This is a genomic window from Paenibacillus tepidiphilus (assembly GCF_008635795.1).
In the GTDB taxonomy this organism is placed as follows: domain Bacteria; phylum Bacillota; class Bacilli; order Paenibacillales; family Paenibacillaceae; genus Paenibacillus_AQ; species Paenibacillus_AQ tepidiphilus.
In genome coordinates, this window is the sequence record NZ_VWRQ01000018.1 from 115,343 (window position 1) to 155,854 (window position 40,512).

The following is a 40,512-nucleotide window of genomic DNA, read 5'->3' on the forward strand; positions in this document are numbered from 1 at the left end:
TGGGCGGACCGGAAATTTCGCTGGATTGGATCGGCAGGCGTTCCCGGCAATTCCCAGCGGATTATTATGTCATCGGGCCCGGAGAGAGAATACTCCTGCAGCTTGTCGACTATTTGCGGGAACTTCGGAGCGAGGTGCCGGCCGGTGCGGCCTTCTGGTCCGGCGGGGCTCTGCAATATACGGAGCCTCCCCTGGAGGACCAGATTGCCGAGCTGGATGAGATTCCCTCTATTTATCTGAATGATGTAATTGAGAACGATCTGTATGAAGGCCAGGAGGCTTATCTGGAGACTCAGCGCGGCTGCCGGTACCGCTGCAAGTACTGCGTATACCACAAGAATCTCGACAAGGTGTATTCCTTTTCGCTGGACCGGGTATTCCGGGAGCTCCGTCATTTAATTGAAGAGAAGCAGGTTCTCTCTTTGCGTATTTTTGATTCGATCTTTACGAATGACCTGGAAAGAGCGAAGGCCATCATCCGTTATCTGATCCAGCTGAAGGAGCAGGGAGTTCAGCTGCCTTATCTGCTCTACTGGGAGCTGATGTACAACGGGGTCGACGAGGAATTTTTCCAGCTTACCGCCGAGCTGAAGTACAGGCAGAATATTCTGAATACCTACAAGCCGCATTTTGCCGATGTCGCGCAGCATTACTCAAGCCTGCTGGAGGATTACACGGTCATCAATTGCATCGGGCTGCAATCGCTCAACAAGGAGTCGCTGCGGGCCGTTCACCGGCTGGGAGTGAACCCGCGGAAGCTGGATCAATTCATGAGTCATGCCCGGCAGTATAATGTTGTGCTGAAGGTCGACCTGATTTTGGGGCTTCCTTTTGAAACCTATGCGTCTTACCTGGAGGGTCTCAATACTATATTGCCTTATTTCGAGGAAACGGATCATATTCTGAATATTCACCGGCTGCAAATATTGCCCGGCTCGGAGATGGAAGAGGTGTGCAGGCGCTATGAAGTGGAGTATTCCCAGACGGCTCCCCATTACGTCCATCAGACCCGGGAGTTCTCCGGGGAGCAGCTTATCCGGGCCTCGGCGCTGACAGCGGTGCTGTTCAGGGTGCTGAACTCTACCCTTCGGCCTTATCTGTACCGGGCGGTAAAAGCGAGCGGGCTATCCTATACTCATTTGATCGAGCAATTGTATGCAGAAATACTGCAGGCCGAGGAACTGAGCGCAACGCTTATTGCCGGCGGTGAAGTCAACGATATGTATTGGAATGAACAGGTCTTTCAGGATTTGCCTTCCGGATGGCTGATTTCAAGATTTGAAAACTATGTAAAGTAGGGAATGCCTATGGATTTCTTTTCATTTGATATTTTATCCGATGACGAAGAACGGGTCATTGCGGAGCTTAACCAGACCGGGAAAGCGTATCCGGCACAAGCAACGATTCACGGTGTGATCTCGGCCCGGGCTGCGGCTTCTCCGGAGCAGACTGCCATTATCGAGCAGAACGGGCGCCTGACCTACAGGCAATTAGATGAGCAGTCCAACCGGCTGGCCGCGCTGCTGGCCCAAGCTGGCGCAGTGCCCAATTCCTTGATCGCTATAGCAGCCGGACGCAGCACGGCACTCGTCACCTCCGTCCTTGGTATTCTGAAGGCGGGCGCGGCTTATATGCCCATTGATCCGGATTACCCGAAGAAACGGATACGTTATATGCTTCATGACAGTGCCTGCCGCATTCTGGTGACGGAAGCCGCCATTCTGCAGAGCCTGCGGGACGATCTGCCCGAAAGCATAGAGACGATCATCTGTCTGGATGAAACGGAAGATGCTCCCGATGCGTTGACGGTCCTTCAACAAAAGGATATCGAGCAGATGCCGGTTCATGGATGGGCCAATGTCAATTCGGAAGATGATCTGGCATACGTCATTTATACCTCTGGCTCAACAGGGGAACCGAAGGGCGTTATGATTACGCACCGGGCGGTGCTGAATACCTTGTTCTGGCTGCAGGATGCCTTTGCATTAACGGAGCAGGATGTGATTGCCCAAAAGACGTCGGCCAGCTTCACGGATTCGGTCTGGGAGTTCTTCTGGCCGCTTATGGTTGGTGCACAGCTCAGCATTATTCCGGCCGATGCGGTGAAAGATCCGCTGCGGCTGTATAGCCAGCTCAAGGCTGACCGGGTAAGCGTTACGCAGTTCGTGCCGGCACAGATGAGTCTGTTTCTGGATGTGGTCAAAGGGGAGCAGGATGCCTCGTTGCCGCAGCTGAAGTGGGTATTTAACGGCGGGGAGGCCCTGCCCGTTAACATTGCGCGGGAATGGTACGGTGTATTTGGACAGGCCCATATTGCCAATATTTACGGCATGACCGAGTCGGCAATCTATGCTACGGAATATATTCTTGACGGGCCGCCCGATGACGGCACATTAAGCATTCCGCTCGGCAGACCGATCGCCAATGCCCATGTCTATATTATGGACGGGCAGGGACAGCATTGCCCCTTCGATGTCAAGGGGGAAATCTGCATCGGAGGTCCGGGAATCGCCGCAGGCTATTGGAACAAAGCAGAATTAACGCAGAAAGCTTTTATGAAGCATCCCGGTACCGGTGAAAGACTGTATTGCACGGGAGACCTGGGCTTGCTGAGACCGGATGGCGTGCTGGAATATCTGGGGAGAAAGGATGACCAGGTTCAGGTACGGGGGTACCGCGTGGAATTAAAGGAAGTGGAACGTGCGGTCTCCGGCTTCCGGCTGATTAAAGAAAATGCAGTGATCTCCAGGCCGGACAGCGCCGGATCTAACGAGCTGCTGTGTTATTTCACTACCCATGAGAAGGGCATTGACGTTGATGAGCTGGCCGAGCATATGCGCGAGCTCTTGCCTAACTATATGATTCCTGTGTATTTCATGGAGCTCAATGAAATGCCGTTAACCCCCAACGGAAAGATCGACCGCAGAAAGCTCCCCGAGGTGCAAAGCAAGGTTAGCCGGACCGGAGAGTATGTGGCTCCGAGAAATGCAATGGAGCAGGCTTTAGTGAAGATATGGGCGGACATTCTGCGCGCCAGCGAAGAAGAGATCGGAATTCATGACAGCTTTCTGGAAATCGGCGGGAACTCCATCTCCATCGTCAGGCTGCACCGCAAGATCAGGCAGACCTTGGGGATCGAGATCACGGTGGCGGAGTTATTCTCTTATCCGACGATTGCGTTATGGATGGACCATTATGATAACCGGGGCAACAGCAAGGATACAGGCGGAGATGAGGAGGAGCAGTTAACGCGGGACCTCATGGAGCTGCTGGATCAGGTTGAAGAAGGCACCATTGACGTCGGCCACTCTGTCGAAGCATTCGACAAACTCCAGGGGGGATAAAGATGAAGCTGGTCAAGAACTATATATTGTCCCAGGTCGCAGCCAGAAGCCTGTCCAAATCCGAGGCCCTTCCTCTGTTAAAAGAATTGTCCGACCAAGAGGGCAAATCGTCCAGGATGGAGGATATTGCGGTCATCGGCATGGCCTGCCGGCTGCCGCAAGCCGGCGGACTGGAGGAATTCTGGAGCAACCTGATCCATGGTGTAGACAGTATTGGCGATTTCCCGGACAGCCGCAAGCAGGATGTTGACCGTCCCATCCGGGATTATTTCAAGAACAAGCGCAATGCACCGGAGATCAAATACCGCCGCGGTGCCTACCTGGACCGGATTGATCTGTTCGATGCCGAATTTTTTAATATTACACCGGCGGAAGCCCGCTGCATGGACCCGCTGCAGCGGATTTTTCTGGAGGTGTCCTGGGAGGCGCTGGAGGATGCGGGGTATGCCGAGAAGGAGCTGAACGGCTCCAGAACCGGAGTGTACGTCGGGGATACGGATGCCGACTATCTCAAGCTGATTCAGGAGATGGAGCCCTATGCCTTGCCCGGCAACACCATATCCATTGTCGCCAGCCGGCTTGCTTACCTTCTGAATCTGGCCAGCGGAAGCCATCTGATCGACACGGCTTGCTCGGCTTCCCTGGCGGCGGTGCATCATGCCATCAAGGGCCTGCTCACGGACGATTGCGAAATGGCGCTGGCAGGAGGACTCAATCTGACCTTGTTCCCGATTGATGAAGGCCTTGCCGATATTGGCATCGCCTCCTCCGACTATAAGGCCCGTACCTTTGATGCGGACGCCAACGGAACCGTCTGGGGTGAAGGCTTCTGTGCAGTGGTGCTGAAGAAGCTGAAGCACGCCAAGCGGGACCGGGATCATATTTATGCCGTCATCAAAGGCAGCGCGATGAACTCGGACGGCAAATCGAACGGGATTACGGCACCCAGCGCCCGGGCCCAGTCCGAACTGATCAAAGCAGCGTGGCGCAATGCGGGCATCCCGCTGGAGACGATGACCTATCTGGAAGCCCACGGCACAGGAACAAGGCTCGGCGACCCGATTGAAATTCAAGGGATTACCGGCGCGATCCGCAGCTCGACGGACCATCAGCAGTTTTGCGCACTGGGAGCGGTCAAGACCAATATCGGCCATTTGGATACGGCGGCGGGATTGGCCGGGTTTATTAAGACGGTGCTGGCCTTGAAGCATCAGGCGATTCCGGCAACGCTGCATTTTCACGATCCCAATCCCCATATCGACTTCATGAATTCTCCGGTATTTGTCAATACCGAGTTGATGCCCTGGACAACCGGCAATGGGGTACCGCGCAGAGCAGGGGTTAGCGCCTTCGGCCTGGCGGGGACGAACTGCCATGTGGTACTGGAGGAATATAAGGAAGAAGCCCGTTCTGCCGGAAGTATACCGGATGGGCCGGAGCCAGGTATATTCACCCTGTCGGCCAAGAGCCGGAGCTCCTTTGATACCCTGCTGGACCGTTTTATCCGCTACCTTCCGGATACTCCGCATACGCTGCGGGACATCTGCTTCACCAGCAATACGGGACGCGGGCATTATGCTTACCGGCTTGCAGTGGCTGCAGCTTCCCTGGACGAACTGCTTGGCAAGCTGCTGTTGCTGCGGGATACGGCAGACATTGGCCGCGCTTCTCTGCAAGCGGAAGGAATTTATTATGCTTATCTGCAGCAACGGGAGCACAAGCTCTTCAAGCCGGAGCCTCACTCCGATGTAAACATGCTGCTGAATGAATACGCGCGCGGCAGCGAGATCCAGTGGGAGGAATGGTACGGCAAGCATCCGGGAAGCCGGGTGCCGATTCCGGTATATCCGTTCTCCGGCAAACGGCATTGGATCAACTATATTCCGGAGCAAGAGCCCGTCTCCATACCGCAGCAGCCGGCGGGCAGAAATACGGACGATTGCTTCTATGCACTCGAATGGGTGCCCAAGGAGCTGGATGGCACCAAGGCAGTTTCGCTGTCCGCCGGACAAGCCTGGCTGTTGTTGACTGATGATACAGGCGTGGGTGTGTTCTTGTTCGACCAGATGAAGCAGGCGGGCTTGCGGCCTGTTCTCGTAGAAGCGGACGATTCCTTTGCCAAGGTACAGGAGGATCTATATAAGCTGTGCCCTGATAACCCGGCGCATTTCGAACAGCTTATTCAGGCGGTGACGGATGGCGGGCAGAAGCCGGTTGCCGGAGTTGTACATCTGTGGACCTGTACGGAAATCCGCAGCGGAATGCGGAATGCAGCGATGCTGCGCGAGAGCCAAATCAGGGGGGCGGAGAGTCTGCTCCATCTGTTAAAGGGCTTTAAAGCGCAGAATATCGCCCTTCCGCACGAGATTAAAGCTGTCTCCAATTACGCTCACCTGGTCACCCCGGAGGACGGATACATTTTCCCGGAGAAAGCGCCCATGTGGGGTTTGATGAAGGTGGTATCCCAGGAATATATTCAGTGCCGCTGCAGTTGTATGGATGTGGAGACCATCGGGCGCAAAAGCAACGATGTAGCTCTGGAGATCATGCAGGAGCTGAGGCATACAGAATCAGCGGAGGACCACGGCTCCGCTTGGCGCAGCGGTAAACGGTATATTCAGCAGCTGTGCAGGATGAATGTGCAATGCCTCCCGAAGCGGGAGATCCGCCTGAGAGAGAAGGGCGTCTATCTGATTGCCGGCGGGGCAGGAGCTGCAGGACTGGAAACCTGCAGATATCTGGCCGGGAAGACCCGGGCCAGGCTCGTCATCGTCAACCGTACGCCATTGCCGGATCGGCAGGAATGGGAGCGGCTGGCGGGCTATGGCGCCCATACCCCCGTGTCCAGGCGGATTGCCGAGCTGCTGCGCCTGGAGGAGCTGGGTGCCGAGGTTCATTATTATGCGGCCGATATTACGGATCTGGCCGCGATGAAGGCGGTAATGGCGGATGTAGAGACCCGCGTCGGTCCGGTTCACGGCGTGATTCATTCGGCAATGCAGCTGCAGCACGAACGTCTGGAGCAGCTGGATACCGCCGGCTTCAGGCATGCGATGGACACCAAGGTCATCGGTGCGTGGGTGCTTCAAGAATTGGCTAAAGAGCAGAACGCGGATTTTGTACTCCTGTATTCCTCGGCAGCCTCCATTCTGGGAGGGGCGGGGCTTGGAGGATATGCCGCCGGTAATGCTTTTATGGACCAGTTCGCCCATTATCACAGCCGCCGGGGCGCAGAGATGCTGTCCATTAACTGGTCGTTTCTGGAGATGGGCGCGACCGCCGGTGAGCTTGCCGCAGAACGGAGCTTATCGTTACCGATTTCAGCCGGGGACTTTACGCTTATTCTCGATAAACTGCTCCAGTACCGGACAAGTCAAGCTCTCATCGCCAGGATTCGGGGGGAGGAGCTGGCGAAGGCGCTGAGGCTGCTGAAGGTGCATTTCGCTCCGGAATTGATCGCGACGCTGACGCAGCCGGCGGGGCTCGCCGGCTCTGCAGGCCCGGAAGCCTATCAGCAGATGATTCATGCCTACCAAGAGCTGAAGCAATGGATTGAGCAGAATGATGCCATCCAGGATATTATTCAGCGGAATGTGGAGCTGGGGGCGCGGTTCGTATCCTTTGAAGAGCATTTGTACTCGGCACTTCAGCCCGGTACGCCGGCACAGGCGGCGCAGCAGCATTCAGGCCGGAAGTTCCATGTCAGGCTGAAGGATCGTGAAGGGAACGAATATTCCGAGATGGAGCGGCGTCTGGGTCAAATCTGGGGCGAGGTGCTGGGCCTTGAGGAAATCGGCGTTCACGCGGATTTCTTCGAGAACGGGGATTCGCTCATGCTGATGAGTGTAATCGGCCGGATTAAAGACGAGCTGTCAATCGACATTCCAATTCAGATATTTTTCCAGGAGCCGACGGTAGCCGGGCTCAGCCAATGGCTTCTGCATTCCGAGGAACAGGAAGCGGACGATTCCGATGATATTCCTGTGCTGCCGCGTTATTTTGGGGACCTTAAGGACCCCGGCTAAGTTGTTCGATCCAGTGGGGAGTGGTTACCGATGTTATTTTGCGGAATGAAATTAACGCACGACGGCAGTGTCGCTTTGATACAGGACGATACGCTGGTGTTCAGCTATGAGGTCGAGAAATTCAACAATAACAAAAGGTACAGCGAAATTCCGGACCTGACCTTCGTGGAAGAAGCGCTTGCGCTTAACGGGTATACCGCTGCGGATGTTGATCATTATACAATCGACGGCTGGGCGGGCTTAAAGACCGGTGAAGTCACCACCCGCTACCGGGGAGAGGAGCTGGCACTGACGGTCGCCCCTTACCGGGAGGCTGCTTTATCCGCCAATTCGCTGCTCCCTTATCCCGGGAAGGGGCTGAAGCTGGGGGGTACGGAAAGGGAATATACGAGCTATCTGCATTCCACCACGCATCTGTTAAGCACGTATTGTGCCAGCCCGTTTGCGGAACGCGGAGAAGACGCTTATTTGCTGGTGTACGACGGGGGGATGTATCCGCGGCTGTACTTCTTTAATTATAAACAAGGAACGATGGAGAACCTGGGCCCCGTCTTTATGCTTATCGGGAACATTTACTCGCTGTTCGCCTTACATTTTGAGCCGTTCTTTCAGGAAGGGCGCGGCCCGCGGATCGATGATCTGTCCGTTGCCGGCAAAGTGATGGCCTACATTGCCACCGGGAGAGTACGGGAAGAATTGCTGGGATGCTTTGAGCGGACATACCGCGAGCATTTCTCGCCGTCGATGGAGTTTAACTGGATCTTTTCCCGGGAAATCAAACGTTTCGTAGACGAACATCACATACCCCACGCCGATGCTCTGGCCTCGTTCCATTTGTATATGGAGCGCCTGCTGGTAGATTCGATTACGGCGGCTGTCCGGAAGCATGGGAACAGAAGCCGCAATTTCTGCTTTATCGGCGGCTGCTCCCTGAACATCAAGTGGAACAGTGCGATCAGAAGCAGCGGCATCTTCGATGAGGTATTCGTCTCCCCGTTCACCAACGATACGGGCAGCGCCATCGGCGCCGCCTGTTGTGAGATGTACCGGCAGACCGGCAATTTACATTTGAAGTGGTCGGTATACAGCGGGCCGTCCGCTGTCCGCAATGACCCTCCGGAAGGCTGGTCGCAGAAGGCATTCTCCATACCGGAGCTGGCGCGCCTGCTGCATGATACCAATGAACCGGTCGTCGTTCTGAATGGAAGAGCTGAGCTTGGCCCGCGGGCATTGGGCAACCGTAGTATATTGGCAACCGCCATTCAGCCGGAGATGAAAGACCGCCTAAATGCCATCAAGAAGCGGGAAAGCTACCGCCCGGTATCTCCCATCTGTATGGAGGAACGGGCCCCGCTGATCTTTGAGCCGGGGACACGCGATCCATATATGCTGTTTGACCATATGCTCCGGGAGCCGTGGTCGGAGCGGATTCCGGCGATACGCCATCTGGACGGAAGTGCGAGGCTGCAGACCGTGAGCAGGGACGACAACCCGGTAATCTATGATCTGCTGTGCGAATATGAGAAGCTGAGCGGCATTCCGGTCCTGTGCAACACCAGCGCCAATCTGCTCGGCAGCGGCTTCTTTCCGGATGTCCGCTCGGCCACGGAATGGAACGGCACCGGCTATGTCTGGTGCGACGGTACCTTGTACTATAAATAACTGCAGATGGAGGCCTGCGCCAATGGGAGAGAAGGCAACCTACGAGTTATCCCACGGACAAAAGCGGTTTTGGATTCAATCCCAGTTGAATCCGGGCAGCAGTGAGCTGAACCAGCCCATGGCTGTCAGAATCGGCCGCAGGATAAGCCCTGAACTATTGCGGCAAGCCCTGGAGCACATTGCAGAGCGCCATTTTGTGCTCCGTACCGTGTTTCTGTCCGTCAACGGCGAGCCCCGGCAAATGGTGCTGGAGCATTTGGAGGTGGACCTGCCCGTTACCGATTATTCCGGCCTTGGATTGGAAGCGGGACGGGAGGCCGCCCATACAGACATGCTTGCCGATATGGGGCTGCCGTTTGATCTGATGGAGGGGCCGCTGTTCCGTGTACGGCTGTATCATCTGGACGATGAGGCTGCCATTTTCTATATTTGCCTGCACCATATCATTGAAGACGGCTGGTCCATGGATGTGCTGTTCCGCGAGCTGTTTACGATTTATCAGTCCATGGAGCAGGGGACTGCTGTCCGGTTGCCCGACCTGCCGATCCAGTATATTGATTATGCCCACTGGCAGAATCAGCTGCTATCCTCCGGCAAGCTCCGCAAGCAGGAGGAGTATTGGCGGACGAAGCTGGGCGGGGAGCTGCCCAGTCTTCATCTGCCGCTGGATTATGCCCGGCCGCAGGTCAGGAACGCAGCGGCGGGCATCGAAAGAATCGTCATTGAACCGGCGGTATGCCGCGCTCTGGAGCAGATGAACCGCAGGTACGGGACAACGATGTTCATGTCCATTGCCGCCTGTCTTCAGGTTCTGCTGGCAAGGCTGTGCAACCAGGAAGAGATTCTCATCGGGACTCCCATTGCCGGAAGAAATCATAAGCATGTGAAGAATCTGATCGGATTCTTTGTCAATACATTAGTGCTGCGCAACCGGCTGTCTGTCGAGGGTCATTTCCCGGAATTGCTGCTGCAGGTGAAACAGACCTGCATCGAGGCTTTCGAGCATCAGGATTACCCCTTTGACCAGCTGCTGCAGCTGCTAGAAGCGCCGCGCCGTCTGAACAGGGCGCCGCTCTTTGATGTCCTGCTTAATTTTGCCTCCGATTACAGTACAGAGGGGGATTTGAACGGAATCCGCTTCGATAAGGTGCTGATCGGAGACGGTGCGGAGCATAATGAATTTGATTTGACGGTTATCGTGGAGACGGTCGATGACCGGATGATTGTCTCTTTAAGCTATGGAACCGATTTGTTCTCCCCGGCTTCTGTCCGGCGGATCGGAGAGAATCTCCGGCGGATTATTGCCGGTGTTGCCGACAATGCCGAGCAGCGGATATGGGAGATTGGTTACTTATCCGATGAGGAGCAAAGGGTGCTCCAAGCGGTAAATGACACCCGGCGGGTATATCCGGAAGAAGAAACGATTCCTTCTCTCTTTGCCCGGCAAGCCGCGCGTACGCCCGGCTCCATTGCCGTTGAGCATCAAGGGAAGACCCTCACTTATTCGGACCTGCATACACAGTCTAACCGGATCGGTCATTTACTGAGACAATGCGGAGTGGGGCCGAATCAACCGGTTGCCGTGCTGGCGGACCGGGGAAGCGCTCTGCTTGGCGCAGTGCTCGGTGTGCTTAAGGCAGGCGGAGCCTATGTGCCTGTTGATCCCGAGTACCCGGAGCTGCGCATCCGGTATTTGCTGCATGACAGCGCCTGCCGCGTGCTGATTACCGGGCCGCGCTATCTTGGGCAGTTGGCCGACTATTTACCGGGTAGCGTCGATATCGTTCTCTGCCTGGAGGAGGAGCCACAATCCGGCATACCCGGCAGCTCTGCAGCATTCGCGGATAGTGCCGAAGAGACGGTTGCCGCTGCAGCGGAGCTTCCGGACAAGGTTCAGGTCATCCGCAGCAGCGGCGGCTATCCGGCCACAGATTTGCCTGCGATTGCCGGAGCCGCGGACTTGGCGTATATCATCTATACCTCAGGGTCTACCGGACATCCGAAGGGCGTCATGATCTCCCACCGGGCTGTGCTTAACACACTGCATTGGCTGCAGGATACATATACGCTCAGCCCGGAGGATGTAGTCGCACAGAAGACGTCGGCCAGCTTCACGGATTCGGTCTGGGAGTTCTTTTGGCCGCTGCTGGCCGGAGCGAAATTGGCTGTCCTTCCAGGAGAGACGGTGAAGGACCCGGTTAAGCTGTACCACTGCCTGAAGGAGCTGAAGATCAGTGTCACCCAATTTGTTCCCGGGCAAATGGCGCTGTTTCTCTCTGCCGCCCGCCAGATCGGGGATGCGGAACCGCTAAATGCTCTGAAATGGGTGTTCAACGGAGGAGAGGCCTTGCCCGCCAATTTGGTGCGGGAATGGTATGCGCTGTTTCATACGGCCAGGATCGCCAACATTTACGGAATGACCGAATCGGCAATTTATGCCACGAATTATTTGATTACGGACAAGCCGGGTGAGCATCAGCTGAGAATTCCGCTGGGGCTGCCGATTGCCAACACCCATGTCTATGTGCTGGATGCTGCAGGCCAGCCGGCCGGCTTTCACGTTCCGGGGGAAATCTGTATCGGCAGTATCGGCATGGCCAGCGGGTACTGGAATAAGCCGGAATTGACTGCACAGGCCTTTAAAGCCCATCCTCTGACAGGAGAGCGGCTGTACCGGACAGGAGATATCGGGTTCTTAAGGCCGGACGGATTGTTCGAATATTTGGGCAGAAGAGACGATCAGATTCAGGTTCGCGGCTTCCGGGTGGAGCTGAAGGAAGTGGAACGGGCCGTTACCGGCTGTCCCGGGATTGCGGAAGCGGCGGTAGTAGCCCGCGAAGAGCAATCGGGAACTAAGGCCCTTGTCTGCTACTATACAAGAACTCAGCCGGGTCTGGAGCCTCTTGAGCTGCGCGAGTACCTGAAGCGGCGGCTCCCCGAATATATGGTGCCCGGCCTGCTGCTGGAGCTGCAGGCCATGCCGCTGACTCCCCACGGCAAAATCGACCGCAGAAATCTGCCGAAGCCGGAAGGCCGGATTCATCAGGGGACAGACTACGTTCCGCCCGGCGATGACGTCGAGGAGGCGCTGGCAACCATATGGCAGGAAGTGCTGGAGATTGGACAAGCAGGCGTGTTGGACCTGTTCTTCGAGCTTGGCGGCCATTCCCTCAAGCTGGCCAAGACCATGTACCGGATACAGGAGCAGCTCCATACAGAAGTAACCTTCAAGGAGCTGTTCGAGCACCAGACCATCCGGGCGCAGGCGCTTCTGATTAAGAGCAAATCGCGACAATCTACCACTCCCATGGAGCCTTTGGAGGATCAGGACTATTATGCAGTATCCGCCGCGCAAAGACGGCTTTATGTCCTGCAGCAGCTGGAGCAGGATAGCCTCAGCAACCATGTGTTCTCGGCCTGGCGCTTCTCAGGTGACGTTCAGCGCGAGCAGATTGAAGCGGTCTTCAAGCTGCTGATCCAGCGTCATGAGGTACTCCGGACAGGGTTTACCCTGCTGGAAGATGATGTGTACCAGCACATTCACGGGGAGATTGACTGGCAGCTGGATGCCGGAGAGGCTGACGAGATAGAGCTGCCTGCCATTGTCCGCCGGTTTCTGCAGCCGTTTGACCTGAAGCATCCGCCATTATTCCGCGCGCAATGGGTCACCCTGGCAGAGGAGGAGTTCCTGCTTCTGCTGGATTTTCACCATATTGTGTACGATGGCACTTCGGCTGCCATTCTGCTTGATGAATTCACGGCGCTGCTGGCCGGCCGTTCTCTGGAAGGGCATCGGCTGCAGTACAAAGAGTTCGCCGCATGGCAGAATATCCGTCTGACCGAACCGGCATACCAGGAACACGAGCGGTATTGGCTGGGACAATTCGACGAGAAGGTGACCGGCAAGGAAATTCCGCTGTTAAGTCTTCCGGCAGATTACACCCGGCCGAAGCACAAGAGCTATAAGGGAGGGACGTACCGCTTCATTTTGCCGCTGCCAGTCGTGAACGGCCTGCGCACCATAACCGCCGGTCAAGAGGCCACCTTATTTATGGGGCTTCTGGCGGTGTTCAGCGTGTGGCTTAGCCGGTACAGCGGCCAAAATGACATTATCGTCGGTACACCGGTTGCGGGCCGGACCCATGCGCAAACCGCGAAGATGATCGGGACATTCGTAAATACATTGGCACTCCGCAGCCATCCGCTGCCGGAGCTGACCTTCAGACAATTCCTGAATGAAGTGAAACAGGTTAGCCTGGAAGCCCTTGAGCATCAGGATTATCCGTTCGACCATTTAGTCAACCGCTTGAATCTGCTGCGCGACGTCAGCCGCAATCCGCTGTTTGATGTCATGTTGAGGCTGCAGAATTTCACGGAGGGCGAAAAGTCGATACCGGGAATTCAGGTGCAGCCATACCCGCTCGATAACCCTTATGTTCCGTTTGATCTGGTTCTGACGGCAACGGAGATGCCCGACGGGCTGCATTGTATATGGGAATATTGCACCGAATTATTCACGGAGCGGTCGGCGGAGCAAATGGCGCGCCATTTTATCCAACTGGCGGACAATCTTACGCTGCAGCCGGATTGGCCGCTCTACCGGGCCAAAATGCTAACGCCTGCGGAAGAGTACGGGATTCTCGAAGCCGGAAGCGGACCGGAGGTGACCCTGCCGGAGGGACGGCTGGTTCATCAGATGTTCGAGGAACAAGCGGCGAGAAGGCCGGGGGAGGCGGCGGTAGCGTGCGGCGGCACTGTACTCAGCTACGGCCAGCTCGATCTTCTCTCCAACCGGCTGGCCCGGACTCTGCGGAATAAAGGCGTGAAGCCGAATACGGTAGTCGGCATTGTAGTGAACCGTTCGGTTGAGCTGATCACGGCGATTTTGGCCGTACTGAAAGCCGGAGCCGGTTATTTGCCGCTGGACCCCGGCTATCCGGCCGCACGGGTTGAATACATGCTGGAAGCCAGCCGGGCGGACATTGTTTTGACAAAAGAAGGGCTGCTGGACGCGGGTGCCTATTCGGGAGACCGGATCCGGATGGAGCATGACGAGGAGTGGGATAACGACTCCAGTCCGCTGCTTCCGCTGCAGACGCTGCAGGATATGGCCTACATGATCTTTACCTCCGGCTCTACCGGCAATCCCAAGGGTGTCGTCGTTCCCCAGGAAGCGGTCGTGAATTTCATTTACGGAATGACTGGACGGATTCCCTTTGCCGAAGGTCAAACGATGTTCTCCGTAACGACCGCAGCCTTCGACATCTTTCTTCTGGAGACGCTGCTTCCGTTAACGCAAGGGATGCGGGTAATTCTCGCCACGGAGGAAGAGCAGCATTCGGCCGGGGCACTTCTGAACAGCGTTAGGGACACCGGAGCTGAATTTATGCAGACGACGCCGTCCAGGCTGCGGCTGCTGCTGATGCATCCCATGGCGGCGGAAAGCCTGCAGCGCCTGCAGATCCTGCTGGTAGGAGGCGAACTGTTTCCTGAATCCCTGCGGAGTCAGGCCCGGGCGTTGACGTGCAGCCGGATTTACAATTTGTACGGGCCGACGGAAACTACGGTATGGTCAACGGTTCAGGAGTTAACAGAGCACAAGCCGGTGACCATCGGCACACCGATAGCGAATACCCGGGTGTATATCCTGGATGATTATATGCAGCCGCTGCCGGAAGGGGTGACCGGACAGCTCTGGATCGGCGGCAAAGGCGTAGCAACCGGCTACCATCAAAGTCCGGAGCTGACCTCCCGGAAATTCGCAGGAAATCCGTTCCGGCCGGGCGAGCGGATCTTCCGTACCGGAGATTTGGCCAAATGGCGGCCGGACGGCGAGCTTGAGGTCCTCGGCAGAGAAGACCATCAAATCAAAATCCGCGGCTATCGGGTTGAGCTTGGGGAGATCGAGCATCAGCTGCAGACCCATCCGGCGATCCGCGAAGCGGTTGTTGTGGCCCGCGGGGAGCAGGAGACTGCCGAGCTTTGCGCCTATTATGTCGGCGATGCGGAGCTGACGGTAAGGGAACTGCGAGCCCATCTGGAAGGGCTTCTCCCTCCTTATATGCTCCCGTCGGAATTCATTGTAGTAGAGGCCATGCCCTTGACACCGAACGGGAAAATCGACCGCAAACGCCTGCCGCAGCTGGAGGCCCGGCGTGCGGAGCTGGGAGCCGGTTATGCCGCCCCGTCCTCCGGTACCGAACAGGAAATTGCGCTCCTGTGGGAGAGTCTCTTGAAGCGGGAAGGAATCGGGAGCAACGATAACTTCTTTGAACTCGGGGGGAGCTCGATTCTCCTCATTCAGCTGCATATGCGCCTGCAGGAGGCTTTTTCCCCGCAGCTTACCGTCATGGATTGCCTGGCCCATCCTACAGTTGCCGGTTTGGCGGCATTTCTGGAACAAGAAGTTCCGGAAAGCCTGGTCCGGACGGAGGAGGACAAGGAACGTTACCGCAAACAGGAGGCATATTGGCTGGAGCTGCTGAGTGCTCCGCTGCCGTTTATTCCGTTTACACCGGATATGGACGCGGGCACCCGGACTGAACCGCAGAGCTCACTCGCTTATACGCTTCCGGATCATCTGCACCGCACGCTGCTGCGGGCGCTTGAAGAACAGCCCTTTGAATTTACCGATCTGCTGCTCGCGTCGTTTCTCTATGTGCTGCATCTGCAGACGGGCAGCAGAGAGCTGATGGTGGAGGCAGGCGGGGCTGGGATATGGCCTGCCGGAACGGGCGCGCGGCCGGGGGGAGGCTTTCCGGTGCGCTCAAGCCTGCCGGAGAACAATGATCTGGGCGCGCTGGGCCTGGCCGTTGCGCATCAACGCCGGCAGGCGGCGGATACGGATAGATATGCCATACCCCGGTTGCCTGTGCTGGCCGTTCAAACGGGCACAGAGCCCTTGCTGCTGGGTATCGTGGTGAACGATATAACGACCGGGGGCTACTCCGATTACGATATGCTCCTCCATCTGGAGATCCGTTCGGGAACCGTATCCTTTCTCTGCGAGAGCGGGAAGCGAAGGCTGAAGAAGTCATGGATGGAGCGGACCATGAACGGCTATATCAATTTGCTGCATAAGATTGCGGGTCAATGACCAAGGAGGATGGTTGCTTTGAGTAAACTGGGTTTGTTGTTTCCCGGACAGGGCTCTCAATATACAGGGATGGGAAAGGATTTATATGATAGCTTTCAAACGGCGCGGGATACCTTTGATGAAGCCTGCGACGTGCTCGGCTTCGATCTGAAAGCACTTTGCTTTGACGGGGATATGGAACAGCTGTCCCGTACCTCAAACGCCCAGCCTGCCATTCTGACGGCCAGTGTGGCTGCCTTCCGGGTCCTGATGCAGGAAATAAAGCCTGCGCCGGCCTACGCCGCAGGACATAGCCTGGGCGAGTTCACCGCACTGGCCTGCAGCGGGGCGCTGTCTTTTGCCGATGCCGTTGCCCTGGTACGCCGCAGAGGAGAACTGATGGAAGAGGCGGCCGGGACAGCAGGCGGGGGTATGCTGGCGGTTACAGGGGTGTCTGAAGAGATTCTGGCTGATATCTGTGTGAAGGCGTCGTCGATTCAGTCTTTTGTATCCATAGCCAACTATAATTCCGCCGAACAGATCGTTATCTCCGGCCATGCGGAGGCACTGGATAAAGCCAAAGGTGAAATTGAAAAGCTGGGCGCCAGCACCATCCCCTTAAAGGTCAGCGCCCCTTTTCACACCGCGATGATGTCGAAGGCCTCCGAGGCGTTCGGGCAGGAATTAAGAGGCTATGCCTACGGACGGTTCAAATGGCCGGTCATTGCCAATCTTTCCGGTACTCCGTATGCGGATAAACGGTTTATCGTGTCCAATCTGACGCAGCAAATGGCGCGTCCGGTTCAATGGTATAAGAGTATGCAGTATCTCTTGAACCAGGATGTAAGCAGCTTTATCGAAGTCGGTCCGCGGACAGTACTGACGAAGCTGATGAAGACAATTTCGGCCAGCAGCCGTGTATTTTCCATGGAGCATGCCTCCCATCTGGAGGAGCTCCGCAAGGCGGAGCTGGAGGCGAGACCTGACGGGCTGGGGCTGATCGTCGCCTGCATTGCGGCCGCAGTATCCACACAGAATCGCAATTGGGACAACGGGCAGTATGAGCAGGGCGTGATCATGCCTTATCAGCGGATTCAGGAATTGCGGGAGCGGCTGGTGAAGACCGGCTCCGAGCCTTCGCTGGAAGAGATGCAATTTGCCTTGACGATGCTAAAGTCCATTCTTAACACGAAATTCACTCCGCTTGAGGAACAGGAAGAACGGTTTGAGCGGATGCTCTACGCCACCAATACCCAGGATTTATTTCCGGCGTTTCAGGTTAGTTAACGGCATTTACTTGGAAAAGAGGAGGATACTGTGTCCAAATTGCAGCTGAATTTAGCGGACTTGAAACTAAGTGAAGCCGATTACGCAGGCAGCGGTCCGAACCGGCCGCAGCAATTCCGCGACGAGGACATTGCCGTCATCGGCATCGCCTGTAAAATCGCCGGAAGCGGGGATGCCGGACAGTTCTGGGAGAGCCTGCGGGAAGGAAGAGACGCCATCCGGCCGTTCCCGGAGGCCAGAAAGAAGAATCTGCAGGAGCTGTACCATGCGGGTTATTTAGACGAAAACACTGCGATGTTCGAGGGTGGCTATCTCGATGAGGTCGATGTCTTTGATTATTCCTTTTTCCACTTGTCGCCGAACGAAGCCAATCTGATGGACCCGAACCAGCGGATGTTCCTTCAGACCGCCTGGACGGCCATTGAAGATGCGGGCTATGGAGGCGGGCGTCTGGCGGGCAGCAGCACCGGCGTATATGTCGGCTTCGGAAGCGATATGGGCGAGGAGTATAAACGGCTGATCGCCGAATTGTCTCCCGCTTCGCTCAACGCCTCGATTCCCGGCAATATACACTCGATGATTGCCAGCCGGATCGCCTATCTGCTGGATTTGAAGGGGCCCAGCATGCTGGTGGATACGGCATGCTCCTCTTCTCTCGTGGCCGTTCATCTGGCCTGCCGTGCCCTGCGGCAGGGAGAATGCGACTTCGCTGTTGCGGGCGGAGTCAAGCTCTCGCTACTGCCGGTGAAGCAGGGAAGCGGCGGCGGCTTGGGGGTAGGCTCATCGGATGACCGCACACGGACCTTTGATGACAAGTCCGACGGCACCGGAGGCGGAGAAGGCGTCGTTGCCGTCCTGCTAAAGCCGCTGAAACGGGCGGTCCGGGACCGTGACCACATCTATGCGGTGGTAAAAGGCAGTGCCGTCAATAACGACGGCACCTCTGCAGGGATCACGTCGCCCAATTCGCTGGCGCAGGAGGATGTGCTGGCCAGAGCCTGGGCGGACGCGGGAATTCATCCGGAGCGCCTTGAATATATCGAGGCACACGGGACCGGTACGAAGCTGGGCGATCCCGTTGAAATCGACGGCATCCGCAAAGCCTTCAGGAGATATACGGGCCGGAAGCAGTTTTGCGGAATTGGCTCGGTCAAAACCAATATCGGTCATTTGGATCACTGTGCGGGGATTGCCGGCTTCCTCAAAGCGGTGCTGAGTCTGAAGCATAAGGAGCTTCCGGCCAGCCTGCATTTTACGGAGCCCAATGCCCGGATTGCATTTATGGATTCGCCGGTTTACGTCAATGAGAGACTGCGTGTATGGGAGTCCGGGGGGGCACCCCGCTTATGCGGGGTCAGCTCCTTCGGGCTGAGCGGCACCAACTGTCACGTTGTTCTTGAAGAGGCCCCCCTTACTGCGGATACAGTCCTAAATACCACGGCACCGGAAGATTCCGGGGAGCTAACCGGGGAGCTTGCGCTGTTCAGCCTGTCGGCCAGAAGCGAAACGGCGCTGTCGGCTTATCTGGAGGCTTACCGGAGCTATCTGCAGGATGAGGAGAACCGCCATTCCCTGCGCGATCTCTGTTATACCGCGAATACGGGCCGGGGGCATTATGCCTGCCGCGCAGCAGTGCTCTGCAGCAGCCGCGGGGAGCTCGCGCAGAAGCTGGCACAGCTTCAGGAAAGCCTGCACGGCGGCGGGTCGCTGCTGTCCGGCGAGATAGCACCCGGCGTATATTATGGCCGCCACCGGACGGTTTCTCTCCGCAAGGAAAAGGAAGCCGGCGATTTGACCGTGGACGAGCAGCGGGAGCTTAGCCGCGAGAGTGAAGCAGTGCTGCAGCAGCAGACAGAATATGATCGGAAATTAATGCAGACCGGCCGCTTATATGTTGCCGGGGCGGATATCGCCTGGGAAAGGCTGTATGAGAACGAAGCACGCTACCGGGTACCGGCACCGGTGTATCCGTTCGAACGGCATCACTGCTGGGTCGTTCCCGATGAGGGAGCGGCAACAGGGAAGAGCAGAAAGCCGGCCCAAGCGGCTTCTCTGCATCCGCTGCTTGACCAGCGCCTGGCCGAAACGGAGAATCAGGCGATCTTTGTCACCAGCTTCTCGGTTGAGCGGCACTGGGTGCTCAGCGAGCATGTGGTTGCTGGCCGCTCCATCGTTCCGGGAACGGCATATCTGGAGATGGTACAGGCAGCCTTGCAGGCATGCGGCCGTTCAGGCGAAGCTCTTGAGCTCCGGGATATTCTCTTCGTGTCGCCGCTGATTGTGGACCAGGGCGAAACGCGAGAAGTACAGACGATCCTCCGCTGGGAAGAGGAGGAGATTGAATTTACGGTGCTGAGCTGCGGGGAGCCTCCCGGTCCGGCGGAGGAACGGAGCTGGATCAGGCACGCCCAGGGCAAAGCCTCTTATAGTACGGGCAGCGGCCGCTCCGTTAATATGGATGAGCTCCGGTCGCAATGCCGGGTGCAGGAGATAACCATCGCAGAAGATGCGGAGGACGGTGCCGGTGCCTTTGAATTTGGACCGCGCTGGAACGCCTTGCGGAGAATTGAAGCGGGAACCGACCGGGTGCTGGCGGAATTATCGCTGAGCCGTCCGTTTCGTGCAGATCTGGAGCAGTACAGACTGCATCCTGCACTGCTGGATGCGGCGGTGGGGGTGACCAGTCAAAGCCTGGGCACCGGGCTGTTTCTGCCCCTTACTTATCGTAAATTACGGATCTACGATTCCCTCCCGGAACACTTCTATAGCTATGCCGTGAAGAAACAGGGGTCCAAGCAAAACGGAGAGCTGTTAACCGTCGATGTGCTGATTATGGATGATACCGGTAGATTGCTGCTCGAAATTGAGGATTATACCGTGAAAAGGGTCCGTGCCGGAGAGGTACAGGCGGGACCGCCAGCAGAAGACCGGCTTTACCATCGTATAGCCTGGACCAGCGTGGACAGTGAGCAGGGGGCAGCGAAGATATCAGCTTCTGCCCGGATATGGCCGCAGGCGCAAGCTGTAATCATGTTCACGGATGAAAGCCCGTTGGCCGCGTCACTGGTCCGGCGCCTCCGCGGGGAAGGCCAGCAGGTGATTGAAGTCAAGCGCGGCGAGGGCTTCGCCCGCCTGGGCGGCGGCACCTATATTTGCGGCGGAAGCAAAGCGGAGTTTGCCCGGCTCTTTGCAGAAGAGGAATGCATGCGTCCCGGAACCCTCCTCTATCTATGGGGAGCGGACCCCTGGGTGTCCGATGAATCGCTCTTGTTAACCTTTCTGCATCTGACTCAGGCGGTGACCGGCAAGCTGAATGCCGAGCTGCTTGTTATTGCCAGATCCGCCTATGAGGTAACCGGAACGGAAACGCTGATTATGCCGGAGCACGCGGCGTTGTACGGATTGGCCAAGGTTGCCCAGCAGGAGGATTCCGGCCTGGCCTGCCGCTGCATTGATGTGGACGGAACGGCGGAGCCGGAGGATGTGCTTGCCGCCATGGCCATGGGCGACAGCCCGTATCTGCTGGCGCTGCGGGACGGAAAGTGCTATGCCGAAGAGCTGCAATGGACAGAGCCCGGCGAGCCGGCTGATTCCGGCGAATCTGCAGGTGCAGGCCTGACCGTCAGGGACGGTGGGGTGTATGTCATCACCGGAGGCACCGGGGGACTGGCGCTGGAGGTCGGGAAGCGGCTCGCCTCCCGGGCCAGCGTCCATCTGGCTTTTATCGCCCGGACAGCGTTGCCGCCCAAGGAAGCCTGGGCAACCGCCGATGCCGCAGATACCGACCCCCGGGCATTCAGAAGCATTCAGGCCTACCTGGCTATGGAATCCGCCGGGGCGGTTGTTGAGTATATACAGGCCGATATGGCGGATGAAGAGAGCCTAGACCGGTTCTTCACCGGTTTGCGGCATAAGGCCGGAGGAATCCACGGGGTGATCCATGCGGCCGGTAACGCCGGTGCAGGTGTCTTTGCCCTGAAGGAGGACGAGGGGTTCTGTCAGGTTCTGCTGCCCAAAATTCAAGGAACACGCATTCTGGACAAGCTGACGGAGCAGGATGATCTGGATTTTCTTTTGTTATTCTCATCGGTCTCTTCCGTATTCGGAGGGCCTGGACAATCGGACTATACGGCGGCGAACGCCTTTATGGACGCTTATGCAGAGCATCGCAACCGTTCGGGCAAGAAGACCATTGCCATAGAGTGGGCTTCCTGGAGCGAGACGGGCATGGCCGTTGATTATAAGGTGGACCTGAATTCCTCATGGTTCCGGGGTCTGCGGACAGGCGAAGCGCTGGATGCCCTGGAGGAAATCCTGAAGCATCCGGCGCCGCGCATGATGGTCGGCAGGCTGAACTATACCCAGGCTGCCCAGCTTGAAGCGGCCATGCCGGTAGGCTTGTCAGCCGGAATCCGCAGCGCCTTGGGACGGTACCGCAACCGCCGGTCCGGGCCGAAGTCCGGAACCCCGCAGCGCCGCAGTTTCAGCATCCAGGGCAGGGGATCGGGGATATACAGCGATTCGGAGCGGACGATTGCCGGAATTTGGGCCGAGGTGCTGGGACATGAGCAGGTGAATCTCTATGATAATTTTTATGAATTAGGCGGAGATTCGCTGTTGGCCGGCAAAATTGTCGCCATGATGAACAATACCTTAACCAAGAAGACGGAGATCGGCGATCTGTTCCGGTACTTGACGGTAGAAGAGCTGGCGGGATACGTGGATGACGGGGCGCCTGCCTGGAGCAGACCGGCTGCCGGGGCGGAGCCGCCGCAGACGGGGCTTCCCGCACAAGAGACAGCGCTGGAGCCCGCAGGTAACCGTGAATACTATCTGGCTACATCCGCACAGCGGCAATTTTATCTGATCCGGCAAATGGCCGGAGAGAGCACACTGAACAATCTGTGCAGCGCGATGATTCTGAGCGGACCCCTGGATGTGGAGCGGCTGGAGAATGCCCTGCAGCAGGTCGTCAAGCGTCAAAGTTCGCTGCGAACCTCCTTCGAAATGCAGGGGGAGGAGCTGGTCCAGAAGGTACTGAAGGAAGCTCCGTTTGAACTTGAGTTCGCGGATGCGGATAACCGTGAGTACCGGGAGTATATCAGGGAATTTGTCCGGCCGTTTGATTTGAACGCCGCACCTTTGTTCAGAGCCAGGCTGATCCGGGTATCCGCCGAGCGGCATCTCTTCATGCTTGATGTGGACCATATCATTGCGGACGGCGCCTCCATCGGAATATTGCTGAGCGACATCATTCAACTGTATTCCGGTCAGGAGCTTCCGGAGCTCCCGGTCCAGTATACCGATTACGCGCTATGGCTGAATGAACGGCTGCAAGGCGCGGAGCTGGACCGTCAGGAACAATACTGGCTTAATCTGTTTCATGATGAATGGCCTGTACTGGAGCTGCCGACCGACTCGCCAAGGCCGCCTGAAATGAATTACGCGGGCGATGTCTACAACCTGGAGTTAGGAGAAGAAGTGACGGCCAAAGTCAAGACCGCGGCCTCCGGGAGCGGGGTAACGCTGTTTATGCTTCTGTTTGCCGCATACGCGGTGCTCCTGGCCAAATACGCCAACAAGGAAGAGCTGGTAATCGGCACGCCAAGCGCCGGCCGGGAACGCAAAGAGACCGAACCGCTGGTCGGCCTCTTCATTAATACGCTGGCGCTCCGGAGTGCGCCTTCCGGCGGCAAGAGGTTCGCAGATTATCTCCAGGAGGTCAAGGCGCTTGCCCTTGAGGCGTACGAGCATGCGGAATATCCTCACGGAATGCTGCTGCAGAAGCTTCATCTGGAGCGGGATGCCAGCCGGAACCTGCTGTTTGATGTTCAATTCATCTCCCAGAACTTCGCGGGAGAGCCGCTAAGCGTGGACCAGCTGCAATTTGAGCCTATGGAAGCGAAGGTTGAAGCGGTTCATGTCGATCTGACCTTAATCTGGTACGAACGGGACGGCAGGCTCCGCTTCCGGTTCGAATATGCCACACAGCTGTTTACGGAGCGCACGATTGCCCGTCTGGGCGTTTACTTCGAGCATCTTCTGGGCGAGATCATTTCTGATCCTTCCAGACCGATCGGGCAAATCTCCCTGGTGCCCGGGCAGCAGCAGGAAGAACTTTTAACCGAAATGAAAGGCATCCCTATCGCTGTGCCGCAGCATATGCTGGTCCATCAATTGTTCGAGCGGCAGGCCGAAGCTGCTCCGGATAATATTGCTGTCATTTGCGGGGGACGCAGCTTCACCTACAAGGAACTGAATGACCGGGCCAACAGTCTGGCCTGTGCATTGCGGAGCTTCGGCCTGGCGCCGGACGACAGGGTCGGTCTCCTCGTTGAGCGTACCGTGGACCGGATTGCTTCCATGCTGGCTGTGATGAAGGCGGGCGCAGCTTACGTGCCGATGGAGCCGGAATATCCGCAGGAGCGTCTGGCCTACATCATCAATGACAGCGGCATGGCCCTGCTGATGGCTCCATCCCATCTATCGGGAGCCGTCGCGTTCGAGGGGCCGGTAATTGATATTACCGACGAATCCTTGTATACGGGGGGACCGGCGCAGCCGGAGTGCCACACCGCACCGCATAATCTGGCTTACATTTTGTATACATCGGGTTCCACGGGCATGCCCAAAGGGGTGATGGTGGAGCATCGCAATGTTGTCCATTATATCTCGTCCTTCCGTCATGAATTCACGCTTTCGGGCAGCGATGTGATTCTGCAGCAGGCTTCTTATGCCTTCGATGTCTCCGTGGAGGAGATCTTTCCGATTCTGTCGGCCGGAGGACGGATCGTTATCATCCAGCCGGAAGAGCTGCTCGATATTCGGCGGCTTCAGGCGCTGATCCGGGAGCATCGGGTTACGCTGCTCAGCACGTCGCCCTTTGTACTGAACGAGCTCAACCAGCTGCCGCCGCTTGACTCCGTCCGCATCTTCATCAGCGGAGGCGATGTGCTGAAGGGGGATTATGTCTCCAGCCTGATCCGGTACGCTCAGGTGTATAACACCTATGGGCCGACGGAGGGTACGGTCTGCGCGGCGTATTACAGGGTTGAGGCTGCAGAGCCACGCCCGCTGCCTATCGGCAGACCTATCGCCAATACAGCGGTCTATATTATGAATGCCTCGCTGGAGCCGCAGCCCCCGGGCGTACCGGGTGAAATCTGCATTGCCGGAGGCGGGGTGGCCAGAGGCTACCTGAATCAGCCGGCTTTGACGAACCGGCAGTTCATTCTCCATCCCTGGAAGCCAGGGGAACGTCTGTACAAGTCAGGAGATCTCGGCAGGTATCTTCCCGATGGCAGCCTGCAATTTCTGGGGCGGATCGATCAGCAGCTTAAAATACGCGGCTACCGGATTGAGCCCGGCGAGATTGAAGCGGCACTGCTGCGGCATCCGTCTGTCACGGACAGTATTGTAACAGGGTACAGCGGAATAACCGGAACCACTGAGATTGCAGCCTATTACGTATCGGACCGAGAGGTCCAGGCTACCGAATGGAAAGACTGTCTCAAGACCGCTCTTCCGGAATATATGATTCCCGGCGTATATATACGTATGGCCGCCCTTCCGCTGACCGCTAACGGCAAAGTGAATCGGCGGGAGCTTCCTCTGCCTGATCGCGGAGCTTCAGCAGGCTTAAATCCTGCGGAGCCTTCAACGCCAACCGAACAAAAGCTTGTACAGATGTGGTCCGAAACGCTGCAGAAGGAGGGAATCGGGACCACGGATGATTTCTTCCTGCTGGGAGGACAGTCGCTTCTTGCCATGAAGCTGCTGTATCTGATCAATAAGGAATGGCAGGTTGAGATGGGCTTGCGGGATTTCTTCAGAGCCAGTACGGTAAGGGGCCTGGCCGCCTGGATCGAGAATGCCGGCGGATTAGCCGGACCGGAAGCGCCGGACAACCGGGACGGGCTGGCCACTCCGTTCAATCTGCGCGGAGGGCCGCCGCTGCGTACGAAGATCATCAGGACAGGTGCAGGGAAGCATGTACTGTACATGGATATGCATCACATCATCACGGACGGGCTGTCCCAGGACATTATCATGAGTGAGTTCGCCGAGCTGTATGCGGGCAGGGAGCTGCCCGAGCTGCCGCTCCAGTATAAAGATTATGCCAGCTGGCAGCGCAGCCTGGCGGCTGGCGGGCAGTACCGGGAGCAGGAGCAATTCTGGCTCGGTCAATTCGCGGAGCCGGTCCGGGAGCTGCGGCTGCCGCTCGACTATCCCCGCCCCTTAAGCCGCAAAGGCGAGGGGGGGGCGGTCAGCCTCCGGCTCGGTTTCGACACCGCAAGCCGTTTGAAACGCTTCGCCATCGAGCAGGACACTACCGTCTTTATGCTACTGTTCGCCATTTACAATATTCTGCTTGGCAAAATAAGCGGTCAGGAGGACATTGTCGTCGGCGTGCCTGTATCGGGCAGAAGTCATGCCAGTCTTAATCCGATTGTAGGGATGTTCGTCAACACGCTTGCCATCCGCAACAGGCCGAAGAGCGGGCTGAGCGCGGCGGAGTTCGTCCGTGAGGTTAAGGAACGCTTTCTGCTCGCATATACCCATCAGGATTACCCCTTTGAAGCGCTTGTCGGCAAGCTGAATGTTTCGGGGGAGGCAGACCGCAATCCGCTGTTTGATACGATGTTTTCGTTCGCCAATGAAGCCATGGCTGCGGCCATTGCGCTTCCCGGGCTAAGCATAGCTCCGTGCGAGACGGAATACACAGGGGCACAGTTTGATCTGACGGTCGTTGCCACGATGATGAAGGAGGATCTGGAACTTCGCTTCCAGTACGACACCGAACTGTTCAAAGCCGAAACGGTGCAAAGCCTGACCCGGGATTTCCTGGTTGTCCTGGAAGCCGTACTCTCCGGGCCGGCAATAACCATCGGTGAGATTCTGTTGGATAATGGACCGGCTAATGAAGTTGCTGCGGCGGCGGATGCCGGGACGATGGAGAGCATCCGGGAAGAGGACCGCTGCACAGCGGAGTCCGCAGAAATCCGTCAGCCTGCGGATGAGCATGGAACTGCCGCAGCTGCTGGATGGGACTGGAATAAGCTGGAGCTCCCCCTGGACAAGCCGGTGCATATCTTATTTGAAGAACAGGCTGAGGCAACGCCGGAGAGTGTGGCCCTGATTTATGCCGGACAGGTTATGACCTACCGCGAGCTGAACCGGAGAGCCAATCTGGTGGCCCATACCTTGCTTGAGCTGGGCACCCGCAGAGAACAAATCGTCGCGATTGTGATGGAACGTTCCTTCGAGGTCATGATCGGCATGCTGGGCATTCTGAAAGCAGGGGCGGCGTTTCTGCCGATTCATCACGAGGATCCGGCGGAACGCATCCACTCGGTCCTGGCCGATACCGGGGCAGAGCTGGTCCTGACCCACAGGAGCTGCCGTGGAGATTGGCTGGATGACCGGATTCAGGCGCTGGAGGTCGATATTCTTTGCGGACAAGACCAGGATTACGGAAACCCCGGGTTGTTGATCACCCCTGCAGATTTGGCATATATGATCACGACCTCCGGCTCGACGGGCAAGCCGAAGGGTGTGCTCATTGAGCATGGAGCTTTTACAAGCCGGGTCGTATGGGTGTGGAAGCAGTTGGCATTAACCGGGACGGATACATTGCTGAGCAAAGGTTCGTACACGTTCGATGCGTCGCTGCTGGAGCTGTTCGGCGGGTTTGTATGCGGTGGAAGGCTGGTGCTCTTGGAAGCAGGCTATGAGAAAGACGCCCGTCTCATCATTGACGCCATTGAAGAGCACGGGGTAACGGCAACGTTCTTCCTGCCGACGGCCATGTCCATGTTCTTGGCCGGATTGTCGCCGGGTGCGTCCGGCAGAGTGGCTTCCCTCCGCTCCGTGATGGTAGGCGGAGAGCAGCTGATGCAGGAGCAGGCCCGCGAATTCTTCATCAAGGTGCCGGGCGCTTCGCTGATCAACCTGTATGGTCCAACGGAAGCGTGTATCTTCGCCACCGCCTATAATTGCTCGCCGCAGGCGCTGGATAAGCGGATTCCCATCGGTTATCCGGTAGGAAGCACGCAGGCCTATATTCTGGACGATGCGCTGCGCATCGTACCGGATGGCCAGACCGGCGAGCTGTGCCTTTCCGGCCCGGAGCTGGCCAGAGGATATTGGAACCGCGACGAGCTGAATGCGGAGAAATTTATTGCCAGTCCGTTTGCCCCGGGCGAGCGGCTGTACCGGACGGGCGACCTGGCACAGCGCTTGCCCGGTGGGGAGATTCTGTGTCTGGGACGGACGGATAATATGGTCAAAATCAAAGGATACCGGATCGAGCCCGGGGAGATTGAGGATTGCCTGCTGCAGCATCCGGCCATCGGGCAGGCGGCGGTCATCGACTGCACGGACGATCACGGGCATAAATACCTCGCCGCTTATCTGTTGACCCAGGCGGATTGCACCGTCAAGGAGCTGCGGGAATTTCTGAAGCGGAGCCTGCCGGAATACATGGTGCCGGCCAAGTTCTTCGCTCTGGAGAGGGTGCCGTTCACTTCCGGCGGCAAGCTAGACCGTAAAGCAATCCGCAGCATGGGGGCGGAGCTGCCCTCAGGGCAAATATTCGTGGAGCCTGCGGGAGCCATAGAGCTGAAATTAGCCGCTCTGTGGGCAGAGCTGTTCCGGGGAGGCGCCATTGGAGCGGAAGACCACTTCTTTGAGCTTGGCGGAGATTCTCTGATGGCCTACAGATGGTCTTTCCTGATTGAGAAGCTCTTTGGAGTAGAGGTTCGGCTGCATGATTTCTTCCGCTTCCCGACGTTACGGAGCATGGCGGAACATCTGGCCGAAAGAATGAACTCCGCGGAAACTTCGGTTGAGGACTTGGCTGCCTCACAGGCCCATTCATTTTCGGCTCCGATCCCTAAAGCGCCCGCAAGCCCGTATTATCCGGCATCCTCCGCGCAGATGAGGCTCTTCATTCTTCATGAACTGAACAAAGAGGACTTAAGCTATAATCTGCCCGGCGCCATGCTGCTGGAGGGAAGCCCGGATTGGGGCAGGGTTGAGCGCACGCTGAACAGGCTGATCCGGCGGCATGAGAGCCTGAGAACAAGCTTTGATGTGATCGACGGCGTCATTGTGCAGAACATTCACGACTCTTTTGCGCTGCCAGTTGAATACATGGAGACGGACGAGACGGATATCGGAAACATCTTGACGGGGAAAGCACGGCTGCAGAGAACGGACAAGCCGGGCAAGAGCCATGCGCTGTCTTCAGTCAAAATTGAAAAAAGCGAGCGCAGAAGAAGGGGAGATTAACTTGGAGTATCAGCTGTACGAAACATCTTCGGCGCAAAAAAGACTGTTCCTGATCGACGGTATGCTGGGCGTAAATATTATATACAACATGCCGAGCTGCCGGAGAATCGAGGGGCCGCTCGATCGGGTAAGGCTTGAAGAAGCTCTGCAGGCTCTTGTGCAGCGCCATGAGGGCTTGCGCACATCTTTTGTGCTGAAGGACGGGGAAGTGCTGCAACGGGTAGACTCTACGCTTACCGCCGCTTTAAGCATCCCGGATCATGGAACGCAGACGATTGACGGGCACATGGCAGCCTTCATCCGCCCCTTCACTCTGGAACAAGCGCCGCTCTGGAGAGCGGAGCTTGTCCGGCTGGGAGAGGACAGCCATCTGTTTCTGTTCGATATTCATCATATTATTGCGGACGCCGTAACCATTGAGATCATCTTTGCTGAGCTGATGGCCTTCTATCAGGGACAGGAGCTTGCACCGCTGGAGTTCCAATATGTAGATTACGCGATCTGGCATAACGATCAGCTCAAGGAAGTGAACATCCGGAAGCAGGAGGAATTCTGGCTCTCCCAGTTTGCAGACGGCGTCCCGGTGCTGGATCTGCCCTTCAGCAGAAACGGACAGTGGGCGAATTATGAGGGCCGCTCCGCATCCCTGGAAATTCCGCCTGAACTCGCCGGTTCATTCCGCTCGCTCTGTCTGCGCTACAATGTAACGCCCTATATCCTTATGCTGGCCGTGTACGGCGTGCTGCTCGCCAAATATACGGGCCAGGAGGATCTGGTGATCGGGACGCCGGTGGCCGGACGAACCCATGCCGAATTTGAGGGAATCGTCGGAATGTTCGTGAATACGCTGGCACTGCGCCACAAGCCGGCAGGGCACAAGAGGTTCTCCGACTATCTGGATGAAGTAGCCGACCATACCTTTATGGCTTTGGAGAATCAGGATTATCCGTTTGAAATGCTGGTGGAGAAGCTAAACCCGGAACGGATCAGCGGCAGAAATCCGCTGTTTGACGCCTGCTTTTCCCTGGAGAACCGTCAATCTGCTGCGGAAAGACCCGTTCAAGGCCTGGGGTTCGAACCGCATGTCTTCGAGCACCGGATCGCGAAGTTTGATCTGAGCCTGTTCACTTACATGACGGATGACGCGATCATTCTGGAGTTTGAGTACCGGCGGATTTGCTTTACAGAAGATGCCGTGCAGCGCATGCTTCGTCATTTCAGCCGGATTCTGGAGTCTGTGTGTGCCGATCCCGATCTTCCGATCAGCCGTCTGGAGATGCTGACGGAAGAAGAAGGGCAGCAGCTTCTCCTGGATTTCAATGCTTCCCGCCGGGAATATCCGCAGGAGCACACCATCCACCGTTTGTTCGAGCAGCAGGCCGAGCGGAGCCCGGACAGCATTGCGGTTCAATACGGGGAGGCCAGGCTGACCTACAGGGAATTAAACGAGCAGGCCAACCGGCTGGCCCGGGTGCTTGTGGACAAGGGAGTGGGGACGAATGAGATCGTATGTGTGCTGGCGCATACCTCCCCCGAGACCATTGTCGGCATCCTGGCGATCCTGAAGGCGGGGGCCGCTTATTTGTCCATCGATCCGGATTATCCTTCCAAACGGATTACGTATCTGCTGGAGGACAGCAAGGCCAGAATCTGTCTATGCCCCCAGGGCAGAGCCTATGATATCCCTTCATCAGGCGTTCTTTTCCTTCCGGTAATGGTGAACCGTTCGCTTTGTGCCGATAATTTGCCGTCACCGGGAAGACCGGATGATCTGATGTATGTGATCTATACCTCCGGTTCCACCGGAACGCCGAAGGGGGTAATGCTGGAGCACCGGAATCTGGCGCGGATCGTTATGGATGCTGGAGAATTGGTTGTCTATCCCGAAGACCGGGTGCTTCAGACCTGTTCCCTGGCGTTTGATGTGTCTGTGTATGAAATCTGGGGCACGCTCGTTAAAGGCGCCACCCTCTGTCTACTCCGTAAAGAGGAGCTGCTGGATACTGAAGCACTGCGCCGCAGAATGAACCAGTACGGCATCACCGTCTCCTGGTTCACAGCGCCGCTGCTCAACCAGCTGGTGGATATGGATGTAACGGTATTCACGGGTCTGCGCTGCATCATTACGGGAGGAGAAAGTCTGTCGCCGCGCCATACCCGTCTGCTGCTTGACAGTCAGCCGGAACTGATGCTGCTTAACGGGTACGGCCCCTCGGAAAGCACTATTTATACTTCCTTCTACAATGTTACGGAGGTTGACGGCGACAATATCTCCATCGGCAAGCCTGTGCCGAATACCCGGGTTTATATTTTGGATAAACAAGACATGCTTCAGCCTGTCGGACTTCCCGGCGAATTATGCATCGGCGGAGACGGCTTGGCCCGCGGATATTTAGGACAGCCTGAGCTGACGGCAGAGAAGTTCGGCCCTGACCCCTTTAACCCCGGCGGCAGAATGTACCGGACCGGGGACAAGGCCAGATGGCTGCCCGGGGGGATGCTGGAATATCTCGGACGCTTCGACCACCAGGTGAAGATCAGGGGCTACCGTGTCGAGCTCGGTGAAATCGACGTGCAGATCACGAAGCTGGAGGGCGTCCGGGAAGCTGTGGTTACCGTCCAGACGGATGCTTCGGGGACGAAATGCCTGTGCGCCTATGTCGTGGGCAGTCTCCCGGTGGAGCAGCTCCGCAGGCAGCTGGCGAAGACCCTGCCGGAATATATGGTGCCCTCGTACCTGATCCCGATGGAGAGCCTGCCCCTGAATACAAATGGAAAAGTGGACCGGAAGGCGCTGCCTGCTCCGGAGACGGTCCTGTCACGGGATTCAGCGGATGTCATAGCTGCACTGACACCTGTAGAACAACAGCTTCAAGCCATGTGGTCAGAATTGTTCGGAGCAGCCCAGGTAGGCCTGGACGATAATTTCTTTGCCCTGGGCGGGCATTCCTTGCTGGCGGCCTCCCTGGTGTGGGAGATCAACACCCGCCTGGAGGTCCAATTCTCCTTAGGCGACATCTTCAGTTATCCGACGATCAGGGAACTGGCTGCACGGATCAGTGATCTGGAGGGCCACCGGTTGACGCAGGAAATATCGGGGGCTCCGGACAACGGATACGGCGCCTTACCGGAGCAGCCGGCTTCGCCGGCTAGATGTATCCTGCTGAAGCCCGGTGACGACGAGGGACGGCAGCTGTTCTTCATTCACGACGGCAGCGGGGGAGTCGGCGCTTACCGGGAGCTGGCGGACCGGCTGGAGCGGTGGAATTGCCGGGGAATCAGTCTGGATCTGTCGGAGGAGCAGGCTGCGGGGCCCCGCTCAATTGAAGAGGCGGCCGGCCTTTATCTGGCTCAAGTGCAGGCGGTACAGCCCCGTGGCCCGTATTATTTGGCCGGATGGAGCCTGGGCGGCACCATCGCGTTCGAAATGGTCCGGCAATTGGAGGAAAGGCAGGAGGAGGCAGCCTTGCTTACGCTCGTGGATACCTTGCCTCCCGGCGATCACGGCCACGACAGCTTTGAGGAGGACATCCTCCGGCTGGAGAGCCTTGCGCCGGATGCCCAGGAATGGAATACGGCGTTTCCGGATGCAGCACTTCCGCTTATTTCCGGCTTTGAACGGTTGACGCCGCGCCAGCGGCTAGGCAAGCTGCAGGCCATCCAGCATTGGATAACGCTGCAGCAAGCCTACCGTCCGAAAGGTCCGATCAGCTCGCCGGTGATCCTGCTGGTCCCGGAGCCATTCAGGAAGGGGATGGGCAAGCGCTGGAAGCAGCATTGCAGAGGCGGATTAGAGGTGCATGGAACAGAGGGAGACCATTATTCCATGATGCATCCGGAGCATGCGGGCGCCATCGGCTCCATTCTGCTTGATTCCCTGAATGCCAGACTGACCGTCAAGCACGGGGAATCCATATGAAGAAGCTGTTCTGTTTCCCTTATGCCGGAGGCAGCGCTGCCGGGGCCTATACAAGGTGGAGGACGAAGCTTCATCCAGATATCCTGCTGGTTCCGGTGGAGCTTCCCGGCAGAGGCGCGCTGTTTGCAGAGCCCTTTTATTCATCGATAGAGGAGACGGTCGACGGACTCTTCCGGAAGTATTGCCGTGATTTTGCGGCTGGAGAATTCGGCTTCTGGGGCCACAGCATGGGCGGAATTATTGCTTATGAGCTGGCCAGGAAGCTGGTTCAGGCGGACGGACCGTATCCCGTACATGTCATTGTCTCCGGGAATAAGCCGCTGCATCTCCGGGAAGCGCCGGTGCCCATTCATCAGCTGCCTGACCGGTATTTCATCGAAGAAATCATTAAATTTGACGGAACGCCCAGCGGATTCTTTGACAATCCGGCCTATACGGAATTGTTTCTGCCAATTCTGCGGAATGATTTTAAGATGATCGATAACTACCACTACCGGGATTCCGGCGATGCCTTCAATATCCCGCTGACTGCCCTGATGGGAAGCAAGGAGAACATCAGGGACAGTGAGCGGAGCAGATGGAGCGAATTAACGGGCGGCGAATGCCGGACGGTGACGCTTTCGGGCGGCCACTTCTTTATCTTTGAGCATGCAGATGACATCGCACAGATCATTAATGACGCTCTGGTTCCATAATTCAGCAATCCCCCTTAAACCGCCTCCCGGACAGCCAAGTTGTCTAAGGGGCGGTTTTGTTTGAGGAATTGGTTTAATTTTATGGAAAATTATATGTTTCTGCTCCAAAAGAATTATTTTTTTAGTTCTCTCTTTACAGAACAACATTCTCTTTCTATAATGTGAACTATCGGCTATTAATCATACTTAGCGGGTAGGAATTGTAGAAGATAATAATTGGAGAAAAGAGATGATACTCATGAAAAAAAGCACGTTGTTGTTGTCCTCATTGCTGATTGCCGGTTCGCTGCTGTCCGGCTGCGGCAACGGCAATAACAATTCCGCATCGTCTGGCAATAACAGCGCAGCAACGGCGGCTCCTTCGGATGCTGCAGCCACAGCGGAAACGACTGCTTCACCTGCGCCTGTGCCGGCGGGAGCACTCAGCGAGCCCTACACGGCCGCCGATCTGTCCAAGCTGCCGTCCGCTGCGCAAAGCCGTACCGATACCATTATTGTCGGGCTTACCGATCCCAGCGGCGCCTTCACGCCTTATTTTCAGGAGAGCGGCTATGACGGGAATGTCTCTTCCCTGCTCTATGCATCGCTTGTAACCGTGGACAACAACGGGGTGCCGGTGCCTGACCTGGCCGAGAGCTGGGAGGTATCCGAAGATCAGCTTACATACACGTTTCACCTTCGCAAGGATTTGAAGTTCAGCGACGGCTCGCCGCTGACGGCGGATGATGTCGCTTTTACCTGGACGATTCAATATGACAAAAGCTATGACGGCGGCTCCTCGCTGCCTTCGCTGAAGGTGAAGGGCGGGCAGGCCTACAAGGAGGGCACCGCCAAGACCGTTGAAGGGATCAAGATTATTGATCCGCAGACCATTTCGGTCACACTGGAGCAGCCGAATGCCACGGCACTGGTGACGCTCGGCTCCAACATTCTCTCCAAGGCCTATTACGGCAAGGATTACACGTTCGGCAATCTGGAATACATCAAGAAGCTGCATGAGAAGCCGCTGGGCGACGGGCCTTACAAGCTGGAGAAATTCCTGCCCGGCCAGGAAGTGCGGCTCACGGCAAACGAGAATTATTACAAGGGCAAGCCGAAGACAGAGCATTTCATTTATAAAACCTCGCAGGGCGATGCGTGGCAGTTCCTGGAGACGGGGGAAGTGGACTATGCTTCCTTCAGCGCCACGGAAGAGAATATTGCGAAGCTGAAATCGCTGGGCTTCGTCAACATTATCCCTTATACTCCGAGCACCTACGGCTATATGCAGGTGAACCTGAAGCATGAGCAGCTTAAGGATAAGAAGGTACGGCAGGCGATTGTCTACGGCCTTGACCGGCAGAGTATTTATGTCGACGCCGCCGAGGGCGCGGGCTCTGTTGCCAACATTCCGGCTTCGCCGATCTCCTGGGCATACACGGAGGAAGGCATTAATCCGTACAACTATGATCCGGAGAAAGCGAAGCAGCTGCTCGACGAAGCCGGCTGGACCGTGGGCGGAGGCGGCATCCGCGAGAAGGACGGGAAGAAGCTCAGCATTCACTATCTCGGCTCCAAGAGCAAGAACACCGATATCTTCATCGCGGTGGCCAAGGAGAATTTCGCTGCGCTCGGCATCGACTTCCAGCCGGAAATCTTCGCCGACTTCAACTCGCTGGTCTCCAAGGTGGAGGGCGGGGATTATGATCTGGTCTCCTTCTCCACACCGATGCTGACCGATCCGGCCGACGGGTTCATGCAGTTCTTCGACGGCGAAATTACCGATTACGACAATCCGAAATTCCCTGAGCTCTACAACAAAGCACTGGCCACAACGGACATTGAGCAGCGCAAGGCGGTGTATAAAGAGCTTTACCAGCTCTTCAACGACGAACTGCCGATTATCTTCACGAGCTATAAGAAGACGGTGTATGCCTACAACGGACGGATTCAGAATCTGACGGTCAGTCCGTTCATCGGACTTGCCGGCAGTCTTCCCGAGTGGACGCTGAAATAAATCCATGCTCCGGCCTCTGCTTGCCGCTCTGGCGGGGAGCGGGGGCCGGGTGAATAAAGGGAGCCGATCATGAGTACCTATCTGAGCAAAAGACTGCTGTATATGATCCTGATCCTGTTCGCCGCTTCGCTGCTGATCTTTGCCCTGTACGCCAATACGCCGGGCGATTTCATTACCGGCAATATCAAGCTGACCGCCGAGCGCAAAGCGGAGCTGCGCGAAATCTACGGACTGAACAAGCCGATGCTGGAACGCTACGGGATCTGGCTGAAGAATGCGCTGCACGGCGACTTTGGCTATTCCTTGGCTCAGCAGAAGCCTGTACTGCAGCTGTTTAACGATTACATCTGGAATTCGTTCCTGCTGGCGGCCGTCTCCACCTTTCTCACCTGGCTGATCGCCGTCATTATCGGGGTGATCTCGGCTTACCGGCAGTATTCCTGGTTCGATACGCTGGTGATGATCGGGATATTTGCCGCGATGTCGCTGCCGTCCTTTTTCATCGGATTGTTTCTGATCAAAATGCTGGCCGTCGATCTCAAGTGGCTGCCTCCGGGGGGAATGATCACTTCCGGCAGCAACGCTACAGGGATGGCTTATATCAAGGAAGTGCTGCATCACATGGCCTTGCCGGTGATTGTGATGACGCTGCTGGGGCTCGGTTCGTTGACCCGTTACTTCCGCAGCGGAATGATCGATGTGCTGCGCCAGGATTATATCCGGACCGCCCGGGCCAAAGGACTCAGCGAACGCAAGGTCCTGTTCCGGCATGCCCTGCGCAATGCCCTGCTGCCGGCAATTACGCTGGTCGGCTTCGAGCTGCCCTCCTTATTCGGAGGCTCGATCATCATTGAACAAATCTTCAACTGGCCGGGTGTCGGCCAGCTGTATATGAAGTCCTTCGGCCTGAGGGATTATCCCCTGCTGATGGGCTTTACGATGCTGCTTGCCATTCTGACCGTGCTCGGAACGCTGCTCTCGGATATGCTCTACCGGGTAGCCGATCCGCGTGTGCGGCTGTGAGGGGGCGGCTTAAATGAGAGTAGAAACTGTATTGACGAAAGCATCGACGAAGCGCTCCCGTGAGCGGAGGTCCTCGCTGCTGGGGCAATCCCTGCGGAAGCTGATGCATAACAAGCTGGCGGTCGCGGGGTTTGCCGTCGTTGTCTTCATGACCTTGCTGTGCTTCATCGGTCCGCTGTTCTCGCCGTATACCGACAACAAAATCAATATGGCGATGATGAATAAAGCCCCCAGTCTGAAGCACTGGCTCGGAACGGATGCGCTGGGCCGCGACATTATGACCCGGGTGATGCAGGCCGGACGCATCTCGCTGACAGTCGGGCTGGCTTCAATGCTGCTGTCCGTCTTCCTGGGCGCTCTGCTCGGGGCAATCTCCGGCTATTACCGGGGAATCACCGACCAGATCATTATGCGGATCGCCGATCTCCTGATGACCGTTCCGAATTTGCCGCTGCTGTTTATCTTTGGCGCGATGCTGTCCGAGTGGAAGGTGCCGACGGATTACCGGATGTATCTGGTCATGCTGATGCTGAGCGCAGTGAACTGGCCGGGCATGGCGCGGATGGTACGCGGGCAGATGCTGAGCCTGCGGGAGCGCGAATTCATGCAGGCGGCCGAGGTGCTTGGACTGCGGCCCCGCCGGAAGCTGCTGCATCATCTGCTGCCGAATATTGTGCCGCTCCTGATCGTGATGGCGACGCTGAATATCGGCGGAGCGATTCTCAGCGAATCGGTGCTGAGCTTCTTCGGTCTCGGCGTGATGCCGCCGACGCCGACCTGGGGCAATATGATTGATGCAGCCAACAATATGATCGATTTTCAAAATCATCCGTGGCTGTGGATTCCGCCGGGAGTGTCCATCTTCGCTACAGTCATTGCCATCAATATTTTCGGTGACGGCCTGCGGGACGTCCTGGACCCTAAACAGAAGAGGTAGGTGGCTGTCATCCGATGAAGCCTTTGTTGAAAGTAGAGAATCTGCATACGGAGTTCCGTACGGACGAAGGGACGGTCAAAGCCGTCGACGGGATCAGCTTCCAGGTGCGGGCCGGCGAGACCGTCTGCATTGTCGGGGAGTCCGGCTGCGGCAAAAGCGTTACCGCCATGTCCATGATGGGACTGGTCGAGGAACCCGCCGGCAAAGTCACCGGAGGCGCCATTGCGTTCGGAGACGACGATTTGCTGCGCCTCGGCAAGCACGAGCTGCGGACCATCCGCGGCCATGAAATGGCGATGATCTTCCAGGAGCCGATGTCTTCACTGAATCCGGTGCTGAAGATCGGCGAGCAGATTATGGAGCCGCTGATGCTCCATCTGAAGCTGAAGAAGAAGGAGGCTGCTGCCCGGGCGGTGGAGCTGATCCGGCAGGTGGGCATTTCACGGCCGGAGCAGATCGCCGGCAGCTATCCGCATGAACTGAGTGGCGGCATGCTCCAGCGGATCATGATCGCCATTGCTGTCTCTTGCAGCCCCAAGCTACTGATTGCCGATGAGCCGACTACGGCGCTTGATGTGACCATCCAGGCGCAAATCCTTGATATGCTGCGGACCTTTAAGGAAAGCTCGGGGATGTCCCTGCTGCTGATTACACATGATTTGGGCGTTGTGGCTGAAATGGCCGATTACGTCATTGTGATGTATTCCGGCAAAATCGTCGAGGAAGGGGAGGTGACCGCCCTGTTTGCGAATCCCAAGCATCCGTATACCCAGGGGCTGCTGAAATCCAAGCCGGTGATGGGACAGCGTACAGAAGAATTATATTCGATTCCGGGGCAGGTGCCTGATCCGCTGGACCTGACACCTTCCTGCTATTTCCATGACCGGTGTGAGCATTGCATGGACGTATGCGTCAGCCGCGAGCCGCTGCTGCAGCCGCTCGGCAATGGGCAAAAGGCAGCCTGCTGGCTGTATGAGGAGGCGGCCATCCATGTCTGAGGTGCTGCTTGAGGTTAACCATCTGAAGAAATACTTCCCGGTGACTCAGGGACTGTTCGGCCGCACGACTTCACAGGTTAAGGCGGTGGACGATATCAGCCTGACGCTGCAGCCGGGCGAGACCTTCGGTCTTGTGGGTGAATCCGGCAGCGGTAAAAGCACCGTCGGCCGGACCATCCTGCGGCTGACGGACAAAACAGCCGGGGAAGTGAAATTCAAGGGCGTCGATCTGCACGCCCTCTCGCCAGCGGAGCTGCGCAAGCTGCGGCCCCAAATGCAACTGATCTTCCAGGACCCGTACAGCGCGCTGAACCCGCGGATTCGGGTCGGCGACGCCATCGGCGAAGCACTGCTTGACCATGGCCTGGCCACGAAGGCGGAAGCGCGGGAGCTGGTACTGGAAACGCTGACCGCCTGCGGCCTGTCCGCCTATCACATCGACCGGTTTCCGCATGAGTTCTCCGGCGGGCAGCGGCAGCGGATCGGCATTGCCCGTGCGCTCATCCTGAATCCCGATCTGATCATTGCCGACGAGCCGGTCTCGGCGCTGGATGTGTCTATCCAGGCCCAGATCATCAACCTGTTCAGCAAGCTGCAGCATAGCAAGGGGCTGGCTTACCTGTTCATCTCCCATGACCTCAGTGTCGTGGAGCATCTGTGTGACCGGATCGGTGTGATGTATCTCGGCTCGATGGTGGAGACCGCCTCCCGGGACGAGCTGTTCCGGCATCCGCTGCATCCGTATACCAAGGCGCTGCTCTCTGCGGTGCCGGTGCCGATTCCGAAGCTGAAGCGGGAGCGGATTGTGCTGAAGGGAGATATTCCAAGCCCGACGAATCCGCCGTCCGGCTGCAAATTCCATACCCGGTGCCCGCTCGCTGTGGAGCGCTGCAAGGCGGAAATTCCGCTTTTCCGTGAAGCGGGAGCCGGGCATTTTGTGGCCTGCCATCTGGTCTGATTTAAGCATATTTGATGTAATATATGGACGATAATTGAATAAATCCCATTTTTGACTTGTCTTGAACGCAGTGCTATACTGATTCCACACCGGGCCAAAATGGTTAATAAGAGACTAATTAGACTATTGCTCTAATTGGTCTTATTATTTTTCATGCTTCCAAAGTCAGTGTGGTACGAAGCAACTCATTGCAGCTTATGCTGACAAAACTTAGGTCCACGCTTCCGAAGCCAGTTTTGTACGTAGTAATTCATTGCAGCTTTTGCTGACAAAACTAGGTCCACGCTTCCGAAGCCAGTTTTGTACGCAGTAATTCATTGCAGCTTATGCTGACAAAACTTTTAGGAGGAAATATCATGAATACCACAGTACGTTTGACGGAAAGATCAGGTTCGACCTCTTCGCTGCGCAGCAAAGGCTTTGTACCGGTTGTCATCTACGGTGCAGGTTCAGATACGCAATCCTTCTCGGCAGACGCCAAAACATTAAATGAAATTCTGAACAAAAACCCGCGTGCCATCCTGAAGGTGGAACTCCCGGGCTCAGGCGTGAAGAACGCGGTCATCCAGGAAGTCCAGCGCCAGCCGCTTTCCCGTTCGGTGCTGCATGTCGATCTCCAGCAGATTGACATGAAGGCCGAACTCGACACCAAGGTAGCCTTCAGCTTCATCGGCGATCCGGTGGGTGTCAAGGCCGGCGGTATCCAGCAGGTGGAGCTGTACGAGCTCGATATCCGTACGCTGCCGGACAAGCTGACCGCGACCTTTGAAGTGGACATCAGCGGGCTGGACATCGGCGATCAGCTGCTGGTCTCCGATCTTCCGCAGCATGAAGGCTGGGAAGTTCTGACCCCGCCGGAAACGCTGATCGTGAAGGTCGCACCTCCGGTAGTGGCCGAAGAGCCGGCAGATACCGAGGCCGCAGAAGCGCCTGCCGCCGAAGCTGTCGAGGAAGGCACGACGGAAGAATAATTTGTACAGGCCATCCGGTGAATGTGCCGGATGGACAAGCGGCTGCCAGCGTCATGAATTGACGTTGGCAGCCGCTTTTTTCTGATGTACGGATTATTCAAATAACATCATGCAGATCAATGGAGTGAATTATATGCTTAGTTGCACTTTGTGCATCTAAATCCCCCGAAATCATCAATGTCGAAGAGATAGCTGTACTTCATACAACTATTCGAGAGGAAAGTATCTCTTTTTCCAGTAATTTTGCAAACAACCTGACATTAATGGAAATCCAAAAAATTGCACAAAAAAAGAGATTCCTTTATCGTAGAAGTTGTTACGACACCCACG

The 40,512-nt window shown here is 56.8% G+C and carries 14 protein-coding genes and 1 pseudogene (1 of these 15 running past the window's edge); all 15 read left to right on the forward strand.

Going from position 1 to position 40,512, the window contains the following annotated elements:
* A protein-coding gene (locus F1379_RS21360; protein WP_150273742.1) for a B12-binding domain-containing radical SAM protein crosses the window boundary here: on the forward strand, window positions 1-1,298 show its 3' portion. The gene continues 286 nt to the left of window position 1, outside the view; only the last 1,298 of its 1,584 coding nucleotides appear in the window; its start codon lies off the left edge, out of view; its stop codon occupies window positions 1,296-1,298.
* A gap of 9 nt (window positions 1,299-1,307) precedes the next feature.
* On the forward strand, window positions 1,308-3,344 hold the full coding sequence (locus F1379_RS21365; protein ID WP_239004758.1) for a non-ribosomal peptide synthetase: 2,037 nt from the start codon (window positions 1,308-1,310) through the stop codon (window positions 3,342-3,344).
* Window positions 3,345-3,346: 2 nt separating this feature from the next.
* Window positions 3,347-7,369, forward strand: a complete 4,023-nt coding sequence (locus F1379_RS21370; RefSeq protein WP_150273746.1) for an SDR family NAD(P)-dependent oxidoreductase — start codon at window positions 3,347-3,349, stop codon at window positions 7,367-7,369.
* Between the two features lie 30 nt (window positions 7,370-7,399).
* Window positions 7,400-9,031 carry a carbamoyltransferase N-terminal domain-containing protein gene (locus F1379_RS21375; protein WP_150273749.1) on the forward strand — a complete coding sequence of 544 codons (1,632 nt, stop codon included), beginning with the start codon at window positions 7,400-7,402 and terminating at the stop codon, window positions 9,029-9,031.
* 22 nt (window positions 9,032-9,053) lie between these two features.
* Window positions 9,054-15,416, forward strand: a pseudogene (locus tag F1379_RS21380) (amino acid adenylation domain-containing protein); the annotation flags it as partial.
* 720 nt (window positions 15,417-16,136) lie between these two features.
* Window positions 16,137-17,393 carry an ACP S-malonyltransferase gene (gene fabD, locus F1379_RS21385; RefSeq protein ID WP_239004759.1) on the forward strand — a complete coding sequence of 419 codons (1,257 nt, stop codon included), beginning with the start codon at window positions 16,137-16,139 and terminating at the stop codon, window positions 17,391-17,393.
* 30 nt (window positions 17,394-17,423) lie between these two features.
* Complete coding sequence (locus F1379_RS21390) at window positions 17,424-28,685, forward strand: non-ribosomal peptide synthetase (RefSeq protein WP_150273755.1); 11,262 nt, start codon at window positions 17,424-17,426, stop codon at window positions 28,683-28,685.
* A 1-nt stretch (window position 28,686) separates the two neighbouring features.
* Complete coding sequence (locus tag F1379_RS21395; protein WP_162551232.1) at window positions 28,687-32,604, forward strand: non-ribosomal peptide synthetase; 3,918 nt, start codon at window positions 28,687-28,689, stop codon at window positions 32,602-32,604.
* The gene (locus F1379_RS21400; protein WP_150273759.1) at window positions 32,601-33,299 is read left to right on the forward strand and encodes a thioesterase II family protein; all 699 of its coding nucleotides are present in this window, start codon (window positions 32,601-32,603) and stop codon (window positions 33,297-33,299) included. Before F1379_RS21395 ends, F1379_RS21400 begins: the two co-directional genes overlap by 4 nt.
* Before the next feature lie 238 nt (window positions 33,300-33,537).
* On the forward strand, window positions 33,538-35,295 hold the full coding sequence (locus F1379_RS21405) for an ABC transporter substrate-binding protein (RefSeq protein WP_150273761.1): 1,758 nt from the start codon (window positions 33,538-33,540) through the stop codon (window positions 35,293-35,295).
* A 69-nt stretch (window positions 35,296-35,364) separates the two neighbouring features.
* Window positions 35,365-36,318 carry an ABC transporter permease gene (locus F1379_RS21410; protein WP_150273762.1) on the forward strand — a complete coding sequence of 318 codons (954 nt, stop codon included), beginning with the start codon at window positions 35,365-35,367 and terminating at the stop codon, window positions 36,316-36,318.
* Between the two features lie 13 nt (window positions 36,319-36,331).
* Window positions 36,332-37,255 (forward strand): oligopeptide ABC transporter permease, encoded by a 924-nt coding sequence (opp4C, locus tag F1379_RS21415; protein ID WP_150273763.1) that lies wholly within the window; start codon window positions 36,332-36,334, stop codon window positions 37,253-37,255.
* A gap of 14 nt (window positions 37,256-37,269) precedes the next feature.
* Complete coding sequence (locus F1379_RS21420; protein ID WP_150273764.1) at window positions 37,270-38,253, forward strand: ABC transporter ATP-binding protein; 984 nt, start codon at window positions 37,270-37,272, stop codon at window positions 38,251-38,253.
* A complete protein-coding gene (locus tag F1379_RS21425; RefSeq protein ID WP_150273765.1) occupies window positions 38,246-39,211 on the forward strand; it encodes an ABC transporter ATP-binding protein in 966 nt (321 codons plus the stop codon). The genes F1379_RS21420 and F1379_RS21425 overlap by 8 nt, the downstream gene beginning before the upstream one ends.
* A 356-nt stretch (window positions 39,212-39,567) precedes the next feature.
* Window positions 39,568-40,182, forward strand: coding sequence for a 50S ribosomal protein L25 (locus F1379_RS21430; RefSeq protein WP_162551233.1), 615 nt, complete (start codon window positions 39,568-39,570; stop codon window positions 40,180-40,182).
* Window positions 40,183-40,512: the final 330 nt, after the last annotated feature.

Coding starts and splice junctions, on each gene's coding strand:
- F1379_RS21365 (WP_239004758.1), top strand. CDS start 1,308: ATGGATTTCTTTTCATTTGATATTTTATCCGATGACGAAGAACGGGTC.
- F1379_RS21370 (WP_150273746.1), top strand. CDS start 3,347: ATGAAGCTGGTCAAGAACTATATATTGTCCCAGGTCGCAGCCAGAAGC.
- F1379_RS21375 (WP_150273749.1), top strand. CDS start 7,400: ATGTTATTTTGCGGAATGAAATTAACGCACGACGGCAGTGTCGCTTTG.
- fabD (WP_239004759.1), top strand. CDS start 16,137: ATGGTTGCTTTGAGTAAACTGGGTTTGTTGTTTCCCGGACAGGGCTCT.
- F1379_RS21400 (WP_150273759.1), top strand. CDS start 32,601: ATGAAGAAGCTGTTCTGTTTCCCTTATGCCGGAGGCAGCGCTGCCGGG.
- F1379_RS21405 (WP_150273761.1), top strand. CDS start 33,538: ATGAAAAAAAGCACGTTGTTGTTGTCCTCATTGCTGATTGCCGGTTCG.
- F1379_RS21410 (WP_150273762.1), top strand. CDS start 35,365: ATGAGTACCTATCTGAGCAAAAGACTGCTGTATATGATCCTGATCCTG.
- opp4C (WP_150273763.1), top strand. CDS start 36,332: ATGAGAGTAGAAACTGTATTGACGAAAGCATCGACGAAGCGCTCCCGT.
- F1379_RS21420 (WP_150273764.1), top strand. CDS start 37,270: ATGAAGCCTTTGTTGAAAGTAGAGAATCTGCATACGGAGTTCCGTACG.
- F1379_RS21425 (WP_150273765.1), top strand. CDS start 38,246: ATGTCTGAGGTGCTGCTTGAGGTTAACCATCTGAAGAAATACTTCCCG.
- F1379_RS21430 (WP_162551233.1), top strand. CDS start 39,568: ATGAATACCACAGTACGTTTGACGGAAAGATCAGGTTCGACCTCTTCG.